The 56,270-nt window shown below is 66.3% G+C and carries 49 protein-coding genes and 2 tRNA genes (2 of these 51 running past the window's edge); 25 read left to right on the top strand and 26 right to left on the bottom strand.

Annotated features, from left to right (window positions below):
- A protein-coding gene (locus AX284_RS11775) for a DUF3309 family protein (protein ID WP_007159093.1) crosses the window boundary here: on the top strand, positions 1-14 show its 3' end. Its footprint begins 145 nt before the window's first position; 14 of the gene's 159 nt are visible here — the last part of the coding sequence; its start codon lies off the left edge, out of view; its stop codon occupies positions 12-14.
- Between the two features lie 159 nt (positions 15-173).
- On the opposite strand, the gene dacB is transcribed toward AX284_RS11775, so the two are convergent.
- The 4 genes from dacB to AX284_RS11380 form a co-directional block, all read right to left on the bottom strand.
- Positions 174-1,637, bottom strand: a complete 1,464-nt coding sequence (dacB, locus tag AX284_RS11370; RefSeq protein ID WP_017639712.1) for a D-alanyl-D-alanine carboxypeptidase/D-alanyl-D-alanine endopeptidase — start codon at positions 1,635-1,637, stop codon at positions 174-176.
- Positions 1,638-1,805: 168 nt separating this feature from the next.
- Positions 1,806-1,955, bottom strand: a complete 150-nt coding sequence (locus tag AX284_RS11975; RefSeq protein ID WP_017639713.1) for a hypothetical protein — start codon at positions 1,953-1,955, stop codon at positions 1,806-1,808.
- A gap of 26 nt (positions 1,956-1,981) precedes the next feature.
- Entirely contained in the window at positions 1,982-2,638 is a 657-nt protein-coding gene (locus AX284_RS11375; protein WP_068385512.1) for a hypothetical protein, read from the bottom strand.
- Between the two features lie 104 nt (positions 2,639-2,742).
- Positions 2,743-2,952 carry a cold-shock protein gene (locus AX284_RS11380; protein ID WP_007159089.1) on the bottom strand — a complete coding sequence of 70 codons (210 nt, stop codon included), beginning with the start codon at positions 2,950-2,952 and terminating at the stop codon, positions 2,743-2,745.
- Positions 2,953-3,699: 747 nt separating this feature from the next.
- Here AX284_RS11380 and AX284_RS11385 point away from each other — a divergent pair.
- Complete coding sequence (locus tag AX284_RS11385) at positions 3,700-3,969, top strand: hypothetical protein (RefSeq protein ID WP_236712164.1); 270 nt, start codon at positions 3,700-3,702, stop codon at positions 3,967-3,969.
- Positions 3,970-4,292: 323 nt separating this feature from the next.
- On the top strand, positions 4,293-5,144 hold the full coding sequence (locus AX284_RS11390) for a CvfB family protein (RefSeq protein WP_068385518.1): 852 nt from the start codon (positions 4,293-4,295) through the stop codon (positions 5,142-5,144).
- Here the strand turns inward: AX284_RS11390 and AX284_RS11395 are convergent.
- From AX284_RS11395 to AX284_RS11420, 6 genes are all read right to left on the bottom strand, one after another.
- Complete coding sequence (locus AX284_RS11395; RefSeq protein ID WP_068385521.1) at positions 5,098-7,719, bottom strand: ligase-associated DNA damage response DEXH box helicase; 2,622 nt, start codon at positions 7,717-7,719, stop codon at positions 5,098-5,100. The genes AX284_RS11390 and AX284_RS11395 overlap by 47 nt on opposite strands.
- A gap of 11 nt (positions 7,720-7,730) precedes the next feature.
- On the bottom strand, positions 7,731-9,062 hold the full coding sequence (locus tag AX284_RS11400; RefSeq protein WP_068385523.1) for a deoxyguanosinetriphosphate triphosphohydrolase: 1,332 nt from the start codon (positions 9,060-9,062) through the stop codon (positions 7,731-7,733).
- A gap of 94 nt (positions 9,063-9,156) precedes the next feature.
- Positions 9,157-10,335, bottom strand: a complete 1,179-nt coding sequence (locus tag AX284_RS11405) for an EAL domain-containing protein (protein WP_068385526.1) — start codon at positions 10,333-10,335, stop codon at positions 9,157-9,159.
- Between the two features lie 102 nt (positions 10,336-10,437).
- Positions 10,438-10,779, bottom strand: a complete 342-nt coding sequence (locus AX284_RS11410; protein ID WP_064306573.1) for a hypothetical protein — start codon at positions 10,777-10,779, stop codon at positions 10,438-10,440.
- A complete protein-coding gene (locus AX284_RS11415; protein ID WP_017639721.1) occupies positions 10,776-11,168 on the bottom strand; it encodes a phage holin family protein in 393 nt (130 codons plus the stop codon). Before AX284_RS11415 ends, AX284_RS11410 begins: the two co-directional genes overlap by 4 nt.
- Positions 11,169-11,183: 15 nt before the next feature.
- Positions 11,184-11,579 (bottom strand): DUF883 family protein, encoded by a 396-nt coding sequence (locus tag AX284_RS11420; RefSeq protein ID WP_017639722.1) that lies wholly within the window; start codon positions 11,577-11,579, stop codon positions 11,184-11,186.
- A 328-nt stretch (positions 11,580-11,907) separates the two neighbouring features.
- On the opposite strand from AX284_RS11420, the gene AX284_RS11425 reads away from it, so the two are divergent.
- Entirely contained in the window at positions 11,908-12,195 is a 288-nt protein-coding gene (locus tag AX284_RS11425; protein WP_007159080.1) for a DUF3509 domain-containing protein, read from the top strand.
- Positions 12,196-12,321: 126 nt separating this feature from the next.
- Here AX284_RS11425 and AX284_RS11430 read toward each other — a convergent pair whose 3' ends face one another.
- The 4 genes from AX284_RS11430 to AX284_RS11445 all read right to left on the bottom strand — a co-directional run bounded on the left by AX284_RS11430 (position 12,322) and on the right by AX284_RS11445 (position 18,060).
- Entirely contained in the window at positions 12,322-12,747 is a 426-nt protein-coding gene (locus AX284_RS11430; protein ID WP_068385529.1) for a hypothetical protein, read from the bottom strand.
- 19 nt (positions 12,748-12,766) lie between these two features.
- A complete protein-coding gene (locus AX284_RS11435; protein ID WP_064306571.1) occupies positions 12,767-13,048 on the bottom strand; it encodes a DUF3509 domain-containing protein in 282 nt (93 codons plus the stop codon).
- Positions 13,049-13,145: 97 nt separating this feature from the next.
- Positions 13,146-14,024 (bottom strand): dTDP-4-dehydrorhamnose reductase, encoded by an 879-nt coding sequence (gene rfbD / locus AX284_RS11440; protein WP_064306570.1) that lies wholly within the window; start codon positions 14,022-14,024, stop codon positions 13,146-13,148.
- A 565-nt stretch (positions 14,025-14,589) separates the two neighbouring features.
- Positions 14,590-18,060 carry a hybrid sensor histidine kinase/response regulator gene (locus tag AX284_RS11445; protein ID WP_064306569.1) on the bottom strand — a complete coding sequence of 1,157 codons (3,471 nt, stop codon included), beginning with the start codon at positions 18,058-18,060 and terminating at the stop codon, positions 14,590-14,592.
- 158 nt (positions 18,061-18,218) lie between these two features.
- Between AX284_RS11445 and AX284_RS11450 the strand changes: the two genes are divergently transcribed.
- Together AX284_RS11450 and AX284_RS11455 are read left to right on the top strand one after the other, a co-directional pair.
- Positions 18,219-18,785: a GNAT family N-acetyltransferase gene (locus tag AX284_RS11450; protein ID WP_068385532.1), complete on the top strand. Its 567-nt coding sequence runs from the start codon at positions 18,219-18,221 to the stop codon at positions 18,783-18,785.
- A gap of 175 nt (positions 18,786-18,960) precedes the next feature.
- Positions 18,961-21,477 carry a putative bifunctional diguanylate cyclase/phosphodiesterase gene (locus AX284_RS11455; protein WP_068385535.1) on the top strand — a complete coding sequence of 839 codons (2,517 nt, stop codon included), beginning with the start codon at positions 18,961-18,963 and terminating at the stop codon, positions 21,475-21,477.
- Here AX284_RS11455 and AX284_RS11780 read toward each other — a convergent pair.
- Positions 21,367-22,308, bottom strand: coding sequence for a bile acid:sodium symporter family protein (locus AX284_RS11780; RefSeq protein WP_082731548.1), 942 nt, complete (start codon positions 22,306-22,308; stop codon positions 21,367-21,369). The two genes, AX284_RS11455 and AX284_RS11780, sit on opposite strands and share 111 nt — an antisense overlap.
- A 112-nt stretch (positions 22,309-22,420) precedes the next feature.
- Entirely contained in the window at positions 22,421-23,341 is a 921-nt protein-coding gene (gene rdgC, locus AX284_RS11465; RefSeq protein ID WP_007159072.1) for a recombination-associated protein RdgC, read from the bottom strand.
- A gap of 211 nt (positions 23,342-23,552) precedes the next feature.
- Between rdgC and AX284_RS11470 the strand changes: the two genes are divergently transcribed.
- Both AX284_RS11470 and AX284_RS11475 read left to right on the top strand, forming a co-directional pair.
- Positions 23,553-23,628, top strand: a tRNA-Val gene (locus AX284_RS11470).
- Positions 23,629-23,641: 13 nt separating this feature from the next.
- A tRNA-Asp gene (locus AX284_RS11475) sits at positions 23,642-23,718 on the top strand.
- Positions 23,719-24,575: 857 nt separating this feature from the next.
- Here AX284_RS11475 and ydiJ read toward each other — a convergent pair.
- Positions 24,576-27,605, bottom strand: coding sequence for a D-2-hydroxyglutarate dehydrogenase YdiJ (gene ydiJ, locus AX284_RS11480; protein ID WP_068385566.1), 3,030 nt, complete (start codon positions 27,603-27,605; stop codon positions 24,576-24,578).
- Between the two features lie 151 nt (positions 27,606-27,756).
- On the opposite strand from ydiJ, the gene AX284_RS11485 reads away from it, so the two are divergent.
- Together AX284_RS11485 and AX284_RS11490 are read left to right on the top strand one after the other, a co-directional pair.
- Positions 27,757-28,662: a LysR substrate-binding domain-containing protein gene (locus tag AX284_RS11485; protein ID WP_064306566.1), complete on the top strand. Its 906-nt coding sequence runs from the start codon at positions 27,757-27,759 to the stop codon at positions 28,660-28,662.
- Positions 28,659-29,366, top strand: coding sequence for a GntR family transcriptional regulator (locus tag AX284_RS11490; protein ID WP_068385541.1), 708 nt, complete (start codon positions 28,659-28,661; stop codon positions 29,364-29,366). Before AX284_RS11485 ends, AX284_RS11490 begins: the two co-directional genes overlap by 4 nt.
- A gap of 15 nt (positions 29,367-29,381) precedes the next feature.
- Here AX284_RS11490 and AX284_RS11495 read toward each other — a convergent pair whose 3' ends face one another.
- Positions 29,382-30,335: a PDR/VanB family oxidoreductase gene (locus AX284_RS11495; RefSeq protein ID WP_064307981.1), complete on the bottom strand. Its 954-nt coding sequence runs from the start codon at positions 30,333-30,335 to the stop codon at positions 29,382-29,384.
- A gap of 9 nt (positions 30,336-30,344) precedes the next feature.
- A complete protein-coding gene (locus AX284_RS11500; RefSeq protein WP_064307982.1) occupies positions 30,345-31,403 on the bottom strand; it encodes an aromatic ring-hydroxylating dioxygenase subunit alpha in 1,059 nt (352 codons plus the stop codon).
- Between the two features lie 388 nt (positions 31,404-31,791).
- Between AX284_RS11500 and AX284_RS11505 the strand changes: the two genes are divergently transcribed.
- The 4 genes from AX284_RS11505 (at position 31,792) to AX284_RS11520 (ending at position 37,509) form a co-directional block, all read left to right on the top strand.
- Complete coding sequence (locus AX284_RS11505) at positions 31,792-33,135, top strand: MFS transporter (RefSeq protein WP_064307983.1); 1,344 nt, start codon at positions 31,792-31,794, stop codon at positions 33,133-33,135.
- Between the two features lie 106 nt (positions 33,136-33,241).
- Positions 33,242-34,072, top strand: coding sequence for a p-hydroxycinnamoyl CoA hydratase/lyase (locus AX284_RS11510; protein ID WP_058792502.1), 831 nt, complete (start codon positions 33,242-33,244; stop codon positions 34,070-34,072).
- Positions 34,073-34,112: 40 nt separating this feature from the next.
- Positions 34,113-35,561, top strand: coding sequence for an aldehyde dehydrogenase (locus AX284_RS11515; protein ID WP_068385544.1), 1,449 nt, complete (start codon positions 34,113-34,115; stop codon positions 35,559-35,561).
- Between the two features lie 79 nt (positions 35,562-35,640).
- Complete coding sequence (locus AX284_RS11520; protein ID WP_068385547.1) at positions 35,641-37,509, top strand: feruloyl-CoA synthase; 1,869 nt, start codon at positions 35,641-35,643, stop codon at positions 37,507-37,509.
- Positions 37,510-37,869: 360 nt separating this feature from the next.
- On the opposite strand, the gene AX284_RS11525 is transcribed toward AX284_RS11520, so the two are convergent.
- Both AX284_RS11525 and AX284_RS11530 read right to left on the bottom strand, forming a co-directional pair.
- Positions 37,870-38,334: a MarR family winged helix-turn-helix transcriptional regulator gene (locus AX284_RS11525; protein WP_017641863.1), complete on the bottom strand. Its 465-nt coding sequence runs from the start codon at positions 38,332-38,334 to the stop codon at positions 37,870-37,872.
- A 54-nt stretch (positions 38,335-38,388) separates the two neighbouring features.
- Positions 38,389-40,113 carry a sigma-54-dependent Fis family transcriptional regulator gene (locus AX284_RS11530; protein WP_068385551.1) on the bottom strand — a complete coding sequence of 575 codons (1,725 nt, stop codon included), beginning with the start codon at positions 40,111-40,113 and terminating at the stop codon, positions 38,389-38,391.
- A gap of 227 nt (positions 40,114-40,340) precedes the next feature.
- Here AX284_RS11530 and AX284_RS11535 point away from each other — a divergent pair, with 227 nt between their 5' ends.
- From AX284_RS11535 to AX284_RS11545, 3 genes are all read left to right on the top strand, one after another.
- Positions 40,341-41,813 (top strand): benzaldehyde dehydrogenase, encoded by a 1,473-nt coding sequence (locus AX284_RS11535; protein WP_068385553.1) that lies wholly within the window; start codon positions 40,341-40,343, stop codon positions 41,811-41,813.
- 215 nt (positions 41,814-42,028) lie between these two features.
- The gene (locus AX284_RS11540; RefSeq protein WP_017641860.1) at positions 42,029-42,796 is read left to right on the top strand and encodes a coniferyl-alcohol dehydrogenase; all 768 of its coding nucleotides are present in this window, start codon (positions 42,029-42,031) and stop codon (positions 42,794-42,796) included.
- Between the two features lie 72 nt (positions 42,797-42,868).
- Positions 42,869-43,813 (top strand): SphA family protein, encoded by a 945-nt coding sequence (locus AX284_RS11545; protein WP_017641859.1) that lies wholly within the window; start codon positions 42,869-42,871, stop codon positions 43,811-43,813.
- 17 nt (positions 43,814-43,830) lie between these two features.
- Here AX284_RS11545 and AX284_RS11550 read toward each other — a convergent pair whose 3' ends face one another.
- Positions 43,831-44,307 (bottom strand): DUF4124 domain-containing protein, encoded by a 477-nt coding sequence (locus AX284_RS11550; protein WP_017641858.1) that lies wholly within the window; start codon positions 44,305-44,307, stop codon positions 43,831-43,833.
- A 177-nt stretch (positions 44,308-44,484) separates the two neighbouring features.
- On the opposite strand from AX284_RS11550, the gene lpxO reads away from it, so the two are divergent.
- The 4 genes from lpxO to AX284_RS11570 all read left to right on the top strand — a co-directional run bounded on the left by lpxO (position 44,485) and on the right by AX284_RS11570 (position 50,609).
- Positions 44,485-45,384: a lipid A hydroxylase LpxO gene (gene lpxO / locus AX284_RS11555; protein WP_017641857.1), complete on the top strand. Its 900-nt coding sequence runs from the start codon at positions 44,485-44,487 to the stop codon at positions 45,382-45,384.
- A gap of 122 nt (positions 45,385-45,506) precedes the next feature.
- Positions 45,507-46,121 (top strand): translesion DNA synthesis-associated protein ImuA, encoded by a 615-nt coding sequence (gene imuA, locus AX284_RS11560; RefSeq protein ID WP_017641856.1) that lies wholly within the window; start codon positions 45,507-45,509, stop codon positions 46,119-46,121.
- A gap of 7 nt (positions 46,122-46,128) precedes the next feature.
- The gene (locus tag AX284_RS11565) at positions 46,129-47,538 is read left to right on the top strand and encodes a Y-family DNA polymerase (RefSeq protein ID WP_068385555.1); all 1,410 of its coding nucleotides are present in this window, start codon (positions 46,129-46,131) and stop codon (positions 47,536-47,538) included.
- Entirely contained in the window at positions 47,535-50,609 is a 3,075-nt protein-coding gene (locus AX284_RS11570; protein ID WP_068385557.1) for an error-prone DNA polymerase, read from the top strand. The genes AX284_RS11565 and AX284_RS11570 overlap by 4 nt, the downstream gene beginning before the upstream one ends.
- 105 nt (positions 50,610-50,714) lie before the next feature.
- Here the strand turns inward: AX284_RS11570 and AX284_RS11575 are convergent, their stop codons facing one another.
- From AX284_RS11575 to AX284_RS11585, 3 genes are all read right to left on the bottom strand, one after another.
- Positions 50,715-50,987: an HU family DNA-binding protein gene (locus AX284_RS11575; protein ID WP_007159052.1), complete on the bottom strand. Its 273-nt coding sequence runs from the start codon at positions 50,985-50,987 to the stop codon at positions 50,715-50,717.
- A gap of 398 nt (positions 50,988-51,385) precedes the next feature.
- Positions 51,386-51,757, bottom strand: a complete 372-nt coding sequence (locus AX284_RS11580; RefSeq protein ID WP_017641853.1) for a YkgJ family cysteine cluster protein — start codon at positions 51,755-51,757, stop codon at positions 51,386-51,388.
- 106 nt (positions 51,758-51,863) lie between these two features.
- Complete coding sequence (locus AX284_RS11585; RefSeq protein ID WP_017641852.1) at positions 51,864-52,772, bottom strand: LysR family transcriptional regulator; 909 nt, start codon at positions 52,770-52,772, stop codon at positions 51,864-51,866.
- A gap of 101 nt (positions 52,773-52,873) precedes the next feature.
- Between AX284_RS11585 and AX284_RS11590 the strand changes: the two genes are divergently transcribed.
- On the top strand, positions 52,874-53,272 hold the full coding sequence (locus AX284_RS11590; protein ID WP_017641851.1) for a DoxX family protein: 399 nt from the start codon (positions 52,874-52,876) through the stop codon (positions 53,270-53,272).
- 26 nt (positions 53,273-53,298) lie between these two features.
- On the top strand, positions 53,299-54,075 hold the full coding sequence (locus AX284_RS11595) for a dioxygenase family protein (protein ID WP_068385560.1): 777 nt from the start codon (positions 53,299-53,301) through the stop codon (positions 54,073-54,075).
- Positions 54,076-54,145: 70 nt separating this feature from the next.
- Here the strand turns inward: AX284_RS11595 and AX284_RS11600 are convergent, their stop codons facing one another.
- A complete protein-coding gene (locus AX284_RS11600) occupies positions 54,146-54,739 on the bottom strand; it encodes a Yip1 family protein (protein ID WP_017641849.1) in 594 nt (197 codons plus the stop codon).
- 291 nt (positions 54,740-55,030) lie between these two features.
- Between AX284_RS11600 and hpxO the strand changes: the two genes are divergently transcribed.
- Together hpxO and AX284_RS11610 are read left to right on the top strand one after the other, a co-directional pair.
- Positions 55,031-56,188, top strand: coding sequence for an FAD-dependent urate hydroxylase HpxO (gene hpxO / locus AX284_RS11605; RefSeq protein WP_064307995.1), 1,158 nt, complete (start codon positions 55,031-55,033; stop codon positions 56,186-56,188).
- 76 nt (positions 56,189-56,264) lie between these two features.
- Positions 56,265-56,270, top strand: partial view of an ABC transporter substrate-binding protein gene (locus AX284_RS11610; RefSeq protein WP_064307996.1) — the 5' portion only. It continues 1,008 nt past the right edge of the window; only the first 6 of its 1,014 coding nucleotides appear in the window; the start codon lies at positions 56,265-56,267; the stop codon falls past the right edge of the window.

Consider the following 56,270-nt stretch of genomic DNA (forward strand, 5'->3'; position numbering starts at 1 on the left):
TCGGCATGATCTAGGCCGTAGCCGCGGCCTGAAAATGCCCCACAAGGGTGCATTGGACAAAGGTCTTGCCCAATGCGGTGCACCGCGGTAACGTCGGCTTTCCGGCCTGCCTTGCCGAGTGCTGTAAACAAAACCGGCGTCTGCGTGAGCAGACGCCGGTTTTGTTTTGCGCGTCAGTTGGCGACCGCGCCGTCCTGGCGGCTGCGCAGATAAAGATCCAGCACGACCTCGTCCAGGATGGAGGAGGCACCCCAGGGGCGGCTGCTGTTGAGGATGGCGACCACCACCCAGTTGCGGGCGTTGGCGTCCCGGACGAAGCCTGCCAGGGCGCGGACGTTGTTCAGGGTGCCGGTCTTCATGTGCGCCTGGCCAGTCAGCGGCGAATTCTTCATGCGTTTGCGCAGGGTGCCGTCCATGCCGGCCAGCGGCAGCGAGGAGATGAACTCCGGCCCATAGGGGCTCTGCCAGGCCGATCTGAGGATCTCCGCCATCTCCCGCGCGCTGACCCGCTCGGCGCGGGACAGGCCCGAGCCGTTCTCCATGATCAGGTGGCTGGCATTGATGCCCTTACGCGCCAGCCACGAGCGGATGACCCGCAGCGCCGCCTTGCCGTCGTCGGCATCCGCCGAGGTGCGGAATTGCGCGCCGATGGACAGGAACAGCTGCTGGGCCATGGTGTTGTTGCTGTACTTGTTGATGTCACGAATGATCTCCACCACATCGGGCGAGAAGGCCCGCGCCAGTACCTCGGCGTTGCGCGGCACGCTGCCCTCGCGGGTGCGGCCCTTGATGCTACCGCCCAGCTCCTGCCAGATGGCCCGCACCGCGCCGGCGGTGTAGGCCGGGTGATCGAGCAGAGACAGATAGCTCTGGGCGTTGCAGCCGTCCGGCAACTGGCCGCTGACGATGAGGCTGGTGCTGCCATCGGCCTGGGGCACCGGATTGAAACGCACATCCGGCCAGGCGGGACAGCCGCTCTTGCCGGTGGCGCGCATCTGGTTGTCGATGTTGACGTTGGTCAGCGGTGGATCCATGGAGACGCTGACGCGGCCATCGGCCGAGCGCACCACCATGCGTACCGATTTCAGGTTCACCAGCAGCGAATCCGGCCCCACCAGGAAGGTCTTGTTCTCGTCTTCGCCGTCATCGTTGAAGGCCGGCAGATTGGGTTTCACGAAGCGACCACGATCCAGCACCAGGTCGCCGGTGACCTCCAGCACGCCATTGGCGCGCAGGTCGCGCATGAGCAGCCAGAGGCGCTCCATGTTCAGCTTGGGATCGCCGCCACCCTTGAGATAGAGGTTGCCGTTGAGGATGCCGTCCTTGAGGGTGCCGTCGGTATAGAACTCGGTCCTCCACTGGTAGGTGGGGCCCAGCAGTTCCAGGGCGGCATAGGTGGTGATCAGCTTCATGGTCGACGCCGGATTCACCGAGACGTCGGCGTTGTAGTAATCGTTTTCGCCCGGGCCGTCGAGGGGCAGCATCACCAGCGACAGATCGCTACCGGGAATCTTGTTGGTCTGCATCGCCTTTTCGATTCGCGGCGGCAGGTAGGAGGTATCGGCACTGACGGGCAGGGAAAAGCCCAGGGCGCAGCAGCTCAACAGCAGGCCCAGAGATCGGAAGGTCTTTCGCATCGGGACACACACCTTGGCAGGGTACCGGCCTAGTTGAAGAGAAAAGGGGCCGATAGACGTCGGAGTGCGGGCATTATGCAGTAAGGAGGGCGGGGCGAGCCAATCCCAAGGGGCAGCACGCAGACAAAGAAACGACCGCCTTGGCGGTCGTTTCTGGAAAGGGCGGGATCAGTTGTAGCCCGTGGCGTCCTTGGTACGGTCCGGACTGTTGGGCGAAGGCGGATCGCGTCCGTCGTCGGTCTTGGCGTGCTCGGTGCGCAGGGGCTTTTCGTCCTTGGGCAGTTCGCGTTCGTCGGCTTTGCGCTTTTCTTCGGCCATGGGATCCTCGTCTGCTTGATTGCCGGTCAAGGTGTGACCGGTGCAGGCGTTTCGCCGTTCCCCTGGGGCGAGGAGTGGTCGGTGAACACGCCGGCGGCTTGCAATTGCCGCAGGGCCTCGTTGACCTGGCGCGCGAAGGTGTCCTCGATGGCGGTGCCGGCCTGATGGCTGGCGGCCAGGGGCAGGAACCAGACCCCCATCCAGGTGCGCACCGAGCTGGCATTGCGCACGCGGGTGGGCGTGCTGCTCCCCGGCGCCAGCCACTCGGCGGTCAGTACATAGTCGTCCCTGGCGGTACCCGGGACGAGAAAGAAGGTGGCACCAGTGATCAGGCCGCTGGCGATGGCCGCGGCATAGGAGGTGCTGTTGTAGAGCTTGAGGCGCAGCAAGGCATCGTCCGGCCTGCCGGGCTCTGGCACCAGGATGATACGGTCGAACAGCTGGGAGTGCTCCAGGACCTGGCGCAGCCTGGGCTTCAGGCCTTCGCGGGCCACGGCAATGGAGGTCGCCTCCTTGGCATCTTCGACCTCGCCTCGATAGAAGTTGAACTCCACCAGGACATTGGGGCGCTGCTGTCGCTCGCTCGCGGGAGCGCGGAACGGCTGGGAAGGGAGTTCGTCACCGGGAAAGGCGGCGCAACCGGCGAGCAGGAGCAGGCAGAGCAGGGCAGCGAAGGTTTTCACAAGACGCACCTCATCCCTAGGTCGCTATTGCGAACGTTGGTTGGCCGACGTCCGCGCAAAAAAAAGCCCAACCGGGGGTTGGGCTTTTTCGAGAAGGCGGGTGATTAGATCACCTGCACCTCATCGGCCTGCAGGCCTTTCTGGCCTTGCACGACCAGGAAGGAAACGGCCTGGCCTTCTTGCAGGCTCTTGAAGCCGTTACCCTGAATGGAACGGTAGTGAACGAACACGTCCGGGCCGCTCTGGGGGGTGATGAAGCCGAAGCCTTTCTCGTCGTTGAACCACTTGACGGTGCCAGTTTGGCGAGTAGACATGGATTTCTCCTTGAATAAGATGACGTTGTTGTCCGAAGGACGACAGTTTTGAAACGAGGAGAAACCCATGCCGCGAAAGCTGGCCCTGATGTACTCCAGGTTCTCGACAGGTGAGCCGCTTTGTAGAGACAGCCTCACCTGACAGCGATGGATGGTCTCAGACTGGCTTGCGCAAAACAAGACCTTTGAGCTGCTCGATGTTGACTTTAGCGACCATGGTCGAAGTGGTGGCTAGAGCGGGCAAACGGCTGTTGGCGCAGGGGAGGCGTATCGCAATCCTGGGCATGGGCCTGTCGGCTGCCGAAAAGGATCCGTGCTGAATCGTTTCCCTGACGCAAGGTGTCGTTGGCCGAGTCGCTGGGCAGTGCATCGTGCCCGGCAATCAGTAGTGCGTGAGGGCTGATTCTTCAGGTTTTCAAGAGCCTGTGAGCACCCGTCTCCTCCACCCTGTCGTGTTGCCCACCGAGGCCATCGTTCGGGGTTCCAGGCGGTGCGATTCGGCCAGCTGAGGTTTATCCGGAGTCTTTTCGTGACCGGGATGGTACCCAAGAGCGGGTCCCGGCTAGGGGAAGGTTTCAGCCGGTCGAAGCAAACGCTCAGCGGTCGCGGGCAAAGGCTTTTCGTTTTCGCTGTCGCCATAGGCCAGTGGTGTCGAAACGGTGACGGCCTGCTCAATGCGGGTAGTGGCTAGATGCTATTATTTCGTTCGATTCATTACCCCGAACCGCAAGGGTTCAAGGATTTACCGTGAAAAACGGTCTCGAATGCGCAGGACGCGCATTGGGCCACGGACTCGCCGGATACCGGGTCGAGCTTCGTCGCCTGAACCTCAATGAAATACTGATAGCTGTCTACCATGCCCAGCAGTCGATCAAGCTGACCCAGCGAATAGTGACCAACGAGCAGGCTACCAATCCGTTCTTGCTGAATGCGGTGGTGGCAGCCATGCGGGTCGAGGCTGACACCGTCGGTCTCTTCATCGAGATTCCACTCGCCGATGATTGCCTGACCGCCTGAATCTGGCGGTCATTGGATGCGGGTTGAGTCGGTGGGAAGGCATCTATCGAGCAAGCACCGATCACTTTCATGCAAGCAGCGCTGCCCGGACGTCAGCAGGCTCCATCTGCTGTGAACGGCAGGTAGGTCTTCAGCACGGCATGGCACCAAACCGTGCCGGGATAGCGTCGCATCGGGTCGAGGTTCGCTACCCGGGCGACACCCGGCGGCCATCAAGGCTTCGCACGATGCTGAGCGATCCTTTCAAGGGGCCAGGGTAGCGAGCAAGCAGTGGCTTTGCTGATCGCGGTAAAATGCACCGCTTTCTACAGGAGTCTCCACTCATGGCCTTGTTGGGTCGCTTCAACAGCTTGCAGATTTTGCGCAATACCCCCATCGGCCTGTTCCTGGATGCCGGCAACGACGGCGAGGTGCTGCTGCCGCGTCGCTATGCGCCGAGGGACGAACCCTGCGCCGAGGGCGACTGGCTCAACGTCTTCCTCTATCTGGACAGCGAAGACCGCCTGATCGCCACCACCGAGAAGCCGAAGGTACAGGTCGGCGGCTTCGCCAGCCTACGGGTGGTAGAGGTGGGTCGGGTAGGGATCTTCCTCGACTGGGGTCTGCCCAAGGACCTGCTGTTGCCGCACTCCGAAGAGAAGCGGCCGCTGCAGGTGGGCGATCACTGCGTGGTGCACGTGCACCTGGACACTCGCACCCGGCGGATCGTCGCCACCGCGCGGCTGGATCGCTATCTGGATCGCGAGCCGGCGCGCTACAAGGTCGGCCAACCGGTACCGCTGCTGGTCGTCGAGCAGACCGACCTCGGCTATAAGGTGATCGTCGACAACAAGCACTGGGGGCTGGTGCATCGCAACGAGGCCTTCAAGCCGCTGCGCCTGGGCCAGCGCGAGCGCGGCTTCATTCGCGAGATACGGGCGGACGGCAAGATCAGCCTGACCCTGCAGCCCCAGGGTGCTGCCGCCGGTACCGATCTCGCCGAGCAGATCATCAGCCTGGCCAAGGCGCGGGGAGGGGTGCTGGAGCTCAGCGACAGCAGCCCGCCGGCCCTGATCCATCAGCTGTTCGGTGTCAGCAAGGGCAACTTCAAGAAGGCCATCGGCCATCTCTATCGCCAGGGCCGGATCGTTATCGAGGACGACCGGATTTCTGTACGCGAGGACGCCGCGGACTAGCGCCGCGACGGGGTGTCAGATCGCTGTCATGGCTGGGTTGCACCAGGGATTCGGGATCGAAGGCGCGCGCGCGCTCGTCCGGTCCGGCTTCGCGCTCCAGGTCGCCGACCATGCGGGTGATGCGATCGGCCAGCTTTTCCGAACTCAGGCTCTCGCGTAACCGCTCGACCATGAGTGGCAGGGCGAAGGGCGAGGGATGGTCCAGGGTAACCAGGCGCAGGGGCAGGGCGCCGGTCCGGGTCAGGGTCTGCTGCAAGCGGTCGGCATCGAGTTCCTGGCGCAGCACCTCGGTCTGGGCCTGGCCGAGCAGCAGGTTGTCGGGATCGTATTGGCGAAACACCTGATAGAAGAGGCTGCTGCTGGCCTGCAACTGGCGATTGCTCTTGTGCGCCCCTGGGTAGCCGGAAAAGATCAGCCCGGAGATGCGGGCGATCTCGCGAAAGCGGCGCTGGGCGAGTTCGGCGGCGTTGAGGCTGGCCAGGGTATCGCTGACCAGGTTGTCGGTGGTGAAGAGACTGGCATCGAGCAGCTCCTGCCAGTCCAGGCTGACCGGCGAGACCAGTTCCAGGCCATAGTCGTTGACGGCGATGGAAAAGGTGCAGGGGCGCCGCTGCGCCAGGCGCCAGGCCAGCAGGCTGGCCAGCCCCAGGTGGGCATGGCGCCCGGCGAAGGGATAGAGGAACAGGTGCGAGCCTTCGCGGGATTCCAGCGTCTCGGCGAGCAGGTAATGAGCGCTGGGCAGGGCCGACCACTGCCGTTGCACATCCAGCAACGGTTGCAGCAGGCGCATCTCCGGGCTCTCGTAGCGCTGCGCCTCGGCGTCTTCCAACAGCGCCAGGACGTGCTTGGCGAGGGTGTCCGAAAGCGGCATGCGACTGCCGCTCCAGCGCGGGATGGCGGCCTTGCGCCCGCTGGCACGGCGCACGTACACCGTCATGTTTTCCACCCGTACCAGTTCCAGGGTACGACCGGCGAAGAGAAAGTGGTCGCCGGGCCGCAGCCGGGCGATGAAGCCTTCCTCGATGTTGCCCAGGCGATTGCCGCCGCCGCCCTTGGACCAGAACTGCACATTGAGGCTGGTCTCGCTGACGATGGTGCCGATGCCCAGTCGATGCCGCTTGGCCAGCTGCTTGTCGGGGACGCGCCAGATGCCCTCGGCGTCGGGTTCGGCGCGGCGATAGTCGGGGTAGGCCGACAGCGAGGCGCCCCCGTTGCGAACGAAGGCCAGTGCCCAGATCCACTCGCCTTCGCTGAGGTGGCGATAGGCCCAGGCGCTGCGGATCTCCGGTAGCAGGTCGTCCGGTTCGAAGCCGCCGCCCAAGGCGACGGTCACCAGATGCTGCACCAGGACGTCCAGGGGCTTGACCGGGGCGGTGCGCGCCTCGATCTCGCCCGCGGTGATGGCACGGCGAGTGGCCGCCGCATCCAGCAGATCGAGGCTGTAGGTGGGAACCAGGGTCGCCCGCGAGGCGCGGCCCGGGGCGTGACCACTGCGGCCGGCGCGTTGCAGCAGTCGAGCGATGCTCTTGGGCGAGCCGATCTGCAGCACCCGCTCCACCGGCAGGAAGTCCACGCCGAGGTCGAGGCTGGAGGTGCAGATCACCGCCTTGAGCTGGCCATTCTTAAGGCCGCTCTCCACCCACTCGCGGGCCTGTTTCTCGATGGAGCCATGGTGCAGGGCGATCAGGCCGGCCCAGTCCGGACGCGCCTGCAGCAGCGCCTGGTACCAGAGTTCGGTCTGGGCGCGGGTATTGGTGAAGACCAGGGTGGTGGGACTGTCTTCCAGTTCGCGGATCACCTGCTGCAGCAGGCGCATGCCCAGGTGCCCGGCCCAGGCGAAGCGCTCGACGCCGCCCTGGGGCAGCAGGGTATCCACCTGCAGGCGCTTGTCCTGGCGGCCCTGCACCAGGTGTCCCGGTTCTCCGGCCAGCAGCACGTCCAGCGCGTGAGCCTGGTTGCCCAGGGTCGCCGACAGGCCCCAGGTCTGCAGGCCGGGGTTCCAGCGGCGCAGGCGGGCCAGGGCGAGTTGCGTCTGGGTGCCGCGCTTGTTGCCGAGTAATTCGTGCCATTCATCGATGACCACCAGGCGAACCTGGCCCAGGGCTTCCTGGGCGTCCTCCCGGGACAGCAATAGCGAAAGGCTCTCGGGCGTGGTCACCAGGGCCGTCGGCAGCCGGCGATTCTGCCGGGCGCGCTCGCTGCTGCCGGTGTCCCCGGTACGCAGGCCCAGGGTCCATTCCAGCTCCTCGTCGAGCACCGGGCGCTCCAGGGCGCGCAGGGTATCCGCCGCCAGGGCGCGCATGGGCGTCAACCAGAGCACGGTGAGCGGCGGTGGCGCCTGCTTGCGCTTGCTGGGCAGGCCCTTGGCCGTGATCGGCTTGGGCGCGACGAAGGCATCCAGGGCGGCCAGCCAGACGGCGTAGGTCTTGCCCGAGCCGGTGGTGGCGTGCAGCAGGCCGGACTCCCCGGCGGCGATGGCCTTGGCCACCTCGCGCTGGAAGGGAAAGGCCTTCCAGCCCTGAGCGGCCAGCCAGCGACTGCCGGGGCCCTTGCGCGTGCGGGGTGCGGTGGCCATCGTGGCGCTCCTTAAACCGGGTTCGAACGCCCGGTCATCTCGGCCGCCATGGCGGTGGCATAGCTGTCGGTCATGCCAGCGATGAAGTCGATCACCCGCATGAAGGCCTGGTGCAGGGTCCAAGAGGGATCCGGCGCGCTGTTGCCCAGCAGGTCGAGGATGCGGCGACTCTTGAAAGAAGGCTCGCGTCCGCGGTGCTGTTCCAGGGCGGCGCCGCAAAAGGCATTGAGCAGGATTTCCAGGGTGGTGTAGGCGCCGATCTCGTGCAGGGTCTTGCGCTTGTCGTGGAAGATCTTTTCCCGGGCCAGGGCCTTGGCGCGCTGCACGCAGAGCTTTGCCGGACCGGCCATGTGCTCGACCAGGTCATCGCCCAGGGTGCCGGCGAGCAGGGCGTTCTGCTGATCGACGAAGGCGCGAGCGGTGGCGTTGGTCAGGTGCTCGATGGCCTTGCCGCGCAGGATCGCCAACTTGCGCCGGCGGGAATCCCGCGGCCCCAGCTGGCGATAGGTCTCGGGCAGGTCGTCGCCGACCAGGCCCAGCAGCAGCGCCTCGACCTCGGCATAGTCCAGCAGCTCCATCTCCAGGCCGTCTTCCAGATCGATCAGCCCATAGCAGATGTCGTCGGCGGCCTCCATGAGGTAGACCAGCGGATGCCGTGCCCAGCGTTCCGGACCCAGCAGCGGCAGTTCGAGTTTCTCGGCGATCTGCTCCAGCAGCGGCAGCTCGCTTTGGTAGCAGCCGAACTTGTGCTTCTTGTAGCCAGGCGCCGCGGCATAGCGTGACGTCCAAGGGTACTTGAGATAGGTACCGAGGGTCGCGTAGGTCAGGCGGGTGCCGCCGTCGAACTGGTGGTATTCGAGCTGGGTCAGCACCCGGAAGCCCTGGGCGTTGCCCTCGAAGTGCAGGAAGTCCTGGCGCTCCGCCTCGCTCATGTCGTCCAGCCAGCCGCGGCCGGCGGCCTGGGTGAACCAGTAGCGGATGGCGTCTTCGCCGGAATGGCCGAAGGGCGGATTGCCGATGTCATGGGCCAGGCAGGCGGATTGCACCACCATGCCGAGGTCGCTCGGATCGCACCACTCGGGCAGGGCGCCTCTCAGACTCTCGCCCACGCGCATGCCCAGGGAGCGGCCGACGCAGCTCACCTCCAGGCTGTGGGTCAGGCGGGTATGAATGTGATCGTTGCTGGTGACGGGATGCACCTGGGTCTTGCGTCCCAACCGGCGGAAGGCGCCGGAAAAGATGATGCGATCGTGGTCCTTGTGAAAGGGGCTGCGCCCCAGTTCATCCGGGCTGTGCAGGGGTTTGCCCAGCCGTTCGCGGATAAGAAGTGTCTGCCAGTCCAAGGCCGTCCTCGAGCTATCACCGATAGGGGGAGCGCCGACGATTGCCGTTCGGCGCTTCTGCGTTCTGACCTCGGCAACATACGATCATCACCGCTTACTTGGCAAAGCCCGGCAATTGACTGGCATCCAGGTCGATCAGCAGCAGGCGCTGGCCGCTTTCCAGGAACTGGCTGGCGGTCAGGCAGTACTGGTTGGTGGTGGCATCGCGATAGACGGTCGAAAGCGCCAGGCGGCGCTCGTTCCAGCCTTCGGCCAGCAGGGCATAGAAGTAGGGGCGCCAGGACCAGTTGTGATTGAGGTAGCGGCGATTCTCGCGCCAGAACATGCCGTTCCACTCCAGATTCGGGGTGATCTGGGTGCCGGTGCGGTCGCACTGGTAGATGCGCAGCAGCCCGGGAAACGCCTGGGGATCGGGCAGGGCGCTCAGGGGACCGCCGTGTTCCGCCCAGGGTCTGAGCTGGGTGACGAATTCTGCTAACTGCTGGCGCAACTCCAGCAGCCGGGTCTGCTGGGCCAGCTTGCCGTCGACGAAGCGACTGCGCAGGCTGGCGAAGCGTTGCTGATGACTGTCGCTTGCGCCCAATTCGGCGGTGGCCTCGGCGAAGAGGAAGCCCTGGACGTAGCGAGCGCCGCACTCCAGGGCGAAGTCGAGTTCGGTCTCGGTCTCGACGCCCTCGGCGATCAGCCAGCAACCGGTCTTTTCGGCCATCTGTGCCAGCGCCTTGACCGCCTCGCCCCGGGTGCCACCCCGCGCGGCGGCCTGGAACAGGCACATGTCCAGCTTGAGGATATCCGGCTGCAGATCCAGCACCCGATCCAGTTGCGAATAGCCGGAACCGAAATCGTCGATGGCGATGCGGATGCCGCGTTCGCGATAGCGGGCGACGGTTTGGGTCAGGCTCGGCAGATCGCCGGCTGCTTCGGTGATCTCGTAGACGATCCGTGTCGGGTCGATACCGGAGCGCTCCAGCTGCGCCAGGCTCGGCAATTCGGCACCGCGTTCCAGTTGACTGATCCAGCGCGGCGAGAGGTTGAGGCTGAGAAACCAGTCATCCGGGGCGCTGGCGAAGCGCTGCAGGGCGTCTTCCCGCAGGGTGCGGTCCAGCTGCAGCAGATCCGGGGTCGGGGTATGGGGATCGGCAAACAACGGGCCGACAGAGGTGTAGGTGCCATCGGCCTGCCGCAGTCGGCCAAGTGCCTCGACGCCGGCAATGCGTCCAGTCGCCGTATCGATGAAGGGTTGGAAGAAGGCAGTGGGTTGACCTGGTAGCACGGTGGTTCCTTATCGTCTGACCGCAGTGGAATGCGTGGCGGGATAGCCAGCATGCGATAAGGATGCCACCCGTGAAAACGGCTCCCTGGGGAGCCGTTCGTTCTAACGAGGCGGTGGCAGCGGCTGGTCCGCCTGTTCGCGGTGCCGATTCTGCAGGCGATTGACGATGGGATAGAGCGCCAGACCGATACGGGCCAGGCGACCCACGGCGCCGAGGCGCTTGCCGAACAGCGACAGGAACACCGTGGCACCCAACATCAGGGGCTTCTTCGCTGAACTGGCCACCTTGTCCCGGTTGGGTCGTACCAGATCGCCGATAAGGCTGATGGGATTGTGCAGGGGCTGAGCGTTGTAGATCAGCTGCTGGCGATACATCTCCATGCGCAGCCTGACCAGTTCCTTGCGCTTGGCCTGGCTGGTGGCGGAGCTGAGCGGCTGGTTCATGGCAGTAGGCGCTCCCGGTTGCGATTGAGTTCTTCCAGGGTGGCGTGGAAAGGGGCGGCACCCTTGACCAGGCTCAGTGCCCGCAGGATGCAGATCACCAGCGCCACGGCATAGAAGGCGCACAGACCCAGGGTCGCGGTCATGCGGTAGGTATCCCAGAAGGCGATGATGATGGCCGCCGAAACACCCACCAGCACCAGCAGACCGAAGATCAGACTCAGGCCGGTAAAGAGGAACAGCTGGAAGGTACGGACCTTCTCTTCCTGGACCTCGATGCCCAGCAATTCCAGGTGGCTCTGCAGCAGGCCTACCACCGCGCCGGCGAGACGCTTGACCGATGGCTTGGGCGCCTCGTCAGGCAGCTCCCGTGGAGGAGAGGAGGTGTCCATGATGATCCCCCAGGCTTAGCGGCGCGAGGCCAGCAGGCCGATCAGGAAGCCAACGCCGGCAGCGATGCCAAGGGCCTTGAAGGGATTGTCGACCACGTATTCCTCGGTGGTCTCCTTGGCGGCGACGCCCTGGCGGTAGAGGTCATCCTGCTTGGTCTTGAGCACGTCGCGGGAGCGCTCCAGGCTGGAGCTCAACTTGGCGCGCAGTTCGTCCGCCTGCTCACCGGCCATGCTGGCGGTGTGCTTGAGCAGTTGCTCGGCGTCTGCCAGCAGGGTGTGGAATTCATCGGTCAACGCCTGCTCGGCCTCGCCCAGATGACGACGGACCCGGTCAGTGTTCTGCTTGTGTGCCTGCTCATGGATGTCAGCAGCAAGCTCGTCTTTGATCACGGGAGGGGTTTTGTCGTTCATGGCGCGCTCCTGATAGGCGATGGGTATCCGTTTCAGCCCTTTCGAGTGAGGGCTCCGACCAAAGGTTCCGCGGGCCAGAGCCGTCGTCAAGGGCGCTAGGCGGCTACAGGTCCAAGCACACAGCGGACGAATGGCCATACCTTACCCATTTCGCCCCTTTAAAAGTTCCCCGCTGATCGTCAATTAGAAGAGCTGGCTCACAAAACGGCGTACTACCGCCATTGGTCGTCTTATTCAAGTAGAGCGCTAGAACTTTGCTGTTTCTATCACTGTCAGTTGCGTCGTATTTGATCATCCATGCACTTCTAGACAAATAACAGGGGGAAGAATGGAAAACGCCATTGATAGACTGACCGCCGCTTTCAGTACTTATAAATGCTCGGTTACGGCACCTCGCCCCGATGGCAGTATCGTGCTGACGGTGCAGGATCAGCAGTGTGACGACGCTCGCGTGAACCGAGTGGTCAGTGCCCGGCAACTGGGCGAGAGCCAGCTGCTGAAGACGGTGATTGACGAGGTTCGCAAGGATGTTTCGCTGCGGGCCGGCGCCCTGGCGCCACAGTCCATGGCGGTGTTGCGTGCCACCGGCGCCAATATGCTGAGATATTCCGAGTAAAGATTCTGCATCAGAACGCTTCAGCGCGAGACTTGCAGTACGAATGCCTGGGTATTCGTTGGTCTCGAACGTTGAAGAGTTAAAGAGGGCAAACAAGCCCTGAGCGTTTTTCCCGCGACTTTTCTCTTAGCTCTTGCACTTCAACAGGCGGCATCCCGCACAGGGAAGTTGAGTGGCAGGTAGTTCGTACATAGGGCAGGCGACGTCCACTACACCCCAGGACGGAAAGCCCTGTCCAGCCTGCACGGCGGCCAGCCGCGCACTGGCGATCACACCATTGAGCAGATCCTCTTCTCGATACAGCGCCTGGCGCAAGGCCGGCGAGCGATAGAGGATGCGTCCGCATCTGTCCAACAGGGTGAAGGAAAATCGACCGGTACGGTCCGGCAGGGTCGGCCAGACCTTGAGCGGTGCCAGCTGTTGGTCGAGCCGCGCACAGGTCAGCTGGTACAGCGAAGTCTGGGCGGATTGCAGCGTCGGTACCGTCTCCACGCCATCCAGTAACGTCGTGGGATTCGCCGTCTGCACGGGACTGCTGATCAGGCCTTCCATGGTTTGCATAGATCCTTGCTCAGTTCGCGACGGTCAGACGGTTGACGGTACCGCTGCCGCCTGCCAGCAAGGCCGTAACGCCGTGACCTTCGTCGATGGCGATACCCAGCCGGATGCTGTCGATCAGCCGCGCGAGGCGAGTGTGGTCGTGCAGCTGCTGTTTGCTGATCAACCGCTTGACCTTGACGCCACTGTCGTCCGACAGCGTCAGACTGACGCTGCCGTCGAGGCGCTCGATGCGGAAATTGACCCGGAAGTCATGCTCGAAGGCTGCGGCGATGAGTTGGAAGGGGTTGTCCATGACGTACCTGACTGGCGTGAGCGGGGTCAGTGCCATTGACTTCAAGGGACAGGGGTAGTTCTGGGAGAGATCCCAGAAGTATGACCGGCGGCCCGTTTCAGCCGCCCACCTGAAGCTCGCGCTCGTTCCAGCACTGCTCGAAAGCCGCTTGCCAGTCGGGTAGCGGCTGGCCCAGCACCGCGGCCAGCTTTTCGGTGGACAGGCGGGAATTGATCGGGCGATGGGCCGGGGTGGGATAGGAGCTGCTGGGGATGGGATTGAGGCGTGCCTTCAACTGACCGGTCTCGCCCAGGCGCCGAGCGATCTGCTCGGCGAAACCGAACCAGGAAGTGGTGCCGTTGGCGGTCAGGTGATAGGTGCCCCAGAGATCACCCTTGTCGCTGTGGGCCAGCAGGCGGTCAGTGGCATCGGCGATGGTACGCGTCCAGGTGGGCGCGCCGATCTGGTCGTCGACGATGTTCAATTCGTCGCGCTCGCTGAGCAGCCGTACCATGGTGCGCAGGAAGTTGTTGCCCTGCCAGGAATAGACCCAGCTGGTGCGCAGGATGAGGTGACGCTCGGCGTGTTCGCGCACGGCATTCTCGCCGGCCAGCTTGGTCCGCCCATAGACATTGAGCGGGCAGGTCGGATCCTCTTCCCGATAGCGGCCGTCCTGGCTGCCATCGAAGACATAGTCGGTGGAGTAGTGGACCATCGGAATGCCGAGCTGTTGGGCCGCCCGGGCGAAGACCTGGGGTACCCGCTCGTTGATCAGGGTAGCGGTCTGGGCATCGTTCTCGGCAGCGTCCACGGCGGTATAGGCAGCGGCATTGATGATGACATCGGGCTTTGCGGCCAGGACGCGGTCATGAAGCGCGTCCAGCTGGGTGAAATCCACCTGGGCCCGGCCAACTACGGTGACCTGGGCCTTGGCGGCCAGCAGCACTTGCAGTGCCTGGGAAAGTTGTCCGTGTTGACCCGCGATGAAGACGTTCATGAGACTGAGCTATTCCAGAAGGCTGACGCGTCCATGCCTGTTTGACCGGTTGGGCGTCGCCGTGACAGCCCTGAGCGAAAAGGGGCAGTCTACCCGATGACCGGCAGAGGACAAGGCTAGCCTTTGGCCTGCCTGCCGCTCTGAGCGGTGGCTCTAGCCTGCGGGCTGCCCCTGGGCCTCGGGTACGAAGGAGCCTGAAAAAATTTGTTTCACGAATACTTGACAATTGTGCGACCGCTGACAGGTTTCCGTTGGTCATTTTTTCAGTGAGTTGTGCACAACCTGTGCTAGCGCTTGTCAAGCCCACTCGACGCCAGGGTTTTCCCAACCAAAAATCCTGCTTTTGAATTAAGTTGTTGATTACGTTGAACTTATCAAAGTGATTAAAAAATGATCAACTTGTTCGGGGCGCCCGCAGAGCAAGGCTCCGGGTTCTTTTCCACCATGTTTTCAACAAAGTTATCAACAGAAGCTGTGGATTGTTCCGTGGGATGAGGGCCGCATAACCTTAATCGACGCTGAACGAAAGACCTATCCAAGGCAGCGTTCAGCAGTGCTGTCCAGGTCAACCGGACAGGGCCAGCTGACGACTCAACAGGGCACGCAACGAGGCCGGCTTGACTGGTTTGGGCAGGAAATCCAGCCGCGCCTGGCGGACCTTGGCCAGGCATTCCGGGCGGCCATCGGCGCTGATGACGATGCCCGGGATATCCTGCTCCAGCCTCTGGCGGATCCATACGGCGACATCCGGACCGGTATCGGCGTCGCTCAGGTGGTAGTCGACGATGAGCAGGCGCGGCACCAGGCCCTGTTCCAGCAGGGCGGAGCATTCTTCGCGACTGCGCGCGGTCCAGACCTGGCAGCCCCAGCGACCCAGCAGGCTGCGCAGGCCCAGCAGGATGCTGTCTTCGTTGTCGATGCACAGCACCGGATCACCGGCCAGGGGCTGGGCCGCTTCGCTGGCGGTCGCGGCTTGGATGGCCAAGGCGGGCGCCAGGGGCACCTTGACGCTGAAGACGCTGCCGTGGCCCGGCCAGGAGCGTACCGAGAGTTCGTGGCCGAGCACCCGGCAGAGGCGGTCGGCGATCGCCAGACCAAGGCCCAGGCCCTTTTCCGCTCGGGTCTGGTGGCTGTCCAGTCGCTTGAATTCCTCGAAGATCAATTCGAGCTTGTCCGCCGGGATGCCAGGGCCGCTGTCCCAGACCTCCAGGCTCACGCTCTGGCCCTGACGACGCACCCCGAGCAATACCCGGCCATGGGCATATCTCAGGGCGTTGGTGAGGAAATTCTGCAGTACCCGACGCAGCAGCTTGCTGTCGCTGTTGACCACCAGCTGACTGCCGCGGATGCGCAGGCTGGTGCCCTGATCCTGCGCCAGGGCCTTGAATTCGACGCCCAGGGCGTCGAACAGAGTGGCCAGGGGGAAGGGCGCCGGCGTGGCCAGGATGCGCCCGTTCTCCAGGCGAGAGATGTCCAGCAGATCGGCGATCAGGTCTTCGCTGGATCTCAGGGCACTGTCCATGTTGCGCACTAGTTCCTGGGCCTCCTGGGCCAGGCCGTCCTGGTGGGCGAGGGCGGCGGTGAACAGGCGCGCGGCGCTCAGGGGTTGCATCAGGTCATGGCTGACCGCGGTGAGAAAACGACTCTTGGACTGATTGGCCGCTTCGGCATGAGCCTTGGCTTCCTCCAGGGCCTGGTTGAGTTGGGACAGTTCGCGGGTACGTTCCTCGACGCGCTGCTCCAGGCCCTCGTTGGCTTCGCGCAGGGCGCGCTCGGCCTCGCGGAAGGCGGTGATGTCGGTAAAGCTCATCACGAAGCCGCGCCCGGGCATGGGGCTGCCGATCAGCTCGATCACCCGGCCATTGGGAAAGGTGCGTTCCGAGGTGTGGGGGATGCCCTGGCGCATCCGTTCCACCCGGCGGGCCACGTGCTCGTCGGCATCGCCCGGTCCGCAGAGGCCGCGCAGGGCGTTGTAGCGGATGATCTCGGCGATGGGCCGGCCAACCTGGATCATGCCGTCGGGATAGTCGAACAGTTCCAGGTAGCGCTGATTCCAGGCCACCAGGCGTAGCGACTGGTCGACCACGCTGATGCCCTGGGAGATGTTCTCGATGGCGCCCTGCAAGAGCGCCCGGTTGAATTCCAGCACCTCCGAGGCTTCGTCGGCAATGCGCACCACGTCGTCGACCTGCATGTCGCGGCCTTCGATGGCGGCCTTGACCACCGCGCGCGCGGAGGAGGCGCCGATCACCCCGGCCAGCAGTCGCTCGGTCTGGGCGATCCATTCGCTGTTGGCGTTCATTCCGGGGTGATAGGTCAGGCCGCTCTGCTCGGCGAAGCGGCTGAAGCTCAGGCGGGCGCGCTCATCACCCACGAACCGGGCCGCGAGCAGGCGCAGGTCCTCCAGCTTGACCGCCAGCAGGGCGCGATTGCGCGGTCGGGGCAGGGCGTACTGGGCGATGAAGCGCCCGGCCTGCCAGTATTCCGAGACCCGGGTGCGCGAGAGCAGCGATACCAGGGCGAACAGCAGGAAGTTGCCGGCCAGGGACACCAGGGCGCCGACGGTGGTCGGCTGCAACGTCCGCTCACCCGTGGGCTGCTCGAACCAGGCCAGGCCTGGAAAGGCCCCTAGTGGCCATTGCAGGCTGGTGGCCACCACCGGCAGCACCATCAGATAACCCCAGAGCAGCGCCCCGGCGGTGAGCCCGGCAAAGACGCCGCGGCGATTGGCGGCCTTCCAGAACAGCGCCCCGACCATGGCCGGTCCAAGCTGGGCGATGGCGGCGAAGGCGATCTGTCCGATGGTGGCCAGGCTGGCATTGGAGCCCAGCAGGCGATAGCTGCAGTAGGCCAGGACCAGGATGACCACGATGCTGGCGCGGCGCACCGTGAGCATCCAGTGGCTGAACACCGCATGGGGACTCTCCACCTGGCCCCGGCGCTTGAGCAGCCAGGGCAGGACGATATCGTTGGAGATCATGGTGGAGAGCGCGACGCAGGCGACGATCACCATGCCGGTGGCCGCCGAGGCGCCGCCCAGAAAGGCCAGCAAGGCCAGCCAGGGCCGCTCCTGGGCCAGCGGCAGGCTGATGACGAAGGAGTCGGGCAGCACGCCGCCGGGCAGATGCAGCTGGCCGGCCAGGGCGATGGGGATGACGAACAGGGCGGCCAGCGCCAGGTAGAGCGGAAACACCCAGCGCGCCAGGTTGACGTCCCGGGTATCGGTGTTTTCCACCACCGTGACATGGAACTGGCGCGGCAGGCACATCACGGCGATGAAGGCCACGCCGGTCTGGATCAGCAGGCCCGGCCAGTCCAGCGTCTCGCGCCAGTATTCCTGCAGCTGCGGCGCCTGCTGGGAACGGGCGAGCAGGTCGCTGAAGCCATCGTGCAGGTCGTAGGTGACCCAGAGGCCGACGGCGAGAAAGGCGGCGAGCTTGACCAGGGATTCGAAGGCGATCGCTAGCATCATGCCGCGATGGTGCTCGGTGACATCCAGGTTGCGGGTGCCGAAGAGAATGGCGAACACCGCCAGCACCAGGGAAACGAACAGCGCCGTGTCCTGGGCACGAGTGCTCAGGGATTCGGCATTGATGCCGGTCAACAGGTTGACGCCGATGACGATGCCCTTGAGCTGCAGCGCCAGGTAGGGCAGGACGCCGACCAGGCAGATGAGCGCGACGACGATGGCCAGGGTCTGGGACTTGCCATAGCGGGAGGCGATGAAGTCGGCGATGGAGGTGATGTTTTCCTTCTTGCTGATCAGCACCATCTTCTTGACCAGTTGCGGCGCCAGCAGCAGGAAGAGAATGGGGCCCAGGTAGATGGGCAGGAACGACCAGAGCTGGTCAGCGGCCTGGCCGACCGCGCCGAAGAAGGTCCAGCTGGTGCAGTAGACGGCCAGCGACAGGCTGTAGACCCAGGCCCGCAGGCGCGGCCTGAGCGGTGGGCGGCGATCGCCATAGAAGGCGATGGCGAACAGCAGGGCTAGGTAGCCGAGGGTAACGGTGATGATCAGCCCGCTGGGCAGGGACATGGCGACTCCAGACATTCCAGGCGCCCATCGCGCCCGGACAAAGTGTCGCACCTTGGGGTGCCAGACGTCAGTTCTGGCGCGCGATGGGATGACGGTGGGTTGAGCCAGACGGCCGGCCCTGTTAGGTTGGCGGGCTGATTCAAGCGAGAGAGACCGTCATGTTCCAAGCGCAGCCCATTTCCCTGCAACGTGGTGCGCTGCGCCTGGACCCCCTGGCGGAGGGCGACGTGCTGGAGCTGGTCAGCCTGGCCGAGCGCAATCGCGAGGCGCTGCACTACCTGAGCGGCCCCCTGCGGCCGGATTGGTATCGTCAGGCGCTGGCCGAGGGGCGCGAGGGGCGCGCCTTGCCCTTCGCCGTGCGGATCGCCGACCGGCTGGTGGGCACTACCCGCTTCGCCGACTTCCTGCCGGCGCTGCCCGCCGCCGAGATCGGCTGGACCTGGCTCGCCAGCGAGCAGCATGGCAGTGGTCTCAACGGCAACATCAAGTACCTGATGCTACGCCATGCCTTCGAGCACTGGCAGCTGGTGCGCGTGCAGCTCAAGACCGCGGCGACCAACCTCAGGTCCCAGGCCGCCATCGAGAAGCTGGGCGCGGTCCGTGAAGGCCTGCTGCGTCATCATCGGCGGCTGGCCGACGGTCGTCTGGACGACACCGTGATGTACAGCATCACCGACCGCGAATGGCCCGAGGTGAAGGCGCGGCTGGAAGCGTCCTTCAATTAGGCACAGGGCCTGGGCTACCGCTCGTCGGCAGTGCCAGGACCGCGAGGGGTCTATGTCGCTTGTTTGGCGTCAGTAATCCAGCGCGAAGTCCTTCCAGAGCAACAGTTTTCCGCGAAACGGCCGACATGCCTGCTCAATGGCAAGAATTCGCCCGTCTCCTTTTGCGGATCGCTGTATGTTTTCACTGTCGCCTTCCTCTGCGCTGCGCACCCTGCGGATCGTCTGGCCCTTCGTCATCATCCTGTCCTGCCAGGCGCTGGTCGCCATCGTCAGCCTGCAACTGCTGTCGACGGTGCGTGCCTATGTCTCGGCCGAAAGCCTGTGGAGCAAGAGCCTCGGCAACGCCATGCTGGCGCTGGGTGCCTACCTCGACGAAGGGCAGGCCGAGGCCTACCACGACTACCTGGCCTCCATCAGCGTCAATGACCTCGACCGTGCGGCGCGCGAGGCGCTCGACAGCGGCGGCCCGCCTGCCGAGGCGGCGCGGTTACTGCGCCTGGCTGGCAATCACCCTGACGATATCGACGGCCTCATCGCACTCTTTCAGATGGCTCGCCATGTGGAGCCCTTCGAAGGGGTGATCGCCCGTTGGCAGGTCACCGATCCCTACATGGACGAATTCCAGGCCCTGGCACGTACCGGCTTCGAGTTGATCAAGCTGCATGGACCGGGGCCGGCGCTGATTCCGCTGAAACGCCAGCTGCTGGATCTGCACGACCGGATGATGCCGGAAACGGTGGCCTTCTCGGAGCGTCTGGGGGTGGCGTCACGCCAGCTGGTCGCGGCGCTGTTCATCGCCAATGTCCTGGTCGGCGCCTTGCTGGTGCTGCTGGCGCTCTGGCGCATGCACAGCCTGGTGCAGCAGCGCTGGCGCTCCGAGCAGGCGCTGCAGGCCGAAAAGGAACACATCCAGGTCATCCTGGCCTCCCTTGGCGATGCGGTGCTGGCCCTCAATGACCAGGGGCGGCTGCTCTATCACAATCCGGCAGCCGAACGCCTGCTGGCGCGGCGGGAGCTGGTCGCAGGCACGCCCGTCACCCACCTGTTCGATATCCAGACCGAAGACCAGCCGGCCTCGACCCTGCCCTTGGCCGAGCGGCTGCGCAGTCCGGACTGGTTGGCGGGCAACGAACCCCTGGCGCATCAGCTGGTGCGCGTCGATGGCACCCGGGTGCCGGTGGCGCTCACGGTGACCGCGCTGCCACGGGGCGAATCGGGGACCGGCGTGGTGCTGGTGATGCATGACCAGACCCGCGAGCGGGCCTTTCTGCATGACCTGGCCTGGCAGGCCAGTCACGATGCCCTCACGGGATTGGTCAATCGCCGTGAATTCGAGACCCGGCTGGAACGCCTGCTGGCCCGGCAGGACCTGGCGCGAGCCTCCTTGATGTTCATCGATCTGGATCAGTTCAAGATCGTCAACGACACCTCCGGGCATTTCCATGGCGATCGCCTGCTGCGCCAGCTGTGCGAATTGCTCGGGCAGCAGCTGAGGGAAGAAGACTGCCTGGCGCGCCTGGGCGGTGATGAATTCGGCGTCTTGCTGGAGAACCGTGCGCCGGCTGAAGCCGAGGCCGTGGCGGAGCGTCTGCGCTGCTGCGTGGGCGCGCTGCAGTTCGAGGCGGCCGGGCAGGGCTTTCGCGTTGGCCTGAGCATCGGCGTGGTGCATCTGGGTGGTCAGGCTCTTGCACCGGAGGAAGCCCTGCGCCTGGCGGACCTGGCCTGTTACGCGGCCAAGGACAAGGGCCGCAATCGCATCCAGGTCTTTGCGCCGGGTGATGTGGAGCTGGACCAGCGCCATGGCGAGATGGCCTGGGTGCAGCGATTGCACCGGGCGCTGGCCGAGGACAGATTCCGCCTGTACGTCCAGCCGATCCTCGGGCTGGGTGGCGAGACGGCCACGGATCGCCATGTGGAGGTGCTGCTGCGGCTGGAGGAGGGCGACCGCTTGATCGCACCCGGTGCCTTCATTCCGGCGGCGGAGCGCTATGGGCTGATGCCGGACCTGGATCGCTGGGTGATCGCTGCGGCGCTGGCCCGTTTCGCCGAGTTGCCCAGCGGACTGCTCGATACCCTGGCCATCAACCTGTCCGGGCACTCCCTGGGCGAAGCGGGATTGGCGGATTTCGTCAGGGAGCAGCTGCACCGCTGGCAGATCGCGCCGACGCGGATCTGCTTCGAGATCACCGAGACCAGCGCCGTGGCCAACCTGGATGCGGCACGCCAGTTCATGGACGAGTTACGCGGCCTGGGGGTGCGATTCTCCCTGGACGACTTCGGTGCCGGGATGTCGTCCTTCACCTATCTCAAGCATCTGCCGGTGGACTACCTGAAGATCGATGGCAGCTTCGTTCGCCATCTGCTGGAGGATGCGGTGGACAGCGCCATGGTCGAGGCGATCAATCGGCTGGGGCATCTCACTGGAAAGAAGACCATCGCCGAGTTCGCCGAGAACGCCGCGGTGATCGCGGCCCTCGGCGCCCTGGGCGTCGACTATGCCCAGGGCTATGGCATCGCCCGGCCGCAGCCCTTCACCGAGGACACCTGCCAGGCGCTGGTCCGGCAGGTGTGGCACGAGCCCTCAGGGGCGGGCGTCGTCGTCCTTGAAGCGGCGGAAAAGGGTGGCCAGGAGCGCCCCGGAGATGTTGTGCCAGACGCTGAACAGGGCGCTGGGCACCGCTGCCAGCGGTGAGAAATGCGCGGTGGCCAGGGCGGCGCCGAGGCCGGAATTCTGCATGCCCACTTCCAGCGCCAGCGACTTGCGCTGGGCCACTGGCAGCTTGCAGCACTTGCCGGTGAGATAGCCGAGCAGGAAGCCGAAGCCGTTGTGCAGGATCACCACCGCCATGATCAGGAGGCCGGATTCGGCGATGCGCGCCTGACTGGCGGCCACCACGGCGGCGACGATCACCACGATGCTGATCACCGAGGCCAGCGGCAGCACCTCGACCAGGGCGCCGACACGATGACCGAGCAGGCGCTGGGCGACCAGGCCCAGGGCGATGGGCAGCAGCACCACCTGCAGGATCGACCAGAACAGGCCGCCAAAGGAGATCGGCAGCCAGGTGGAGGCCAGCAGCCAGATCAGCGCCGGGGTCAGCAGGGGGGCGAGCAGGGTGGTCACGGCAGCGATGGCCACCGACAGCGCCAGGTCGCCCTTGGCCAGCCAGGTCATCACGTTGGACGCCGTGCCGCTGGGGCAGCAGCCAACCAGGATGACGCCCACGGCGATCTCCGGCGGCAGGTGGAACAGCTGGCAGAGCGCCCAGGCCACGCCCGGCATGATGACGAAGTGGGCCACCACACCCAGCAGCACCCGCCAAGGGTGGCGACCGACGGCGGCGAAGTCCTCGACCTTGAGGGTCAGGCCCATGCCGAACATGATCACCCCCAGCAGCGGCACGATTGCCACGCCCAGTGGCTTGAACACCTCAGGGGCGAAGAACGCCAGCAGGACGGCGAGCAGTACCCAGAAGGCGAAGGTATTGCCGACGAAGCGGCTGAAGGCGGCGAGCGCGCGCATGGGTTGAACTCCTGTCGAAAAGGCAGAAAAAAGGCCGGTCTCTGCCGGCCTTGGGGGCTGTCCACGTGATCGGATGAGCCTTGTGACTCAAGCGATCACGCGCAGGTCGTCATTACAGTCCCTGGGGCAGCTCTTCGCCACCCAGGGCTTCGATCAGCTGTGGCAGGAATTCCGCCAGGGTCATCATCATCAGCACGAAGCTGGCGTCCTGCTGGCCGAGGGCGTCTTCGCCACCGTCCTGTTCGGCCTGGTCCTGCAGGAGGTCCTCGAACTTCAGGCGCTTGATGGTGACCTTGTCGTCCAGCAGCAGGGCCAGCTTGTCCTGCCAGGCCAGGGCCAGCTTGGTGACCAGCTTGCCGGCGCCCAGGTGGTTCTGGATCTCTTCGCTGGTCAGGTCCTGACCCTTGCAGCGCACCACGCCGCCATCTTCGCCCGCATCGCGCAACTCGCACTCGTCGAGGATGTAGAGGCCATGGGTGGCGTCACCAGCCTTGACCCAGTCGGTGAACGTGGCCATCGGCGCCTGCTTGACGCCCAGCGGCCGTACCGGCAGCGAGCCCAGGGCATCGCGCAGGGTGGAGAGCAGGTCCTCGGCGCGCTTGGCGCTGGAGGCGTCGACCAGGATCCAGCCCTGCTTGGGATCGATGGCGGCATAGGTGGTCTGGCGACGGATGAAGGCGCGGGGCAGGAAGGCCTGGACGATCTCGTCCTTGATCTGCTCCTTCTCCTTCTTGTAGACCTTGCGCATCTGCTGGTTTTCGATCTCGTCGACCTTTTCCTGCACGGCTTCCTTGACCACGCTGCTGGGCAGGATGCGTTCTTCCTTGCGCGCGGCGATCAGGAAGAAGCCCTGGCTTTCGTGCACCAGCGGCAGGTCCGGGCCCTTGCCGAAGGGCGCGACGAATCCATAGGTGGACAGCTCCTGGCTGGCACAGGGGCGGGCGGGCTTGGCGGCGAGGGCGGCTTCGAGGGCTTCGGTCTCGAAGGCGACTTCCTGGGTGAGACGGTAGACGAGCAGATTACGGAACCACATGGTGTCACTCCCAAAAACGAAGCGCGCATTATCCGCGTCGCCCGCCCCGGAGGCCAACCCCGGATCGCGGTGGTCGTCGGGAATGCGCGCTTTCTCCAGTTGCCTGGAAGGGCAGCGCTAAGCCTTTGGAAGTGCTGGAAAATTTTTTTTCAAAAAGGGGTTGCCAGGTCGTAAGCCCCTCCGTAGAATGCGCCCCACTTCGAGAGCAAACGGGTGATTAGCTCAGCTGGGAGAGCATCTGCCTTACAAGCAGAGGGTCGGCGGTTCGATCCCGTCATCACCCACCACTCGAGGTAATGCGCAGCGGTAGTTCAGTCGGTTAGAATACCGGCCTGTCACGCCGGGGGTCGCGGGTTCGAGTCCCGTCCGCTGCGCCATTTAAAGGTTGTCTGGTCCTGAACGCCAGCAGCCATCGAAGAGCGGCCCTAGTGGCCGCTTTTTCGTTTGGGCGCGATTTTTTCTGGTCGTGTCCTCTGGTGTCTTCCTTCCTTTCCTAGCGCTCCGGTCGAGCGATCTGCCAGCAGGCGGGTCGAGCGTGTGTGTAGATGCGTGTAAAACGCCGTGCGGTTTTCCACCCTGCGGCTGTTGTTGGGCTTCGACGATGGAGCTGTCTCAGCCCAACCTACGGCAGGAGTGCGTCCTTGTAGGTTGGGTTGAGCACAGCGAAGCCCAACACTGCCCCGGGCCGAGCTTCGGCTGTTGGGCTTCGACGATGGAGCTGTCTCAGCCCAACCTATGGCAGGAGTGCGTCCTTGTAGGTTGGGCTGAGCGCAGCGAAGCCCAACACTGCCCAGGGCTGAACTCCGGCTGTTGGGCTTCGACGATGGAGCTGTCTCAGCCCAACCTACGACAGGGAGCGTCCTTGTAGGTTGGGCTGAGCGCAGCGAAGCCCAGCACTGCCCAGGGCTGAACTCCGGCTGTTGGGCTTCGACGATGGAGCCGTCTCAGCCCAACCTACGGCAGGAGTGCGTCCTTGTAGGTTGGGCTGAGCGCAGCGAAGCCCAACATTGCCCAAGGTCGGGCGCCGGCTGTTGGGCTTCGACGATGAAGCTGTCTCAGCCCAACCTACGGCAGGAGTGCGTCCTTGTAGGTTGGGCTGAGCGCAGCGAAGCCCAACACTGCCCCGGGCCGAGCTTCGGTTGTTGGGCTTCGACGATGGGGCTGTCTCAACCCAACCTACGACAGGGGGCGTCCTTGTAGGTTGGGTTGAGCGCAGCGAAGCCCAACAAGGTGGTCAGCCCCTTACCGCATCCAGTACCGCTTCCAACGGATGACGCAGGCGGCGGTCGTCGAGGCGCTTGACCTGGCTGCGGCAGGAGTAGCCGGTGGCCAGGGCTTCGCCCTGTTCCGCCGGTACCGCCAGGGCGCGGGCCCAGGACTGGTCGTAGATCACCTTGGAGGTCGCGAGATTCCGCGCCTCGTGGCCGTAGGTGCCGGACATGCCGCAGCAGCCGGTGCTTTCCGGCTTGAGGCCCAGACCCAGGCGTTCGAACACCTGCTGCCACTGGCTGACGCTCGCCGGGGCATTGGTCTTTTCGGTGCAGTGGCCGAGCAGGCGATAGACCTTGTCGCCGACCACCTGCTTCTCTTCCGGCAGCACCTGCAGCAGCCATTCCTGGGGCAGCAGCACCTCGGGCATCCGGGCGATGCCGGGGACCTTGGGGTATTCCTGGCGATAGACCAGGGTCATGGCTGGATCCAGGCCCACCAGCCTGACGCCGAAGCCAGCCAGGCTGGCGAGTCCTGCCGCGTTGCGTCGCGCCGTGCGCTCGAAGGCGCCGAGGAAGCCCTGCACCTGCAGCGGCTTGCCGTTGGCGCGATAGGGCGCGAGGAACACTCGCTGGCCGAGCCGCGCGGCCAGTTCGAGAAAGGCCGCGGTGAGCGGCGTCTCGAAGTAGCGGGTGAAGGCGTCCTGCACCAGCACGATGGTCCTGGCGCGTTCTTCCTCGCTCAGGGCCAGCAGCCGCTCGGGGGTGGCGATCTGTACCTGCCATCGATGCATGACCGGCACCAGGTCGAAACGGCTGAGCAGGGGGCTGTCGACCATGCCGATGCGCTCGGCGAACAGCCGCTGGGTGGGTGTGGCGCCCATGACGGCGTTGTAGAGACCGGGGGCGCGGGCGAACGCCGGCAGGCTGAATTCCAGGGAGCCGATCAGGTAGTCGCGGACGGGGCGCAGATAGCGACGGTGATAGAGCTCGAGAAAGCGCGAGCGGAATTCCGGGACGTTGACCTTGATCGGGCATTGGCCTGCGCAGGACTTGCACGCCAGGCAGCCGGCCATGGCGTCATAGACCTCGTGGGAGAAATCCGCCTCGGCCTGGCGGCCATTGCGCCAGCGCTGGGGCAGGGCCTTGAGCCAGTTCAACGCACCGCGCGGCGCCGGGGCCAGGACATCGATGCCGGCCTGGCCCTGCAGGCGCAGCCATTCGCGGATCAGGGCGGCGCGGCCCTTGGGCGAATGGATGCGCTGGCGGGTGGCCTTCCAGGACGGGCACATGGCGTCGTCAGGATCATAGTTGTAGCAGGCGCCGTTGCCGTTGCAGTGCATGGCGGTGCCGTAGCTCTGCCAGACGCGCTCGTCGAGGGTGCGGTCCAGTTCGCCGCGGAGGGTCACGCCATCGACCTTGAGCAGCTCGGCGCCGCTGGCGAGGGGCGTGGCGATCTTGCCCGGATTGAGCTGGTTGTGCGGATCGAAGGCACCCTTGAGCGCCTGCAGCGCGGGATAGAGGTCGCCAAAAAACGCTGGCGCATATTCCGAGCGCACGCCCTTGCCGTGTTCGCCCCAGAGCAGTCCGCCGTATTTCTGCGTCAGTGCGGCCACCTGGTCGGAGATCGGCCGCACCAGCGCCGCCTGGCGCGGGTCTTTGAGATCCAGCGCCGGGCGCACGTGCAGCACCCCGGCGTCGACGTGGCCGAACATGCCGTATTGCAGGTTGTGGCCGTCGAGCAGGGCGCGGAATTCGGCGATGAAGTCGGCCAGGCGCTCCGGCGGCACCGCGGTGTCTTCGACGAAGGGCTGCGGACGAATCTCGCCCTGGACATTGCCCAGGAGCCCCACGGCGCGCTTGCGCATGGTGTAGACGCGGGTCACGGCATTGCGGCCGATGGCCAGGGTGTGGCCCAGGCGCTCGACGGTGACGTCCTGGCGCAGGTGGCCGAGGAAGCCCTGGACGCGGGCATCCACTTCCTCGGGATCGTCGCCGCTGAATTCCACCAGGTTGATGCCCAGGGTGGGGCGCTCCACATCCTCGGGGAAATACTCCGCCACGCTGTGCCAGACGATGTCCTGCATGGCCAGCAAGAGCACCTTGGAATCCACCGTCTCGATGGACAACGGCTTGAGTTCGATCAGGGCGCGGGCGTCGCGCAGGGCGTCCATGAAGCTGGCGTAGCGGACGTTGACCAGCACCGAGTACTTGGGAATCGGCAGGACGTTGAGCTTGGCCTCGGCGATGAAGGCCAGCGAGCCTTCGGCGCCGCAGAGCACGCTGTTGAGGTTGAAGCGGCCGTCCGGCTCGACCAGGTGCGCCAGGTCATAGCCGGTCAGGCAGCGATTGAGCTTGGGAAAGCGTGCCTCGATCAGTTCGGCCTGCTGCTCGGCGATGTCCCGCGCGCAACGGTAGACGGCTCCGGTGCGATCGTCGCGGGCACAGAGGGCGTCCAATTCGGCGCTGTCCACCGGGCGACTTTCCAGGCGTTCGCCGCCGATCAGGTAGGCGTCCAGTTCCAGCACGTGGTTGCGGGTCTTGCCGTAGGTCACGCTGCCCTGGCCACTGGCGTCGGTGTTGATCATGCCGCCGATGGTGGCGCGGTTGGAGGTGGACAACTCCGGGGCGAAGAACAGCCCGTGGGGCCTGAGCGCCGCGTTGAGCTGGTCCTTGACCACCCCGGCCTGTACCCGTACCCAGCCCTCTGCGGCGTTGATCTCCAGGATCCGGTTCAGGTGGCGGGAAAGGTCGACCACGATACCGTCGGTGAGCGACTGGCCATTGGTGCCGGTGCCGCCGCCGCGCGGGGTGAGGACCACGCCCTGGAAGCGCGACTCGCCCATCAGTTGGGCCAAGCGCTGGACGTCGGCGCTGTCCTTGGGAAAGACCGCGGCCTGGGGCAGGCGCTGGTAGATGGAGTTGTCGGTGGCCATGACCGTACGGCTGGCATGGTCCGGTGCGATCTCACCCTGGAAGCCGCTGGCGGCGAGGGCGCTGAGGAAGTCGGTGTAGGCGGCGGCGAGGGGCGCCGGGGCCGGCAGGCGGGCGATCATGTTCATCAGGCGGGCTCTCTAGCGGCGGATGGCCGTTTCCTTCAGCGAACGAAGGAATGGCATCGACCTTTTCTGGCTATAGTAGGCATTCTCACCACAGCGCGCCGGGGCCACAACCGAAGATTCCGCCGCCTATGCCGGAAGATCCTGAATGAATCACCGTCGCCTGACGCCCTCCATGTCGCTGCTGCTGGCCTTCGAGGCGGCGGCGCGCCATGAGAGCTACACCCGGGCGGCCGAGGAGCTGTCGCTGACCCAGAGCGCCGTGGGCCGCCAGGTGCAGGCGCTGGAGCAGTTGCTGGGGCTGACGCTGTTCCGCCGCGAGGGCCGCCAGATCGTCCTGACCGATGTGGGCCGGGCCTATAGCCGTGAACTAGGCCTGGCCTTGGGACAGATCCGCAGCGCCACCCTGCAGGCCATGGCCTTCGCCTCCGGGCAGGGCACCCTGCGCCTCGCGGTGCTGCCGACCTTTGGTTCCAAGTGGCTGTTGCCGCGCCTGGGCGATTTCTATGCCGCCCACCCCGGCATGCTGGTGCACCTGCACTCGCGGATCCAGGCGGTGGACTTCGCCGCCAGCGAGATCGATGCCGCCATCAGCGTCGGCAGCGGTGACTGGCCAGGGCTTTGTGCCCATCCGCTGCAGGCCGAGCAGCTTGTGGTGATTGCCAGCCCGACGACGCTGGCCGCGTTACCGGAGGCGACGCCGGCGACCCTGGCTAGCCAGTTGCTCCTGGGCGTGGCCAACAATCCCCAGGCCTGGGGTGAATGGTTCCGCCACCATGAGCTGCCGCATCGGGCCATGCGCCCGGGGCCGAGTTTCGAGCTGACCTCGCACCTGATCCAGGCGGTGCGCGCCGGCATCGGCATCGGGCTGGTGCCGCGGGTGCTGGTGGAGGACGAACTGGCCCAGGGCGAGCTACTGGCCTGCGGGCCGGCGCTGGTCAGCCGGCGCAGCTATTACCTGGTCTATCCGCCGCGCAACGAAGGGCTGCCGTCGCTGCAGGCCTTTCGCCAGTGGCTGCTGGCCGAGATCAACGAAGGAGAGGGACAGCCATGAGCAAGCCGGGACAGCGGGTACTGGCCGCGCTGCGGCAGATGATTCTTTCCGGCGAGCTCACGGCGGGCGAGCGGCTGGCGGAGATTCCCACCGCCGAACGCTTCGCCGTGTCGCGCATGCCGGTGCGCCTGGCCCTGCGCACCCTGGCCCAGGAGGGCTTGCTGGAAAGCAGCGGCGCCCGGGGCTATCAGGTGAGGGCACTGACGGGCGCGGATCTGGAAGGCGCGGTGGAGGTGCGCGGTGTGCTGGAGGGCCTGGCCGCGCGCCAGGCGGCCGAGCGCGGCCTGGATGCGGCCACGCGCGCCACGCTGGAAGACTGCCTGCGCCGTGGCGATCGATTGTTCGCCAAGGGGCATGTGCGGCTGGAGGACCTGGAGGAGTATCACGATCTCAATCGGGCGTTCCACCAGGCCATCGTCGCGGCCAGCGGCAATCCGGCCATTGCCGTGGCCCTGGGACGCCACGAGCACCTGCCCTTCGCCTCGGTGAGCGCCCTAGCGGTGGATGCCGAGGATCTCGACCGGGAGTATCGCCGCTTCAATTTCGCCCACCTGCAGCACCATGCGGTGTTCGACGCCCTGGTGCGCGGTCAGGGCGCCCGCGCCGAGGGGATCATGCGCGAACATGCCCAGGCGACCCTGGGCTATGCGCGGTGGTTCGGTGGGGAAGAGGGCGAGGCGGGGGCGATGAAGGTGCTGGTGTAGGGCGGGCTCGGGTCATCAGAGGTCCAGTACCAGGCGCTCGCCCTTGGCGCGGGAGCAGCAGGGGGTGAAGCGGTCGTTGGCGGCGTGCTCGGCCGCGGAGAGAAAGAGGTCGCGGTGTTCGGGTTCACCGGCCAGCACCGGGGTCAGGCAGGTGCCGCAGAGGCCCTGGCCACAGGATACCGGCAGGACGACACCCAGGTCCGCCAAGACCTCGACCACGCTGCGCTCGGCCGGTACCTGCACGCGGCGACCGCTGCGCGCCAGTTCCACCTCGAAAGGGCGTTGCTCGCCCTGGGCGGCGGGATCGGCGGCGAAGTATTCGCGATGGATCTGGCCGGGTTGCCAACCCTGGGCCTGGGCGGCGTCCACCACGGCGGCCATGAAGCCGGCCGGGCCGCAGACATAGAGGTGGTCGTCCGGCGCCGCCGGGCCGAGCAGGTGCTGGAAGTTGGGTCTCAGCGCCGGATCGTGCTGGTCGAAGTGGACCCTGACCTGGTCGGCATAGGGCCGCGCCTTGAGCCAGGGGATGAAGGCGGCGTGGTCGCGATCCCGCACTAGGTAGCGCAGGCTGAAGCGCGCGCCCTGCTGATAGAGCTGCTCGGCCATGGCCAGGATCGGGGTAATACCGATCCCGCCGGCCAGCAGCTGGGTGCGGCGGGCACTCGGTACCAGCGCGAAGAGGTTGCGTGGCTCGCTTACCTGCAGGCGATCACCTACCTGCAGCCGATGCATGGCTTGGGAGCCGCCGCGGGAATCGGCGACGAGCAGCACGGCGATGCGATAGCGGGTCGGGGCGGGTTCGGGCGTGGCGCACAGCGAATAGTGGCGCACCAGGCCGTCGCCCAGGGTGATCTCCAGGTGGGCGCCGGCGGCGAAGCCGGGCAGCGGGCCGCCGTCGGCCCGGGCCAGGTCGAAGGCCAGGATGGTGGGGGCCTCGCGTTGCACGGCGGTGACGATCAGATCGAGCATGACTGTCTCCTAGGCGATCTGCCGGACCGGGATGCCGGTGGCGGCCTGTTCCGCGGCCAGCAGGCGGTCGATGATCTGCCGCGACTGCACCCCGCCGGCATCGATGTTGAGCTTGAGCAGCCCGCGCTCGGGATAGCGCAAGAGGTTCTGCTGTTGGCGTTCGAGCATCTCCAGGTCTTCGCCGAAGATCTTGCCCTGGCCCTCGCGGATGCTGGCGGTAAGCTCGGCGTCCTCCGCCTTGAAGTTGCGTGCCATGCCCCAGAAGTACCAGATCGAGGTCTCGGTCTCGGGGGTGATGAAGTCCACCACCACGCTGGCGGCCTTGACCGCCGCCGGGGCGTCGTAGCCACCATGGCCGGCATGGGCCACGCCCACCTCGATCATCACGTGGCTGGGCGGAGTGAAGCGGCAGATCTGCCAGCGATCCACTGGGACGTCATCGGCCAGGCCATTGCCACGTAGCGCCATGCGCCAGAAGGGTGGGGCGGAGATGTTTTCCATGTGCCGGCTGGTGATGACCTCGTCGCCTTCGACGCGGGTGGCCGGCGGCGCCTCGTCGATCTCCTTCTGGCCGATGCTGGAGGCATGGACGTAGGTCTCGTGGGTGAGATCCATGAGGTTGTCGATCATCAGCCGGTAGTCGCACTGGATATGGTAGAGACCGCCGCCATAGGCCCAATCGGGGCTTTCGGCCCATTCCAGATAGGGAATCAGGGCCGGATCGGCCTTGGCCTGGTCACCTGGCCAGACCCAGATGAAGCCGTGCCGCTCCACGGCGGCATAGGGGCGTACCGCGGGAAAGACGCCGACCCGCTGGCCTGGCATGCCCAGGGTCTTGCCGCCGCAGCCCATCTCCAGGCCGTGATAGCCGCAGACCAGGGTGCCGTCGCGGACGAAGCCCAGGGACAGCGGCGCGCCACGGTGCGGGCAGAAGTCTTCCAGGGCCACCACCTGGCCGTTGGCATCGCGATAGAAGACCAGGGGTTCGCCGCAGATCTGGCGCCCCAGGGGTTTGTCTTGGACTTCGTCGGGGTTGCAGGCGACGTACCAGGCATTCTTCGGGTACATGATCGAGACCTCTTGTTGTTGTCTATTGGATCCAATAATCGATTGAGGTCATCCAGGGTGTCAATGCGGCTAGTCGGTAGCCAAGAGCGATTGCTGCTCGATAATCGCCCAGTAAATACCCGTTGCTTGGAGCCAATCCGGTACCGAATGGCCTTGATTGAATGGGTTTTTCAGTGTTGAAGCGGCTGGTGACACCGCCACGGGTGGGACTCGGGTAGGCCGAGGCATCTTGTGAATTGGATCCATATTTGCCAGCTTAAGCAGGCTGAGATTCCAACAACAAGAACCCAAGGATGCTCGCCATGTCAGTACCCGTCGCCGTCTTTCCGTCCACGCCCAGGCGCGGCACCTGTCGCCGCCGTCACCTGCTCAGTGCGCGAGGTGGGCTATGACCGACCTGCGCGAGATCATCGACCAGAGCCCCATGCGCGGTTTCCAGTACCTGGCAGTGCTGGTCTGCATCCTGCTCAACATGATCGACGGCTTCGATGTGCTGGTGATGGCCTTCACCGCGGCCTCGGTATCCCGCGAGTGGGGGCTCTCCGGCGCCCAGGTGGGGCTGCTGCTCAGCGCCGGTCTGGTGGGGATGGCCGCCGGTTCGCTGCTGCTGGCGCCACTGGCCGATCGCTGGGGCCGCCGCTGGCTGATCCTGGTCTGCCTGCTGCTCTCGGGGCTCGGCATGCTGCTCTCGGCGTTGGCCGGATCACCCCTGCAACTGGCGCTGCTGCGTGGCCTGACCGGATTGGGCGTGGGCGGGGTGCTGGCCAGCAGCAACGTGATCGCCAGCGAATACTCGGCGCGCCGCTGGCGGGGTCTGGCAGTCAGCCTGCAGGGCATGGGCTATGCGCTAGGGGCAACCCTGGGTGGACTGCTGGCGGTCTGGTTGCTGTCGCACTGGGGCTGGCGCGCGGTCTTCTGTGCCGGCGGTCTCCTCACCCTGGGGGCCATCCCGCTGGTGCTCGTCGGTCTGCCCGAGTCCCTGGATTTCCTGCTCACGCGGCAGCCAGCCGGCGCCCTGGTGCGGGTCAATCGCCTGGCCAGGAGACTCGGCCAGCCCGAGCTCGCCGTGCTGCCGCCGCGGCTGGAAAACTCCACGGCGGGCGGTACTGTCGGCCGGCTGCTGGCGCCTGCCTTGCGGCGCACGACCCTGCTGGTGTGGACGCTGTTCTTCCTGGCCATGTTCGGCTTCTACTTCATCATGAGCTGGACGCCCAAGCTGCTCACCACCCTGGGACTGTCCGAGCAACAGGGGGTGGCCGGTGGCGTCCTGCTGAGCGTGGGCGGCATCTTTGGCGCCGCCCTGGTGGGGCTGCTGTTCGCCCGCCTGCCACTGTCCCGGGCGCTGGGCGGCTTCATGCTGACCACCGCGCTGCTGCTGGTGATCTTCGCCCACCTGGGCAGTTCCTACCTGGGTGCCCTGGCCATGGGGCTGCTGATCGGACTGTTCGCCAATGGCTGCGTCGCCGGCCTCTATGCGCTGCCGGCGCTGGCTTATGCCGCCGAGGTGCGGGCCACCGGGGTGGGCTGGGGCATCGGCATCGGTCGCCTGGGCGCCATCCTCTCGCCGGTGGTGGCCGGGTTGCTGCTCGACCAGGGTTGGCCACCGCTGCGGCTGTATCTGGTCTTTGCCGGGGTGTTCGTCGCGGCGGGGCTGCTGCTCCTGCTGACCCGACCCGAGCAGCGGCATACCGCCACGGAGGTGAGTCGGCGGCAGGGCGAGGCGCTGGGCTAGCCGCTTTTGGCAAGGTCATCGTTTTGCCAAAAATAGTTAATTGACTTAACTAATTCCCTGGCGTAGCTTCGGCTCCATACCCACCCAACAACAAGAGGCACACGCCATGGGCAGTTACGACGGACGTTGGCAGACGGTCAAAGTGGACATCGAGGACGGTATCGCCTGGGTGACGCTCAATCGTCCGGAAAAACGCAATGCCATGAGTCCCACCCTCAACCGCGAGATGGTCGAGGTGCTGGAGACCCTGGAGCAGGACGCCAGCGCCGGCGTGCTGGTGCTGACCGGTGCCGGCGATGCCTGGACCGCGGGCATGGACCTCAAGGAATACTTCCGCGAGACCGATGCCGGCCCCGAGATCCTGCAGGAAAAGATTCGCCGCGAAGCCTCCCAGTGGCAGTGGAAGCTCCTGCGCATGTACGCCAAGCCGACCATCGCCATGGTCAACGGCTGGTGCTTTGGCGGCGGCTTCAGCCCGCTGGTGGCCTGCGACCTGGCCATCACCGCCGACGAGGCCACCTTCGGCCTGTCCGAGATCAACTGGGGCATTCCCCCGGGCAACCTGGTGAGCAAGGCCCTGGCCGACACCGTGGGCCATCGCACCGCCCTCTACTATGTGATGACCGGCAAGACCTTCAGCGGTCCCGAGGCCGCCGCCATGGGCCTGGTCAACCAGAGCGTGCCGCGCGACCAGTTGCGTGAGGTGACCACCGCCCTGGCGCGTGAGCTGCTGGACAAGAATCCGGTGGTGCTGCGTGCCGCCAAGGTTGGCTTCAAGCGCTGCCGCGAACTGACCTGGGAGCAGAACGAGGACTACCTCTATGCCAAGCTCGACCAGTCGCGGCTGCAGGATCCGGAGGGCGGTCGCGAGCAGGGCATGAAGCAGTTCCTCGACGACAAGAGCATCAAGCCTGGGCTGCAGACCTACAAGCGCTGAACCGCCACCGCCCCCACGCACAACAACAAGAGGTAGCGTCATGGTCGAGGTATCCCTGCTCATCGGCGGCGCCAGCCGCCCGGCCGGTAACGGTCGCAGCTATCAGCGTTGCCATCCGGTGACCGGCGCGGTGGTCTCCACCGTGGCCGCCGCCACCCCGGAGGATGCCGACGCCGCCGTCGCCGCGGCCCAGGCCGCCTTCCCCGCCTGGGCCGCGCTACCGCCGGGCGAGCGGCGCCGCCGGCTGCTGGCCGCGGCCGACGGGTTGGCCGCACGCAGTGACGAATTCGTCGCCCTGGCCGGGGAGACCGGCGCCATGGCCAACTGGTACGGCTTCAATGTCCACCTGGCGGCCAACATGCTGCGCGAAGCGGCGGCCATGACCACCCAGATCCAGGGCGAGGTCATTCCTTCCGATGTGCCTGGCAGCTTCGCCATGGCGCTGCGCCAGCCCTGCGGCGTGGTGCTGGGCATCGCCCCCTGGAACGCCCCGGTGATCCTCGGTACCCGCGCCCTGGCCATGCCGCTGGCCTGCGGCAACACCGTGGTGCTCAAGGCCTCGGAGCAGAGCCCGGGCGTGCACCGGCTGATCGGCCAGGTGCTGCAGGATGCCGGCCTGGGCGACGGCGTGGTCAATGTCGTCACCAATGCTCCGGAGGATGCCCCGGCCATCGTCGAGCGGCTGATCGCCAACCCGGCGGTGCGGCGCGTCAACTTCACCGGCTCCACCCGGGTGGGTCGCATCGTCGGCGAACTGTCGGCGCGCCATCTCAAGCCGGCCGTGCTGGAACTGGGCGGCAAGGCACCGCTGCTGGTGCTGGAGGACGCCGATCTGGATGCCGCGGTCGCCGCGGCAGCCTTTGGCGCCTACTTCAACCAGGGGCAGATCTGCATGTCCACCGAGCGCCTGCTGGTGGACAGCCGCATCGCCGACGCCTTCGTCGAGCGCCTGGCGGCCAAGGTGCGCACCCTCAGGGCCGGTGATCCCAGCGCGCCCGACTCGGTGCTGGGCTCGCTGATCGACGCCAGCGCCGGCACCCGTATCAAGGCCATGATCGACGACGCCGTGGGCAAGGGCGCCCGGCTGGTCTGTGGCGGCGGGCTCGACGGCAGTATCCTCCAGCCGACCCTGCTGGATAGCGTCACCGCCGAGATGCAACTCTATGCCGAGGAATCCTTCGGACCGGTCGCGGTGGTGATCCGTGCCGAGGGCGACGAAGCCCTGCTGCGCCTGGCCAACGATTCCGAATTCGGTCTCTCGTCCGCCATCTTCAGTCGCGACACCGCCCGCGCCCTGGCGCTGGCCCAGCGGGTGGAGAGCGGCATCTGCCACATCAACGGCCCCACGGTGCACGACGAGGCGCAGATGCCCTTCGGCGGCGTCAAGTCCAGCGGCTACGGCAGCTTCGGTTCGCGCGCCTCCATCGACCACTTCACCCAGTTGCGCTGGGTGACGCTGCAGACGGGGCCGCGCCACTACCCGATCTGATCCGCGTCCGCCGTCCCTCGCTCCTGTCGCGACAACAATAAGAGGCGCCCTTGGGCGCCAGCCCAGAGGAGAATTCAAGGTGAGTCACGTCACGCACACCCGCGCGCCCGCTGATCAGCCGCTGCGCTATCGCCCGGTGACCCTGGGCCACCCCGGCGTCACCGTGGAAGAGCGGGATGGACTGCTCTACATGGCCTCCCAGGAAGCCCTGACTCCGCCGCCGCCGCGACTGCTGGACCGGCTGCTGCACTGGGCCACGGTGGCCCCGGACCGCACCTTCTTCGCCGCACGGGAAGCCGGCGGCGCCTGGCGCGACTTCTCCTATGGCGAGATGCTGCAGCGGGTGCGCCAGCTGGCCGCCGCGCTGTTGGAGTTCGGCCTCTCCGCCGAACGCCCGCTGGCGATCCTCTCCGGCAACGATCCCGAACATCTGCAATTGGCCATGGCGGCCCTCTACGCCGGCATTCCCTTCTGCCCGGTGTCACCCGGCTATGCACTGCTGTCCCAGGATCACGCCAAGCTGCGCCATGTCTGCGGCCTGCTGCAGCCGGGACTGGTGTTCGTCAGCGATGGTCCGGCCTTCCAGAAGGCGCTGGACGCCGTGCTGCCGGCCAACGTGCCGGTGATCGCGACCCGGGGTCAGGTACAGGGGCGCATCAGCCTGGCCTTCGAGTCGCTGCTCGCTCGCGGTGAATTGGCCGCGGCCGAGCGTGCCTTCGCCGCGACCGGCCCGGACAGCATCGCCAAGTTTCTCTTCACCTCGGGTTCCACCAAGTTGCCCAAGGCGGTGACCACCACCCAGCGCATGCTCTGCGCCAACCAGCAGATGCTGCTGCAGACCTTTCCGGTGTTTGGCGAAGAGCCGCCGGTGCTGGTGGACTGGCTGCCCTGGAACCACACCTTCGGCGGCAGCCACAACCTGGGCATCGTGCTCTACAACGGCGGCACCTTCTATCTGGACGAAGGCAAGCCGACGCCCCAGGGCTTCGGCGAGACCCTGCGCAACCTGCGCGAGGTATCACCCACCGCCTACCTGACGGTGCCGCGCGGCTGGGAAGAGCTGGCCAATGCGCTGGAAAGTGACGCCAGGTTGCGCGAGCGCTTCTTCGCCCGCATGCGGCTGTTCTTCTTTGCCGCGGCGGGGCTGTCGCAAAGCGTCTGGGATCGTCTGGATCGCATCGCCGAGGCCCACTGCGGCGAACGCATCCGCATGATGGCCGGCCTGGGTATGACCGAGGCCTCGCCCAGTTGCACCTTCACCACCGGACCCCTGTCGGTGGCCGGCTACGTCGGGGTACCGGCGCCGGGGTGCGAACTCAAGCTGGTGCCGGTGGACGGCAAGCTGGAAGGGCGCTTCCGCGGGCCGCACATCATGCCTGGCTACTGGCGCGATGCCGGCCAGACCGCCGCCTGCTTCGACGAAGAGGGGTTCTACTGCTCGGGCGATGCCCTCAAGCTGGTCGATCCGGCCAACCCGCAACTGGGCCTGATGTTCGATGGCCGCATCGCCGAGGACTTCAAGCTGTCGTCCGGGGTGTTCGTCAGCGTCGGTCCCCTACGCAATCGCGCGGTGCTGGAGGGCACGCCGCTGGTGCAGGACGTGGTGGTGGCGGCGCCGGATCGCGAGTGTCTGGGACTGCTGGTCTTCCCGCGCCTGGCGGATTGCCGGCAACTGGCCGGGCTGGACGACGGCGTCGATGCCGCCACGGTACTGGCCAGCGCGCCGGTGCAGGACTGGTTCGCCGCCTGGCTCAAGCGCCTCAATCGCGAGGCCTCGGGCAACGCCAGCCGCCTGGAATGGATCGCCCTGCAGGAGGAACCGCCATCCGCCGACCGTGGTGAGATCACCGACAAGGGCTCGCTCAACCAGCGCAGCGTCCTGACCCATCGCGCGGAACGCCTGGAAGCCTGCTATCGCGGAACGGCGCCGCTGTTGATCAGGGCGTGACGATAGGTACCGGGGTCCCCCTCACCCCAGCCCTCTCCCCGAGGGAGAGGGGGCGTTCGGTGCAGGTTGGCTTTCCGTAGGTTGCGGCTGAGCACAGCGAAGCCCAATAGGGCGCTGCCTCAGGCGCTGTCGATCTCCCTCACCCCGGCCCTCTCCCCGAGGAAGAGGGGGCGATCGGTGCAAGCTAGCTTTCCGTAGGTTGCGGCTGAGCACAGCGAAGCCTAACAGGGCGCTGCCCCAGACGCTGCCAATCTCCCTCACCCCAACCCTCTCTCTGATGGAGAGGGGGCGATCGGTGCAAGCTAGCTTTTCGTAGGTTGCGGCTGAGCGCAGCGAAGCCCAACACCCGGCGATCAACCTTCAGCCCAGCTCTCCATTGAGCTTGCGCAGCAGGCGCAACAGCTCGGTTCGTTCGGCGTCGTCCAGCGGGGCGCTGGCGGCACGGTCGCTGGCAGCGGCGCGTTCCTTGAGTTCGCCCACCAGGGCGCGGCCCTGCTCGGTGAGGTGCAGGGCGTAGGCGCGGCGATCCTGGGTGCCGCGCACCCGCTCGGCCAGGCCCTGGCGTTCCAGCTTGTTCAGCAGCAGGACCAGTTGCGGCGGCTCGATGGCCAGGCGCCGGGCCAGGTCGGCCTGCATCAGGCCCGGTTCCTGTTCGAGGATCACCAGGGCGGTGAACTGGGCAGGGCGCAGGTCGTATTCAGCCAGGCTGTCCACCAGGTGCTGGAACATCTTCATCTGGGCGCGGCGCAGGGCATAGCCTACGGCGGTGTCCAGCCAGGGAGTGGCGGCAGGGTCCAGGGGCGTGGCGTCGTCGGGGGAACTCATCGGCGGGAAGGGCTTCCGTCGGAGATGGCGAGAGGAGGGTATCGAGGGGTCATTCTAGTCCAGATCCCGTCTCGCGCGTCGATGGCGATAGGCGAACTGGGCACGACTCAGGCCGAGCAGTCGTGCCGCGGCGGCCACGTTGCCGTGGCTGTGCGCCAGGGCTTCGTCGAGCAGCTCGGCTTCCAGCTGGCCCAGGTGCAGCGGGCGTTCGCCAGCCACGCCGAGGCGCTCCAGCCAGCCGGCTGTCTGCGGCGCCGGTTCCAGGAGGTCGGCCGGCAGCGGCTCGCCGCGAAACAGGTGGGGCAGGTCGATGAGTTCGCCCGGATCGCTGGCGATCACCCCGCGCTCCACCAGATTCTGCAATTCCCGTACGTTGCCGGGAAAATCGTAGCGCAGCAGCGCCTTGAGGGCGCGCATGGTCAGCCCCACCGGCGGACGTTCGTAGGCGGCGCAGAAGCGGCGCAGGAACAGATCCACCAGCAGCGGTACGTCGTCGCGGCGGTTACGCAGGGGTGGGATGCCGATGGGATAGACGTTGAGACGATAGAAGAGGTCTTCGCGGAAGTCGCCACGGCGCACCGCTTCGCGCAGGTCCAGGTTGGTGGCGGCGACTACCCGTACGTCCACCCTGAGGGTGCGGCTGCCGCCGACCCGTTCGATCTCGCGCTCCTGCAGCGCGCGCAGCAGCTTGCCCTGACCGGGCAGGCTCAGGCAGGCGATCTCGTCGAGGAACAGCGTACCGCCCTGGGCCCGTTCGAAGCGCCCGGCGCGGGACTGGTTGGCGCCGGTATAGGCACCGCGCTCCACGCCGAACAATTCGGCTTCGATGAGATTCTCGGGAATGGCCGCGCAGTTGAGGGCGACGAAGGGGCCGTCGGCGCGGTGGCTGAGACGGTGCAGGTGGCTGGCGAACAGCTCCTTGCCCACCCCGGATTCGCCGGTGAGCAGCACCGTGGCCGGGGTCGGGGCGACCCGTTGTAGCGCCTGGAAGGCGCCGTTGAAGGCCGCCGAGGCGCCTACCAGCGGCTGGCCGTCGACGGCGTGGGGCAGGGGCGCGGGCAGGCGTTCGGTGGCAGTCCTCTCAGGGGTACCATCGCCCGCGGCATTGAGATAGCGCAGGTCCTCCGCCACGTCGGGCCAGCGTTCGGCATTGCGGCCTTCGACCCGGCAGACATGGTGGCCCATGGCCCGGCATTCCACCTCGCGAAAGATCACCAGGCGGCCGAACAGGCTGCTGACGTAGCCGATGGCATAGCCGATCTCCATCCAGCAGGCCGGATCGCTGCCCTGGCCATGGGCGATCTGGTGCTCGTCGCATTCGGCCGAGTGGTGCCAGAGGAATTCGCCGCCATAGCGGCCCTGGTCGACATCGAATTCGAAATGCAGCGGCTCGACCCGCACCAGCCCCTCCAGGCCGTGCAGGCGGGTGCCGGCCGCGAAGATGGCGGCGGCGTCGGCCTGGGGCCAGCGCTTGCGCACCAGCTCGGCGTCGCGCACCCCGGACAGATAGCCGACCCGGGTCAGCAGGCCGCGGGCGCGTTCCTGACCCAGGGCGCCGATCAGCTCGCGCCGCAGGGCGCCAAAGGCGGAGGCGTGCACCAGCAGCATGCGCTGGTCGTTGAGCCAGATGCGCCCATCTCCGGGCGAGAAGAACAGGCACTCGGCCAGTTCCGCCTGGGTCGGGCTGGCGCTGCCGTCCCAGGCGGCGCTGTCGCCCCGGTACAGGCCAGGGGTGACCTGCTGCAAGGCGTTGAGGGACAGGCGTTCGGACCGGGCCATGGCACGACTTCCCAGGTGAATTGCGCAAATGCGCAATCGAGAAAAAGGTTATACCTCATAACTTTATCTTTTGAGCAAGGCGTTTGCCGGGTAGGCCGGGTGTCTTTGCCCACCTAAATCAGCAAGTCCCTGATTGAACGGCTCTTTCTCCTGCCAGCCCGGGCTGGGCACAGCCCTTGCTCCGTTGTCTGTGCCCACCGCGGCCCGATAACAACAAGGAGAAGGCTATGAGCAGACCATCCACGCCGTTCCTGGACGGCGCACCCTGGCGCGAGCGGATTTTCGATGGCGACTGGATCGCCGCCCAGGGCGGCACCCTGGAGGTCATCGAACCCGCCACCGGCCAGCCCCTGCATCGCACGGGCCTCGCCAGCGTCGCCGACATCGACCAGGCCTGCGCCAAGGCGGCCCAGGCGCAACCGGCCTGGGCCGCCTGGACGGCCCGGCAAAAGGCCGCGCTGTTCCTGGCGGCCGCCGCGCAGCTCGAATTGAATCGCGCCGAACTGGCACCCCTGATCGCCCGGGAGACCGGCGGCATCCTGCCCAAGGCCGAGCTGGAGCTGCGCGAAGCCGGAGTCATCCTGCAGCAGGTCGCCGGCCAGTTGCTGCAGCCCCATGGCGTGGTTCTGCCCAGCGAGCGTGGTGCCCTGTCCTATGCCCGCCGCCTGCCCCATGGCGTGGTGGGGGTGATCTCGCCCTTCAACTTCCCGCTGATCCTTTCCCTGCGCGCCGTGGCCCCGGCGCTGGCCTGCGGCAATGCCGTGGTACTCAAGCCGGATCACCAGACGCCGGTGAGCGGCGGCGTGCTGATCGCCCGACTGTTCGAGGCCATCGGCCTGCCCAAAGGCGTGCTGCAGGTGCTGCCCGGTCGCGCCGAGACCGGGGCAGCGCTCTGCGCCCATCCCCAGGTGCGGATGATCGCCTTCACCGGCTCGACCCAGGCCGGGCGCCAGGTGGCGGAAAGCGCCGGACGCCATCTGAAGAAGGTGGCGCTGGAGCTGGGCGGCAAGAATCCGCTGATCGTGCTCGATGACGCCGATCTCGACCGCGCCGCCAGCTGCGCCGCCTGGGGCAGCTTCCTGCACCAGGGCCAGATCTGCATGGCCACCGGCCTGATCCTGGTGTACCAGCGCATCGCCGCCGCCTTCAGCGAACGCCTGGTCGCCCGCGCCGCCGCCCTGCGCCTGGGTGATCCTCTGGAGCCCAGCACCCAACTTGGCCCGCTGATCAACGACCGGCAGTTGCGACGGGTGCAGGGCATCGTCGCCGATAGCCTCGCCGCCGGTGCCCGGCTGCTGCAGGGCGGTCATCACGAAGGCCTCTTCTATGCCCCCACGGTGCTCGCCGACGTCCGCCCCGGCATGCGGGCCTTCGATGAGGAAGTCTTCGGCCCGGTGGCCAGCGTGGTGACCTTCGCCGACGAAGCCGAGGCCATCGACCTGGCCAACCGCACCCCCTATGGCCTGGCGGCCGGTGTGCTGTCCGGCTCCCTGGCGCGGGCCCGGGCCCTGGGCGAACGGCTGGAGTGCGGAATGCTGCACCTCAACGACCAGACGGTGAACGACGAGGTGGTCAATCCCTTCGGCGGCCGTGGCCAGTCCGGCAATGGCGGCAGCGTCGGTGGCCTGTGCAACTGGGACGACTACAGCCAGTGGCAATGGGTGACCGAGCATAACGAGCCGCCACGCTATCCCTTCTGAGAGCCTGCTCAAAGGCTGCTGCGCGTCGGCCAAACCGCGTTGAACACGACCTGGGTCGCCAGCCCGATCGGAATGCTCATTTACCACTCGTAAACCCGAGCGCGGGTCCGATCCGCTTCCTCAGCCGTGTTCGCCTTGTTTGGCTCTAGCTCGCAAGCCTTTGAGCAGGCTCCAAACCCTTGTTTCACCCCCAATAACAACAAGAGGAAAATCCCATGACCCTGAATGGCAAGACTCTAGTGATCACCGGCGTGGCCTCCGGCATTGGCGCCGAGTTGGCGCGCCTGGCACGCTTCCAAGGCGCCACTGTGATCGGCGTCGACCGCAATCAGCCCCAGTTCAGCCTGGACGACTTCCACCAGGCCGACCTGGGCGATCCCGACAGCATCGCCGCCCTGGTCGGTCGCCTGCCGGCGCACCTGCACGGCCTGTGCAACATCGCCGGGGTACCGGGCACGGCACCCCGGGAGGCAGTGGCCCGGGTCAATTACCTCGGCCTGCGGTTGCTCAGCCAGCAACTGGTCGCGCGGTTGGGGCAGGGCGGGGCCATCGTCAACGTCACCTCCATCCTCGGCGCCGAATGGCCGCAGCGCCTGGAGCGGCACCGCGAACTGGCGCAAATCGCCGACTTCGCCCAGGCCCAGGCCTGGCTGGAGGCCCATCCGGTGGAGCAGGCCACCTGCTACCAGTACTTCAAGGAGGCGCTCATCGTCTGGAGCTTCGTGCAGTCCCAGACCTGGTTCCGCGAATTCGGCGTGCGGCTGAATTGCGTGGCGCCGGGCCCGGTGTTCACGCCCATCCTCGGTGACTTCGTCAGCATGCTGGGTGAAGAGCGGGTCGCCCGCGACAGCCAGCGCATCCTGCGTCCGGCGCTGGCCGACGAGGTGGCCGCGGTCATCGCCTTCCTCTGCAGCGATGCCTCGCGCTGGATCAACGGCGCCAATCTGCCAGTGGATGGCGGCCTGGCCGCCAGTTACGTCTGACCCGGATCGCCGCGCCTGCCCAGGTGCGGTGATCGCGTGTTCCCACAACAAGAACAATCCCAGGACGACGTCATGCGCACACTTTCCCGATTCGGTCTGCTGGCCGCGGCCAGTCTCGCCTCCACGCTGGCTCAGGCCTACGACCTGCCCGGTCTCAACCTCGGTTCCACCAGCTTCTATGATGGTGCCCCGGCACCGGACGGCCCTGGCTGGTACCTGGCGGAATACCTGATCTATGGCAAGACCAGTCGCTTCAACGATCAGAATGGCCGCAAGCTGCCCCTGCCCAAGCAGGACCTGACCACCTTCGCCCCGGTCACCCAGCTGATCTACCTGGGGCAGCCGCTGGCCAACGGTGCCATGCCCGGCTTCACCGCCATCCTGCCCTTGCTGGCCCATGCCGATGTCGACGATGGCCTCGGCGGCCAGGCGCTGAGCGCCCGCGAAGGGGTAGGGGACCTGACCCTGGGCGCCTTCCTGCAGTTACCCACCACCACCCGCCCCGACGGCGGACCGCGCTGGGCGCAGCGCATCGAGGCCGAGATCGTCGCCCCCACCGGCCGCTACGACCGCGACCGAGCGATCAATCCGGGCAGCAACTTCTGGTCCTTCAATCCCTATTACGCCACCACCTACTGGCTGACGCCCCAATGGTCGGTGACCGGGCGCTTCTGGTACCTGTGGAATGGCAAGAACGACCAGCCGCTGCGTAGCTTCGGCGCTGTCTCGGACACCCAGGCCGGCCAGGCACTGCATGCCAACTTCGCCACCCAGTACGCGCTGAACGACCGACTCAGCATCGGCCTGAGCGGCTATTGGCTCCGGCAGATCACCGATACCCAGGTGGATGGCCATGACGTCAGCGGACGCCGGGAAAAGGTCTGGGCCTGGGGTCCGGGTTTCACCTACGCCTTTTCCAGACAGAACCTGGTCACCGTCAACAGCTACTTCGAGCAGGACGCCGAGAACCGCACCGAGGGACGCAAGTTCGTCGTCAACTTCCTGCATCGTCTTTAGGCAGTGGTTACCGCCTTTCAGCGTTTGAAAGGGATACCGTAAATCTGCTGAGTAGGCGGAGCCGGCGGCTGCGCCTGGGGGTGGGGCACCATGTGCCAGGTCTCGTCACGCGGCCGGCGGTCGATGTAGATCGGCACCGGCTGATAGAGGATGCCGCCGCTGCGCACCTGGGTTTCCTGGCGAAAGCTGGAAGAGGAGGAAGAGCTGCCGACCACGGTGACGTCATCGACCGGGCGCTGACGGCTGCTGGCCGGCGCGGGGACTACGGTGATCTCGCGCGGCGCAGTGGCTGGCGGTGGCGTGGCGGGTTTTGGCGGGGGAGTGAAGCCGTTGCTGTCGGGCAAACGCTGCAGCGGAATGGTAGTGATCTGACTATTCGTCGGACAAGCGCCCTGGGTATAGGTCGTCTGGCCCTGGTCGTCCACGCATTTGTAGACATCCTGAGCGGCCACGACGCCACTGGCGAGCAGCAGGCCATAGAGTAGCGAACGCATGATGAGGCCCTCCGGGCGCTCGAAGTGTCACCTGCAGGATACAAGATGCCCGTCATGGCTCCCAGCGGCGGTGCACGTCTCCGTGCAAGCCTGCGGCTAATCGTCAGACCTTAGAGTTAGGTCTGATGCCGGTGGAGCGTATAACATCTTGAAACATTCTTTTCAGGACAGTGACGCGTGAAGTGGTTCGTGATCGGCGGTTTCTTTCTCTGTGTGTTGTACGTGCATTTTCGCGGTCGGGTGCGTCATCGCTTCCTGCGTCAGCTAGGTGATCATTCGACGGTGTTGGCACCGCTGAACACCTTCATGTTCCTGACGTCGCGGGTACCCAACCAGCCCTATCACCCGGTGGAACGCTTTCCCGAGCTCCAGGTGCTGCAGGACAACTGGCAGCTCATTCGTGACGAAGCCCTGGCCCTGCTGCGTGCCGGCCAGATCAAGAAAGCCGCCGAGCACAACGATGCCGGCTTCAACTCCTTCTTCAAGAGCGGCTGGAAGCGCTTCTATCTGAAGTGGTACGGCGACAGCCATCCTTCCGCCATGCAGCTGTGCCCGCAGACCACCGGATTGCTGCGGGGCATCGGCACGGTCAAGGCGGCCATGTTCGCCGAGTTGCCGCCCGGGTCGCGGTTGGTGCGCCATCGCGATCCCTATGGCGGCTCCCTGCGCTATCACCTGGGCCTGGCCACGCCCAACGACCCACGCTGCTTCATCGAGGTGGACGGCCAGCGCTATCACTGGCGCGATGGCCAGGCAGTGGTGTTCGATGAAACCTTCATCCACTACGCCGAGAACACCACCGAGCAGGATCGCATCATCCTGTTCTGCGACATCGAGCGACCGCTGCGCTATCGCTGGGCCGGTGCCTTCAACCGCTGGATAAGCGGTACCCTGCTGGCCTCGGCGGCCTCGCCCAATGACGCCAGCGACCGCACCGGTGGCCTCAACCGTGCCTTCCGGCATCTCTATCGCATCCGTCAACGCGGCAAGGCGCTGAAGAAGCGCAACCGCTTCCGCTACTACCTCGAACAGTGGCTGTTGCTGGCTGCCTTGATCGGCGTGGTGATCTGGATCTGACCGATCCCCTCATCGACGCGGACACCGGTTCGACTTGACCCCGATGCGGATCGCCTCTAATACTGTATGCATATACAGATTGAGGCGATGGCCATGGATAACACCCCTGCAGGTCTGGCGGCATGAGCGGCGGCGCCAGCCTGGCCCGGCTGTTCGAGGAGCGGCGTCTCTGGAAGGGGCAGACCAGTCCCGACGCCCGGCGCAGCGACCAGCCCACCGGGGTCGCCGCCCTGGATGCCCATCTGCCCGGCGCCGGCTGGCCCGAGGCGGCGCTGACCGAATTGCTGCTCGCCGGCCCCGGCCATGGCGAGTTGCGGCTGCTCTGGCCAACCCTGGCGCGCCTGAGCCAAGCCGCCGAACGCATCGCCCTGATCGGCCCGCCGCTGTTGCCCTATCCCCTGGCCTGGCAGGCGGCCGGCGTAGTGCTGGATTCCCTGGTGGTGATCCGCGCCCAGGGCGCCGAGGTGCTCTGGGCCGCCGAGCAGTGCCTGCGTTCGGGATGCTTCGGCGCGGTGCTCTGCTGGCCCGAGCGCGCCGATGATCGCCAGCTGCGCCGGCTGCAGGTCGCCGCCGAGAGCGGTCGCACCCTGGCCTTCGCCCTGCGCCCGGCCGCCGCCTTGGACAATCCCTCGCCGGCGGCCTTGCGCCTGGAACTCAGGGCGCCGCTGGAACGGCTACATATCCGCAAATGCCGGGGCGGTCAGCCCGGCGTGCTCGATCTGGCCGGCGGCGCTTGAGCTGGCCATGCGCTGGGCCTGCATCCTCTTTCCGCAGCTGGCGCTGGATGCCGTGCTGCGCCGCCATCCGCAGCCGGAGCAGCCGCTGGTGCTGCTTTCCGGTCCGCCCCAGCGTCGCCTGCTGCGGGCGGTCAATCCGGCCGCGCGAGCCCTGGGACTGCGCCCTGGCCTGACCCTGGCCGCCGCCCAGGCGCTGACCCGTGACTTCGAGCAGCAGGAACATGATCCGGCGCTCATCGAGACGGCCGAGGCGCTGTTGGCGGCCTGGGGCTATGGCTTCAGCTCCCAGGTCAGTCGCCACTATCCGCGGGCGCTGCTGCTGGAGATCCAGTCCAGCCTGCCGCTGCTGGGTCCCTGGCCGCGGCTGGAGCGGCGCCTGCGTCAGGAGCTCCAGGGCCTGGGCTTTCGTCATCGGCTGGCCCTGGCACCCAATCCGGTGGCGGCGCGCATGCTGACCAATGTCGCCGATGGTCTCATCGCCTCTCCGGATGACCTGCCGCGCCTGCTCGATCGGCTGCCCGTGGAGCGCGCCGGTTTCGCCCCCCAGCAAGCCCAGGCGCTGACGCGCATGGGTATCCGCCGGTTGGAGCAGCTCAAGGCCCTGCCCAGGGCCGCCCTGGCCCGGCGTTTCGCGCCGGAGCTTCTGCAGCAGCTGGATCTGCTGGGCGGCAGTCGCAGTCTGGCGCTGGAGTTCTATCGGCCGCCCGATCGCTTCGTGGCGCGGGTGGAACTCAATTTCGAGGTGGACTCCCACCAGGCCCTGCTGTTTCCACTGCGCCGCCTCACCGCCGACCTGGCCGCCTGGCTGGCCAGTCGTGACCGTGGCGTGCAGCGCTTCCTGCTCTGGCTGGAACATCGCCAGGGGCCGGCCACCACCCTCACCATCGGCCTGCTGGCCCCCGAGCGCGATGCCGCCCTGCTGTTCGAATTCGCCCGTGGCCGCCTCGAACAGTTGCAGGTGGTGGCGCCGGTTCTGGCGCTGCGCCTGGAAAGCGAGGAATTGCCGCTCTTCGTGCCGGAACGCCATGGCCTGTTCGACGAACGCCCGGCCCAGGCCGTGGGCTGGGAGGTGCTGCGCGAGCGTCTGCGTGCCCGGCTGGGCGAGGAGGCCGTGCTCGGCCTCGGCATTCAGGCGGATCATCGGCCTGAGCGCGCCCTGGTCTGGCGCCACGAGCGACGCCTGGAGACTGTGCTGCCCGGCCTGCGTCCGGGCTGGCTGCTGCGCGAACCGCGCCCCCTCGACGGTCAGCCACGCCGGATCCTGGCCGGTCCTGAACGCATCGAAAGCGGCTGGTGGGACGGCGGCGACCAACGCCGCGACTACTACCGCATCGAGGTGGCCGACGGACGCCAAGCCTGGGCCTTCCGCCGCTATGGCGAGGAGGCGCCCTGGTGGATCCAGGGCTGGTTCGCATGAGCGGCTATGTCGAGTTGCACTGTCTGTCGAATTTCAGTTTCCAGCGCGGTGCCTCCAGCGCCCTGGAATTGTTCGAGCGAGCCAAGGCGCTGGGCTACGCCGCCCTGGCCATCACCGACGAAGGCACCCTGAGCGGCATCGTCCGCGCCTGGCAGGCGGCGCGGCAGGTCGGACTGCCGCTCATCGTTGGCAGCGAGCTGACCTTGGACGACGGCCTGCGCCTGGTGCTGCTGGTGGAGGATCTGCCGGGCTACGAGTCTCTTTGCGCCCTGATCACCCGGGCGCGCCGCCGTGCGCCCAAGGGCCGCTACCAGTTGGGTCGCGCGGATTTGCAGCACCCCTTGCCCGGGCTGCTGGCCATCTGGTTGCCGGGCGGCGAACCCCTGGCCGAGGAGGGCGCCTGGCTCAAGCAGGTCTTCGCCGAACGCCTCTGGCTAGGCGTGGAATTGCTGCGCGGCGCCGATGACGCCGCCCAGCTCATGCAGTTGCAGGCACTGGGGGAGCAACTGGGGCTGCCGCCGGTGGCCTGCGGCGACGTGCACATGCATACCCGCGGTCGTCGTGCCCTGCAGGATGTGCTCACCAGCATCCGCCACCACCTGCCAGTGGCCGAGGCCGGCTATCGCCTGCATCCCAACGGGGAGCGGCATCTGCGCCCGCTGACGGTGCTCGAAGGGCTTTATCCCGATGCCTTGCGCGCCGCAACCCTGAAGATCGCCGCCCGCTGTCGCTTCGATCTGGGCGAGTTGCGTTATCGCTATCCCCAGGAGGTGATACCCGCCGGCCAGACCGCCGGCTCCTGGTTGGCCGAGTTGACCCGCCGCGGCCTGGCCTGGCGCTGGCCGGAGGGACCGCCGCAAAAGGTCACCGACCAGGTAGCCAGGGAGCTGGCGCTGATCGCCGAGAAGGGCTACGAGAACTACTTTCTCACCGTGCACGACATCGTCGACCATGCCCGCCGCCAGCACATCCTCTGCCAGGGCCGCGGTTCGGCAGCCAACTCGGTGGTCTGCTACGTGCTGGGCATCACCGAGCTGAATCCGCTCACCGGCAACCTGCTGTTCGAGCGCTTCATCTCCCGCGAGCGCGACGAACCGCCCGACATCGATGTCGACTTCGAGCACGAGCGTCGCGAAGAGGTGATCCAGTACGTCTTCCGCCGCTATGGCCGCGAACGGGCCGCGCTCACCGCGGTGGTCAGCACCTACCATGCCGCCGGCGCCCTGCGCGATGTCGGCAAGGCCCTGGGCCTGCCGGGCGATCAGCTCGACGCCCTGTCCGGGTGCGCCGGGCGCTGGACCGACGAGATCCCCGGCCCCGCACGTCTGCGCGAAGCCGGTTTCGATCCCGACAGCCCGCTGCTGCAGCGGGTGCTCATCCTCGCCGGTCAACTGATCGGTTTTCCCCGGCATCTCTCCCAGCATCCCGGCGGCTTCGTCATCTCCGAGGCGCCCCTGGCTACGCTGGTGCCGGTGGAGAATGCCGCCATGCCCGAGCGCACCCTGATCCAGTGGGACAAGGACGACCTCGATGCCGTGGGCCTGCTCAAGGTCGACATCCTCGCCCTGGGCATGCTCAGCGCCCTGCGCCGCTGCTTCGACCTGGTCGCTGACTGGCGTGGCCAGCGCTGGACCCTGGCCAGCCTGCCCCAGGAGGATGCGCCCACCTACGCCATGATCTCCCGCGCCGACACGGTGGGGGTGTTCCAGATCGAATCCCGCGCCCAGATGGCCATGCTGCCGCGCCTCCGGCCGCAAACCCTCTACGACCTGGTGATCGAGGTGGCCATCGTCCGGCCCGGGCCGATCCAGGGCGACATGGTGCATCCCTATCTGCGCCGCCGGAGTGGCGAGGAAGTGGCGGACTATCCCCATGACGAATTGCGGCCAGCCCTGGAGCGCACCCTAGGAGTGCCGCTGTTCCAGGAGCAGGTGATGCAGATCGCCATGACCGCTGCCCAGTACACCCCGGGCGAAGCCGATCAGCTGCGCCGCTCCATGGCCGCCTGGAAGCGTCATGGCGGCCTCGAACCTCATCGTCAGCGGTTGCACAGTCGCATGGTCGAGCGCGGCTATCGCCCGGAATTCGCCGCGCGCCTCTTCGAGCAGATCAAGGGCTTCGGCAGCTACGGCTTTCCCGAATCCCATGCCGCCAGCTTCGCCCTGCTGACCTATGCCAGCTCCTGGCTCAAATGCCATGAACCGGCCGCCTTCGCCTGTGCCCTGGTCAACAGCTGGCCCATGGGCTTCTACAGTCCCGACCAGGTGCTGCAGGACGCTCGACGCCATGGCGTCGAGGTGCGCGCCGTGACCGTGCAGGCCAGCGACTGGGACTGCCGGCTGGAGGCGAGCGCTGGCCATCAGCCGGCGATCCGCCTGGGCCTGCGCCTGGTGCAGGGGTTGGCGGAAGCGGTCGGCCGCCGCCTGGTGGTGGCGCGGGGTACGCAGCCCTTTCGCGACATCGAGGACCTCTGCCGCCGGGCCGAACTGGATGCCCGGGCCCGCGGGCAACTGGCCGAGGCCGGCGCCCTGGCCGAGCTCGCCGGGGATCGCCATCAGGCGCGCTGGGCCATGGCCGGGGTGGAGCGCCAGCTGCCGCTGTTCGCGGCGGCGGATAGCGTTCAAGAGGAGCGCCTGGCCTTGCCCGCGCCCAGCGTTGCCGAAGAGGTCCATGCCGACTACCGCATGCTGGGCACCACCCTGGGGCCGCATCCGCTGAGCCTGCTGCGTGGCGAACTCCAGGCGCGGCGCTGCCGGGACTTCCGTCAGTTGGACGAGATCAGGCCCGGCGCCCTGGTGCGAGTGGCCGGACTGGTGCGCGGACGACAGCGTCCAGGCACGGCCAGCGGGGTGATCTTCGTCACCCTGGAAGACGAGCACGGCATGCTCAATGTGGTGGTTTGGCGCGCGGTGGGCGAACAGCAGCGACGACCGCTGTTGCAGGCACGGCTGCTACAGGTCGAGGGGCATCTGGAACGGGAGGCGGGGGTGCAGCACCTGATCGCCGGTCGCTTGACCGATCTGAGTCCGCTGCTCGACGAACTCTTGGTGTCGAGTCGGGATTTTCACTAGGGCGCGGAGGCGAAAAGCAGGGAGGGGGAACGAGCGGGTGGGGCGGAGGACTGTCTTCCGAAGCGCTCTGCAGCGCCCGGAAGACAAGAATCGACCAACGCAGTCTTAGCTGACGGCGTCTTTCAGGCCTTTGCCGGGCTTGAAGCCGGGCAGCTTGGCAGCGGCGATCTTGATGGTGGCACCGGTCTGCGGGTTGCGGCCTTCGCGAGCAGCGCGCTCTTTTACTGCGAAAGTTCCGAAACCGACCAGGCTGACGCTGTCGCCTTGCTTCAGGGCGTCGGTCACCGCAGTGGTGAAGGCGTCCAGGGCTTTGGCAGCGGTGGCCTTGGGCAGGTCGGCAGACGCGGCAATGGCGTCGATCAGCTCAGCTTTATTCATGTAAAAACTCCATGTGTGAGTATTGGCCAGGCAGTATAGCGGCAGCTTTGCCTTGCGTAGAGCCTTTGTAAGCCTCTACGTGGCCGGTTGAAGCAGCCTTGTTGTTCGGCGCTACAGGATACGCATAGCGGGCGAAAGAACGATAGGGTATTCGATCTAGCAGGGACGTGAAAACCTGATCCGCACTGCATTTTCCACGCTTCACAGCCCAGCCGTCGCCTTTTTGGGCAGCGGCGATGGCCGTTTGGTTTCCTCTAGGCGCTGAACGAAAAGTCGCCGAGCGATGGTGAGGCGAGGCGAAAAACCTTGAGGAAGCGGAGTTTACAAATGGTAAATGAGCATTCCGAAAGGTTCTTTCAACGAAGCATCACTGAGCGCAGGCAGTTTTCGTACAGCGCCTAAGCTACGCGGTCGGGCGAGATATGGGGTTGCAACGGCGGCGTCAGCGGCGGCAGGCCATAGGCCGCGCGAGCGGCATCGCAGTGGGGATTGGCTTCGCCGTTCTCCCAGGCGGCGGTGAACTCGCGGCAGGTGCTGGAACGGTTCTCGTAGACGGTGCAGCGCGTGCCGCAGCCCACTTCGCCCAGCAGGGCCACGCAGCGTACCGGCTTCTGCTCGGTGCCCTGCATGGCCGCCAGATGGGGGCTGACCGCGACGGTAAGGTAATCGGGCACCGGGCCGCCTGCCGACTGGCATTCGCCCCAATAGAAAGACACGCGAAAGTGGGCGCAGCAGGCGCCACAGCTGAGGCAAGGATTCTCGGTCGACATGAACGACAGCCATCGCAGAAACCGGCAGTGCCGGCGGGACAGGCAGGGATTCTAGGCAAGCCCCGTCAGGCTGCGAAGCCCCCGGCAATGACCGTTCGGCGGCGACCTACGGCAGTCTTTTCAGGTGCTCGGCTGTGACCAGATGTCGCTGCAGCCAGGCGATGAACAGCCGCACCTTGGCCGGCACCAGGCGCCGATGGGGATAGAGCGCATGGATGGCGATGGCTTGGGTGTACCAAGGGGCGAACAGTCGTTGCAGGCGACCCGTCGCCAGGTCATCGCCCACCAGGAAGTCCGGTTGGCGAATGATCCCATGGCCGTCCAGCGCCGCCTGGTGCAGGACACTGCCATTGTTGGCGCGCAAGGGCCCACTGACCTTGACCTGCAGGCGCTCACCGTCACGCTGGAATTCCCAGAGATCGCCATCGCTGGCGTAGCTGTAGAGCAGGCAGCGGTGCTCGCGTAGTTCGGCCGGGTGCTCGGGACGACCGTGGCGCTGCAGATAGGCGGGCGCGGCGCAGATGAACAATTCCACCGCCCCCAGGGGTTGAGCCACCAGGCTGGAATCGCTGAGATCGCCGATGCGCACGGCCAGATCGAAGCCTTCTTCGACCAGGCGCACCTGACGATCGCTCAACTCCAGATCGATGGCGACCTCGGGGTATTCGTGCAGGAAACTGCTCACCAGCGGTGCCAGGTGGCGCACGCCAAAGGTCAGGGGTGCACTGACCCTGAGGCGTCCCTGCGGGCGCTCGTGGCCTTCCTGCAGGCGCTGTTCGAGGGCCTCCAGATCGCCCAGCAGGGGCACCAGCCCTTCATGGAGGGTGCGTCCGGCCTCGGTCAGGCTCAGGGTGCGGGTGGTACGTTGCAGCAGCCGGGTGCCGTAGTGTCGCTCCAGGGCGGCCAGATGCTTGGTGAGCGCCGAGCGCGAGAGCTCCAGCCGTTCAGCCGCCGCGGTCAGGCTACCCAGTTCGACGATCTTGATGAAGGCCTGCAGGGCTCTCAGGGTATCCAAGGATTGTTTCCATAGCGTGCACAGTTCATTCCCAGAGTGCACCTTTATTCGCGCGTTGGAAACAGGACAATGGGTCATCTTTCCCCTGCTCGAGAATCAGCATGACCGATCGTACTTCGTCCTATGCCGCCCTATTGCTGCGCCTGGCCCTGGGCACCATGTTCCTGGCCCATGGCCTGACCAAGCTGCTGGTGTTCACCTTGCCAGGCACCGCGGGTTTCTTCGCTTCGGTGGGCTTTCCCGGCTGGCTGGCCTATCCGGTCACCTTCTTCGAGTTGGGCGCGGGCGTGCTCCTGATCCTGGGCGTCTGGGTGCGTCCAGTCGCGGCAGTGGCCGCCGTCCAACTGTTCGCCGCGGCGACAGTCCATTTCGGCAACGGCTGGTCCTTTTCCAATCCCGACGGCGGCTGGGAATATCCGGTCTTTCTCGCCGTGACCGCTGCCGCCCTGGCGCTGCTGGGCGCGGGTCAGCTTTCCTGGGATGCCCGCAAGCGCGCCTGAATCCATCCACTCGAGAGGTCGCCACCATGTCGCTTCCCACCCTGTTCGTTTCCCACGGGTCGCCCATGGAGGCGCTTGACGCCGGCGCGGCAGGGGCGGCCTGGCGCGCCCTGGGGCGGTTACTGCCGACCCCGGCCACCATCTTGGTGGTCTCGGCGCACTTCGATACCCGGATACCGGTATTCGGCAGCGCCAAGCGGCCGGCCACCATCCATGACTTCCATGGCTTTCCCGAAGCCCTCTACCGCCTGGATTATCCCGCGCCGGGTGCCCCGGCGCTGGCCGAGCAACTGGCTCAAGGCTTGCGTGACCAGGGCTGGGAGGCCGAGACGGAAGCGCAGGGACTGGATCACGGCGCCTGGGTACCTTTGCGCTATCTCTATCCCGACGCGCAAATCCCCGTGGTGCCGCTGTCGATGAGCGCCACCCGCGGGCCGGACTACCACTATGCCCTGGGCCAGGCGCTGGCCAGGGTGCTACCAGCGGATACCCTGCTGATCGGTTCAGGCAGCCTGACCCACAACCTCGGTCACTTCCGTCGTGGGGGCGCTGAGTCCCCGGGCTATGTGCGGGACTTCCAGCAGTGGATCCAACATCGCTTGCGCGAGCGAGATCTGGACGCCTTGCTCGACTACCGACGCCAGGCGCCCCAGGCCCGCCAGGCGCATCCTACCGACGAGCACCTGCTGCCCTTGTTCGTCGCCCTGGGCGCGGCGGACCCCGAAGGCACCCTCAGCGTCCATCATGACGGCATCGCCCATGGCATCCTGGCCATGGATCTCTACGGCTTTTCCCGCCGTTAGCCGCTTGCCAACAAAAAGCCCGGATCGGTGACCGATCCGGGCTTTTTGCCAACGGCAGAGCGACGTTCGATCAGCCGAACAGCTCCGGGCCGTAACCCCACATCAGCACCGTGGTGGCCATCAGCACCTCCAGCACCAGCACCCCGATGGCCAGGGTGGAGCCGGACATGATGAAGCCTTCCCGTTGATCGATATTGAGGAAGGAGGGGATGCCGGTATAGAGCAGGTAGGCCGAATAGGCCAGGCCGACGATGCCGGCGATGGCGCACAGCCACACCAGCGGATAGAAACCCACCAGGCCACTCAGCAACATGGGCGTGGCCACGTAGCCGGCGAACAGAATGCAACGATTGGCACTGGGCCGATCTGGATAGCGCCGCGCCAGCCAGTGGATCACATGCCCCATGGCCACCACCGCCGCCATGATCAGCGCATAGCTGATGACCGCCAGTACCACCGCAGTAGGTAGATCCAGCACATGGGCTTCACCGCCGCCGAAGCGCCAACCGAAGGTGGTGGTGCCCACCAGGGACGCGACGACGGGAATGGCCGCCAGCAAGGCGACATGATGGGCAAAGAAGTGCCCGACCGTTTCCCCTTCGCGACGAATCTGTTGCCACTCGCGATCGGGATGGGCCAGCAGGCCCCAGACATGATTGATCATGATCCTGCTCCTCACCCGCTGTGGTCGCCGCAAGCGGGCCTCTGTGGATGGCGAACGCTGGGTACAACGCAACTGGCGACTACCTTAGGAGTATAGAAGAGCTCTGGAATGCGTCATGCGAGCCGACGAAGGGCAGCCTGCCTAGAAACGAAGCGACGAGTGGTCGCAGAGCACCAGGCTGGTGCGTTTTCCGACCCCGCTCGTTTCGCCAGCGGCCTGATTCCAATACCTGACCACCTGGTCAGGAAATTGCTTGCTCAAGGCATCTGTTACCGGCCAACGAGGTCCGTCATGCCATCTCTCGACATCATCATCGCCGGTGCTGGCATGGGCGGTCTCACCGCCGCCCTGGCACTGCAGCAGGCCGGACACCGGGTCCGCCTGTTCGAGCGGGCGCAGGACCTCGCACCCATCGGCGCGGCCATCTCCATCTGGCCCAACGGCGTCAAGGTGCTCGAACACCTGGGACTGGGGCCCGCCATCGCCGCGGTCAGTGGCGACATGCAGACCATGAGTTACCGTGACCACCAGGGACAGTTGCTCACCCACTTCAGCCTGCTGCCGCTCTACACAGCCGTGGGCCGACCGGCACGGCCCATCGCCCGCGCCCACCTGCAGCGCCTTCTGCTGGACGCCGTGGGCGCCGATCAGGTGACCCTGGGTGTCGGTTGCGAGGGCTTCGAGCAGGACGCGGACGGGGTGACCGTGCACCTTGGCGACGGGCGTCGCGAGCGGGCCGATCTGCTGATCGCCGCCGACGGTACCCACTCGCGCCTGCGCGACCGGGTGGCGGGCCGGGCCATCACCCGTGAGTATTGCGGCTACGTGAACTGGAACGGTCGGGTAGCGATCGCGCCGGATCTGGCCGAGGCCCACGACTGGGCGCAATTCGTCGGGGCGCATCAGCGAGTCTCCCTGATGCCCATGGGCGGCGATGAATTCTACTTCTTCTTCGATGTACCCCTGCCCAAGGGCACACCCAACGACCGCAGCCGTTACCGCGCGGAGCTGGCCGAGCACTTCGCCGGCTGGGCACCGCCGGTGCAACGGCTGATCGAACGGCTGGATCCCCAGGGCGTGGCGCGGGTGGAAATCCATGACACCCGGCCGCTGCCGACCCTGGTACAGGGCCGGGTAGCGCTCCTGGGCGATTCCGCCCATGCCATGGCGCCGGATCTGGGGCAGGGCGGTTGCCAGGCCATGGAGGACGCCTGGGTGCTGGCGCGCTGCCTGGACGCCGAACAGGATCCCCTGGCAGCGCTCCAGGCCTATGAAGCAGCCCGCCTGGAGCGGGTCGCCGGGATCGTCGCGCGGGCGCGCAAGCGCTGCGAGATCACCCACGGTCATGAGCCCCTGGCCACCCAGGCCTGGTACGCCGAGCTGGCCCGGGAAACCGGCGAAACGGTGATCGCCGGCCTGCGCAAGACCGCCGAGGGCGGTCCGCTGTGAAATAGCTCTGGCCCGCGGAGACGAATGGCCATACCTTGGGTCGAAAGGCCCGCGTCCCTTGTCGGAGAAATTGCCCATGCGC

The sequence above is a fragment of the Pseudomonas sp. HUK17 genome (assembly GCF_001566765.1).

Excerpts from the sequence above, each read along its gene's own strand:
- AX284_RS11415 (WP_017639721.1), bottom strand. The coding sequence starts at position 11,168 with ATGGACACCTCCTCTCCTCCACGGGAGCTGCCTGACGAGGCGCCCAAG.
- AX284_RS11490 (WP_068385541.1), top strand. The coding sequence starts at position 28,659 with ATGAGCAAGCCGGGACAGCGGGTACTGGCCGCGCTGCGGCAGATGATT.
- AX284_RS11550 (WP_017641858.1), bottom strand. The coding sequence starts at position 44,307 with ATGCGTTCGCTACTCTATGGCCTGCTGCTCGCCAGTGGCGTCGTGGCC.
- AX284_RS11485 (WP_064306566.1), top strand. The coding sequence starts at position 27,757 with ATGAATCACCGTCGCCTGACGCCCTCCATGTCGCTGCTGCTGGCCTTC.
- AX284_RS11510 (WP_058792502.1), top strand. The coding sequence starts at position 33,242 with ATGGGCAGTTACGACGGACGTTGGCAGACGGTCAAAGTGGACATCGAG.
- hpxO (WP_064307995.1), top strand. The coding sequence starts at position 55,031 with ATGCCATCTCTCGACATCATCATCGCCGGTGCTGGCATGGGCGGTCTC.
- AX284_RS11420 (WP_017639722.1), bottom strand. The coding sequence starts at position 11,579 with ATGAACGACAAAACCCCTCCCGTGATCAAAGACGAGCTTGCTGCTGAC.
- imuA (WP_017641856.1), top strand. The coding sequence starts at position 45,507 with ATGAGCGGCGGCGCCAGCCTGGCCCGGCTGTTCGAGGAGCGGCGTCTC.
- AX284_RS11395 (WP_068385521.1), bottom strand. The coding sequence starts at position 7,719 with ATGGCCACCGCACCCCGCACGCGCAAGGGCCCCGGCAGTCGCTGGCTG.
- AX284_RS11505 (WP_064307983.1), top strand. The coding sequence starts at position 31,792 with ATGACCGACCTGCGCGAGATCATCGACCAGAGCCCCATGCGCGGTTTC.
- AX284_RS11445 (WP_064306569.1), bottom strand. The coding sequence starts at position 18,060 with ATGTCCCTGCCCAGCGGGCTGATCATCACCGTTACCCTCGGCTACCTA.
- AX284_RS11975 (WP_017639713.1), bottom strand. The coding sequence starts at position 1,955 with ATGGCCGAAGAAAAGCGCAAAGCCGACGAACGCGAACTGCCCAAGGAC.
- AX284_RS11565 (WP_068385555.1), top strand. The coding sequence starts at position 46,129 with ATGCGCTGGGCCTGCATCCTCTTTCCGCAGCTGGCGCTGGATGCCGTG.
- AX284_RS11590 (WP_017641851.1), top strand. The coding sequence starts at position 52,874 with ATGACCGATCGTACTTCGTCCTATGCCGCCCTATTGCTGCGCCTGGCC.
- AX284_RS11410 (WP_064306573.1), bottom strand. The coding sequence starts at position 10,779 with ATGAACCAGCCGCTCAGCTCCGCCACCAGCCAGGCCAAGCGCAAGGAA.
- AX284_RS11530 (WP_068385551.1), bottom strand. The coding sequence starts at position 40,113 with ATGGCCCGGTCCGAACGCCTGTCCCTCAACGCCTTGCAGCAGGTCACC.
- AX284_RS11380 (WP_007159089.1), bottom strand. The coding sequence starts at position 2,952 with ATGTCTACTCGCCAAACTGGCACCGTCAAGTGGTTCAACGACGAGAAA.
- AX284_RS11495 (WP_064307981.1), bottom strand. The coding sequence starts at position 30,335 with ATGCTCGATCTGATCGTCACCGCCGTGCAACGCGAGGCCCCCACCATC.
- AX284_RS11580 (WP_017641853.1), bottom strand. The coding sequence starts at position 51,757 with ATGTCGACCGAGAATCCTTGCCTCAGCTGTGGCGCCTGCTGCGCCCAC.
- AX284_RS11780 (WP_082731548.1), bottom strand. The coding sequence starts at position 22,308 with ATGCGCGCGCTCGCCGCCTTCAGCCGCTTCGTCGGCAATACCTTCGCC.
- AX284_RS11390 (WP_068385518.1), top strand. The coding sequence starts at position 4,293 with ATGGCCTTGTTGGGTCGCTTCAACAGCTTGCAGATTTTGCGCAATACC.
- AX284_RS11525 (WP_017641863.1), bottom strand. The coding sequence starts at position 38,334 with ATGAGTTCCCCCGACGACGCCACGCCCCTGGACCCTGCCGCCACTCCC.
- dacB (WP_017639712.1), bottom strand. The coding sequence starts at position 1,637 with ATGCGAAAGACCTTCCGATCTCTGGGCCTGCTGTTGAGCTGCTGCGCC.
- AX284_RS11570 (WP_068385557.1), top strand. The coding sequence starts at position 47,535 with ATGAGCGGCTATGTCGAGTTGCACTGTCTGTCGAATTTCAGTTTCCAG.
- rfbD (WP_064306570.1), bottom strand. The coding sequence starts at position 14,024 with ATGAACGTCTTCATCGCGGGTCAACACGGACAACTTTCCCAGGCACTG.
- AX284_RS11535 (WP_068385553.1), top strand. The coding sequence starts at position 40,341 with ATGAGCAGACCATCCACGCCGTTCCTGGACGGCGCACCCTGGCGCGAG.
- AX284_RS11430 (WP_068385529.1), bottom strand. The coding sequence starts at position 12,747 with ATGGAAGGCCTGATCAGCAGTCCCGTGCAGACGGCGAATCCCACGACG.
- rdgC (WP_007159072.1), bottom strand. The coding sequence starts at position 23,341 with ATGTGGTTCCGTAATCTGCTCGTCTACCGTCTCACCCAGGAAGTCGCC.
- AX284_RS11500 (WP_064307982.1), bottom strand. The coding sequence starts at position 31,403 with ATGTACCCGAAGAATGCCTGGTACGTCGCCTGCAACCCCGACGAAGTC.
- AX284_RS11545 (WP_017641859.1), top strand. The coding sequence starts at position 42,869 with ATGCGCACACTTTCCCGATTCGGTCTGCTGGCCGCGGCCAGTCTCGCC.
- AX284_RS11455 (WP_068385535.1), top strand. The coding sequence starts at position 18,961 with ATGTTTTCACTGTCGCCTTCCTCTGCGCTGCGCACCCTGCGGATCGTC.
- AX284_RS11425 (WP_007159080.1), top strand. The coding sequence starts at position 11,908 with ATGGAAAACGCCATTGATAGACTGACCGCCGCTTTCAGTACTTATAAA.
- AX284_RS11515 (WP_068385544.1), top strand. The coding sequence starts at position 34,113 with ATGGTCGAGGTATCCCTGCTCATCGGCGGCGCCAGCCGCCCGGCCGGT.
- AX284_RS11600 (WP_017641849.1), bottom strand. The coding sequence starts at position 54,739 with ATGATCAATCATGTCTGGGGCCTGCTGGCCCATCCCGATCGCGAGTGG.
- AX284_RS11450 (WP_068385532.1), top strand. The coding sequence starts at position 18,219 with ATGTTCCAAGCGCAGCCCATTTCCCTGCAACGTGGTGCGCTGCGCCTG.
- AX284_RS11540 (WP_017641860.1), top strand. The coding sequence starts at position 42,029 with ATGACCCTGAATGGCAAGACTCTAGTGATCACCGGCGTGGCCTCCGGC.
- ydiJ (WP_068385566.1), bottom strand. The coding sequence starts at position 27,605 with ATGATCGCCCGCCTGCCGGCCCCGGCGCCCCTCGCCGCCGCCTACACC.
- AX284_RS11435 (WP_064306571.1), bottom strand. The coding sequence starts at position 13,048 with ATGGACAACCCCTTCCAACTCATCGCCGCAGCCTTCGAGCATGACTTC.
- AX284_RS11595 (WP_068385560.1), top strand. The coding sequence starts at position 53,299 with ATGTCGCTTCCCACCCTGTTCGTTTCCCACGGGTCGCCCATGGAGGCG.
- AX284_RS11575 (WP_007159052.1), bottom strand. The coding sequence starts at position 50,987 with ATGAATAAAGCTGAGCTGATCGACGCCATTGCCGCGTCTGCCGACCTG.